Source organism: Pseudomonas sp. YuFO20, from assembly GCF_035064975.1.
In the GTDB taxonomy this organism is placed as follows: domain Bacteria; phylum Pseudomonadota; class Gammaproteobacteria; order Pseudomonadales; family Pseudomonadaceae; genus Aquipseudomonas; species Aquipseudomonas putida_AE.
In genome coordinates, this window is record NZ_JAXDEO010000001.1 from 168,557 (window position 1) to 226,227 (window position 57,671).

Annotated in this window: 51 protein-coding genes (2 of these 51 running past the window's edge); 17 read left to right on the plus strand and 34 right to left on the minus strand. The window is 59.8% G+C overall.

The genetic code is table 11. The features are described from left to right. A protein-coding gene (locus tag SOP85_RS00835) for an MFS transporter (RefSeq protein ID WP_274073742.1) crosses the window boundary here: on the minus strand, positions 1–632 show its 5' portion. Its footprint begins 667 nt before the window's first position; only the first 632 of its 1,299 coding nucleotides appear in the window; the start codon lies at positions 630–632; its stop codon lies beyond the left edge, outside the window. A gap of 360 nt (positions 633–992) precedes the next feature. Here SOP85_RS00835 and SOP85_RS00840 point away from each other — a divergent pair, with 360 nt between their 5' ends. Then, a complete protein-coding gene (locus tag SOP85_RS00840; protein WP_007896491.1) occupies positions 993–1,397 on the plus strand; it encodes an acyl-CoA thioesterase in 405 nt (134 codons plus the stop codon). A gap of 73 nt (positions 1,398–1,470) precedes the next feature. Then, on the plus strand, positions 1,471–2,370 hold the full coding sequence (locus SOP85_RS00845) for a D-hexose-6-phosphate mutarotase (protein WP_323625735.1): 900 nt from the start codon (positions 1,471–1,473) through the stop codon (positions 2,368–2,370). A 131-nt stretch (positions 2,371–2,501) separates the two neighbouring features. Here SOP85_RS00845 and SOP85_RS00850 read toward each other — a convergent pair whose 3' ends face one another. The 5 genes from SOP85_RS00850 to SOP85_RS00870 all read right to left on the minus strand — a co-directional run bounded on the left by SOP85_RS00850 (position 2,502) and on the right by SOP85_RS00870 (position 6,300). Beyond that, entirely contained in the window at positions 2,502–3,038 is a 537-nt protein-coding gene (locus SOP85_RS00850; protein WP_274073744.1) for a DUF3299 domain-containing protein, read from the minus strand. A gap of 83 nt (positions 3,039–3,121) precedes the next feature. Then, positions 3,122–3,367, minus strand: a complete 246-nt coding sequence (locus tag SOP85_RS00855) for a GlsB/YeaQ/YmgE family stress response membrane protein (RefSeq protein ID WP_045057799.1) — start codon at positions 3,365–3,367, stop codon at positions 3,122–3,124. Positions 3,368–3,479: 112 nt separating this feature from the next. After that, the gene (locus SOP85_RS00860) at positions 3,480–4,562 is read right to left on the minus strand and encodes a 5-(carboxyamino)imidazole ribonucleotide synthase (protein ID WP_180202118.1); all 1,083 of its coding nucleotides are present in this window, start codon (positions 4,560–4,562) and stop codon (positions 3,480–3,482) included. An 11-nt stretch (positions 4,563–4,573) separates the two neighbouring features. Then, on the minus strand, positions 4,574–5,065 hold the full coding sequence (gene purE / locus SOP85_RS00865; RefSeq protein WP_034149342.1) for a 5-(carboxyamino)imidazole ribonucleotide mutase: 492 nt from the start codon (positions 5,063–5,065) through the stop codon (positions 4,574–4,576). A 326-nt stretch (positions 5,066–5,391) separates the two neighbouring features. Continuing rightward, on the minus strand, positions 5,392–6,300 hold the full coding sequence (locus SOP85_RS00870) for a LysR substrate-binding domain-containing protein (RefSeq protein WP_046818579.1): 909 nt from the start codon (positions 6,298–6,300) through the stop codon (positions 5,392–5,394). Between the two features lie 179 nt (positions 6,301–6,479). Between SOP85_RS00870 and aspA the strand changes: the two genes are divergently transcribed. From aspA to SOP85_RS00890, 4 genes are all read left to right on the plus strand, one after another. Then, the gene (gene aspA / locus SOP85_RS00875) at positions 6,480–7,904 is read left to right on the plus strand and encodes an aspartate ammonia-lyase (RefSeq protein WP_274073745.1); all 1,425 of its coding nucleotides are present in this window, start codon (positions 6,480–6,482) and stop codon (positions 7,902–7,904) included. A 484-nt stretch (positions 7,905–8,388) separates the two neighbouring features. Further along, positions 8,389–9,840, plus strand: coding sequence for an alanine/glycine:cation symporter family protein (locus SOP85_RS00880; RefSeq protein WP_323607390.1), 1,452 nt, complete (start codon positions 8,389–8,391; stop codon positions 9,838–9,840). A gap of 140 nt (positions 9,841–9,980) precedes the next feature. Continuing rightward, positions 9,981–10,985: an asparaginase gene (locus tag SOP85_RS00885; protein ID WP_323607389.1), complete on the plus strand. Its 1,005-nt coding sequence runs from the start codon at positions 9,981–9,983 to the stop codon at positions 10,983–10,985. Positions 10,986–11,157: 172 nt separating this feature from the next. Continuing rightward, positions 11,158–11,472, plus strand: a complete 315-nt coding sequence (locus tag SOP85_RS00890) for a hypothetical protein (RefSeq protein ID WP_274073748.1) — start codon at positions 11,158–11,160, stop codon at positions 11,470–11,472. Between the two features lie 70 nt (positions 11,473–11,542). Here the strand turns inward: SOP85_RS00890 and SOP85_RS00895 are convergent, their stop codons facing one another. After that, positions 11,543–14,413 (minus strand): EAL domain-containing protein, encoded by a 2,871-nt coding sequence (locus SOP85_RS00895; protein ID WP_274073749.1) that lies wholly within the window; start codon positions 14,411–14,413, stop codon positions 11,543–11,545. Between the two features lie 257 nt (positions 14,414–14,670). Here SOP85_RS00895 and uvrD point away from each other — a divergent pair, with 257 nt between their 5' ends. From uvrD to SOP85_RS00910, 3 genes are all read left to right on the plus strand, one after another. Beyond that, entirely contained in the window at positions 14,671–16,854 is a 2,184-nt protein-coding gene (gene uvrD, locus SOP85_RS00900; RefSeq protein ID WP_274073750.1) for a DNA helicase II, read from the plus strand. Positions 16,855–17,206: 352 nt separating this feature from the next. Further along, positions 17,207–18,088 carry a Tim44 domain-containing protein gene (locus SOP85_RS00905; protein WP_274073751.1) on the plus strand — a complete coding sequence of 294 codons (882 nt, stop codon included), beginning with the start codon at positions 17,207–17,209 and terminating at the stop codon, positions 18,086–18,088. 138 nt (positions 18,089–18,226) lie between these two features. Beyond that, positions 18,227–18,634, plus strand: coding sequence for an SMI1/KNR4 family protein (locus SOP85_RS00910; RefSeq protein WP_003187120.1), 408 nt, complete (start codon positions 18,227–18,229; stop codon positions 18,632–18,634). Positions 18,635–18,652: 18 nt separating this feature from the next. Here the strand turns inward: SOP85_RS00910 and SOP85_RS00915 are convergent, their stop codons facing one another. Further along, on the minus strand, positions 18,653–20,416 hold the full coding sequence (locus SOP85_RS00915) for a cation:proton antiporter (RefSeq protein WP_274073752.1): 1,764 nt from the start codon (positions 20,414–20,416) through the stop codon (positions 18,653–18,655). A gap of 240 nt (positions 20,417–20,656) precedes the next feature. On the opposite strand from SOP85_RS00915, the gene SOP85_RS00920 reads away from it, so the two are divergent. Further along, positions 20,657–21,139, plus strand: coding sequence for an acyl-CoA thioesterase (locus SOP85_RS00920; protein WP_020797950.1), 483 nt, complete (start codon positions 20,657–20,659; stop codon positions 21,137–21,139). 43 nt (positions 21,140–21,182) lie between these two features. Here SOP85_RS00920 and pdxY read toward each other — a convergent pair whose 3' ends face one another. Then, on the minus strand, positions 21,183–22,055 hold the full coding sequence (gene pdxY, locus SOP85_RS00925) for a pyridoxal kinase PdxY (protein ID WP_323625736.1): 873 nt from the start codon (positions 22,053–22,055) through the stop codon (positions 21,183–21,185). 120 nt (positions 22,056–22,175) lie between these two features. Here pdxY and SOP85_RS00930 point away from each other — a divergent pair, with 120 nt between their 5' ends. Next, positions 22,176–22,589 carry a DUF3301 domain-containing protein gene (locus tag SOP85_RS00930; RefSeq protein ID WP_323607386.1) on the plus strand — a complete coding sequence of 138 codons (414 nt, stop codon included), beginning with the start codon at positions 22,176–22,178 and terminating at the stop codon, positions 22,587–22,589. Positions 22,590–22,645: 56 nt separating this feature from the next. On the opposite strand, the gene SOP85_RS00935 is transcribed toward SOP85_RS00930, so the two are convergent. Beyond that, positions 22,646–23,611 (minus strand): CobW family GTP-binding protein, encoded by a 966-nt coding sequence (locus tag SOP85_RS00935; protein WP_323625737.1) that lies wholly within the window; start codon positions 23,609–23,611, stop codon positions 22,646–22,648. A 26-nt stretch (positions 23,612–23,637) separates the two neighbouring features. Between SOP85_RS00935 and SOP85_RS00940 the strand changes: the two genes are divergently transcribed. Further along, positions 23,638–23,994 carry an NADH:ubiquinone oxidoreductase gene (locus SOP85_RS00940; protein ID WP_323625738.1) on the plus strand — a complete coding sequence of 119 codons (357 nt, stop codon included), beginning with the start codon at positions 23,638–23,640 and terminating at the stop codon, positions 23,992–23,994. 3 nt (positions 23,995–23,997) lie between these two features. Here the strand turns inward: SOP85_RS00940 and zigA are convergent, their stop codons facing one another. Beyond that, on the minus strand, positions 23,998–25,203 hold the full coding sequence (zigA, locus tag SOP85_RS00945) for a zinc metallochaperone GTPase ZigA (protein WP_323625739.1): 1,206 nt from the start codon (positions 25,201–25,203) through the stop codon (positions 23,998–24,000). Between the two features lie 94 nt (positions 25,204–25,297). Here zigA and folE2 point away from each other — a divergent pair, with 94 nt between their 5' ends. Continuing rightward, positions 25,298–26,194, plus strand: a complete 897-nt coding sequence (folE2, locus tag SOP85_RS00950; protein ID WP_323625740.1) for a GTP cyclohydrolase FolE2 — start codon at positions 25,298–25,300, stop codon at positions 26,192–26,194. Positions 26,195–26,387: 193 nt separating this feature from the next. Further along, entirely contained in the window at positions 26,388–27,287 is a 900-nt protein-coding gene (locus tag SOP85_RS00955) for a His/Gly/Thr/Pro-type tRNA ligase C-terminal domain-containing protein (RefSeq protein WP_323625741.1), read from the plus strand. A 57-nt stretch (positions 27,288–27,344) separates the two neighbouring features. On the opposite strand, the gene SOP85_RS00960 is transcribed toward SOP85_RS00955, so the two are convergent. Further along, positions 27,345–27,866: a DUF3617 domain-containing protein gene (locus tag SOP85_RS00960; protein ID WP_323607383.1), complete on the minus strand. Its 522-nt coding sequence runs from the start codon at positions 27,864–27,866 to the stop codon at positions 27,345–27,347. 132 nt (positions 27,867–27,998) lie between these two features. On the opposite strand from SOP85_RS00960, the gene cls reads away from it, so the two are divergent. After that, a complete protein-coding gene (cls, locus tag SOP85_RS00965; RefSeq protein ID WP_323625742.1) occupies positions 27,999–29,438 on the plus strand; it encodes a cardiolipin synthase in 1,440 nt (479 codons plus the stop codon). Here cls and cfaB read toward each other — a convergent pair. From cfaB to hflK (SOP85_RS00990), 5 genes are all read right to left on the minus strand, one after another. Then, complete coding sequence (gene cfaB / locus SOP85_RS00970; protein ID WP_274073761.1) at positions 29,435–30,619, minus strand: C17 cyclopropane fatty acid synthase CfaB; 1,185 nt, start codon at positions 30,617–30,619, stop codon at positions 29,435–29,437. The genes cls and cfaB overlap by 4 nt on opposite strands. Positions 30,620–30,789: 170 nt before the next feature. After that, on the minus strand, positions 30,790–32,700 hold the full coding sequence (locus SOP85_RS00975) for a heavy metal translocating P-type ATPase (protein ID WP_323625744.1): 1,911 nt from the start codon (positions 32,698–32,700) through the stop codon (positions 30,790–30,792). Then, the gene (gene hflK, locus SOP85_RS00980; RefSeq protein ID WP_323625745.1) at positions 32,697–33,755 is read right to left on the minus strand and encodes a protease modulator HflK; all 1,059 of its coding nucleotides are present in this window, start codon (positions 33,753–33,755) and stop codon (positions 32,697–32,699) included. Before hflK (SOP85_RS00980) ends, SOP85_RS00975 begins: the two co-directional genes overlap by 4 nt. Further along, on the minus strand, positions 33,752–34,789 hold the full coding sequence (gene hflC / locus SOP85_RS00985; protein WP_323625746.1) for a protease modulator HflC: 1,038 nt from the start codon (positions 34,787–34,789) through the stop codon (positions 33,752–33,754). The genes hflK (SOP85_RS00980) and hflC overlap by 4 nt, the downstream gene beginning before the upstream one ends. After that, positions 34,786–36,750 carry a protease modulator HflK gene (gene hflK / locus SOP85_RS00990; protein ID WP_323625747.1) on the minus strand — a complete coding sequence of 655 codons (1,965 nt, stop codon included), beginning with the start codon at positions 36,748–36,750 and terminating at the stop codon, positions 34,786–34,788. The genes hflC and hflK (SOP85_RS00990) overlap by 4 nt, the downstream gene beginning before the upstream one ends. A gap of 212 nt (positions 36,751–36,962) precedes the next feature. Between hflK (SOP85_RS00990) and lpdA the strand changes: the two genes are divergently transcribed. Next, the gene (lpdA, locus tag SOP85_RS00995; RefSeq protein ID WP_323625748.1) at positions 36,963–38,363 is read left to right on the plus strand and encodes a dihydrolipoyl dehydrogenase; all 1,401 of its coding nucleotides are present in this window, start codon (positions 36,963–36,965) and stop codon (positions 38,361–38,363) included. Between the two features lie 135 nt (positions 38,364–38,498). On the opposite strand, the gene SOP85_RS01000 is transcribed toward lpdA, so the two are convergent. Beyond that, positions 38,499–38,972, minus strand: coding sequence for an Lrp/AsnC family transcriptional regulator (locus tag SOP85_RS01000; protein ID WP_248686030.1), 474 nt, complete (start codon positions 38,970–38,972; stop codon positions 38,499–38,501). Between the two features lie 146 nt (positions 38,973–39,118). On the opposite strand from SOP85_RS01000, the gene SOP85_RS01005 reads away from it, so the two are divergent. Next, entirely contained in the window at positions 39,119–39,748 is a 630-nt protein-coding gene (locus tag SOP85_RS01005) for a LysE family translocator (protein WP_323625749.1), read from the plus strand. Between the two features lie 3 nt (positions 39,749–39,751). On the opposite strand, the gene SOP85_RS01010 is transcribed toward SOP85_RS01005, so the two are convergent. The 16 genes from SOP85_RS01010 to atpB form a co-directional block, all read right to left on the minus strand. Beyond that, entirely contained in the window at positions 39,752–41,878 is a 2,127-nt protein-coding gene (locus SOP85_RS01010; RefSeq protein ID WP_323625750.1) for a hypothetical protein, read from the minus strand. Then, positions 41,865–43,061 carry a DUF3142 domain-containing protein gene (locus SOP85_RS01015; protein WP_323625752.1) on the minus strand — a complete coding sequence of 399 codons (1,197 nt, stop codon included), beginning with the start codon at positions 43,059–43,061 and terminating at the stop codon, positions 41,865–41,867. Before SOP85_RS01015 ends, SOP85_RS01010 begins: the two co-directional genes overlap by 14 nt. 110 nt (positions 43,062–43,171) lie before the next feature. Then, positions 43,172–45,202 (minus strand): 2Fe-2S iron-sulfur cluster-binding protein, encoded by a 2,031-nt coding sequence (locus SOP85_RS01020; RefSeq protein ID WP_323625753.1) that lies wholly within the window; start codon positions 45,200–45,202, stop codon positions 43,172–43,174. 62 nt (positions 45,203–45,264) lie between these two features. Next, positions 45,265–45,891, minus strand: coding sequence for a glutathione S-transferase family protein (locus tag SOP85_RS01025; protein WP_274073772.1), 627 nt, complete (start codon positions 45,889–45,891; stop codon positions 45,265–45,267). Positions 45,892–46,019: 128 nt separating this feature from the next. Beyond that, positions 46,020–46,922 (minus strand): LysR family transcriptional regulator, encoded by a 903-nt coding sequence (locus SOP85_RS01030; RefSeq protein WP_323625754.1) that lies wholly within the window; start codon positions 46,920–46,922, stop codon positions 46,020–46,022. Positions 46,923–47,000: 78 nt separating this feature from the next. Beyond that, entirely contained in the window at positions 47,001–48,833 is a 1,833-nt protein-coding gene (glmS, locus tag SOP85_RS01035) for a glutamine--fructose-6-phosphate transaminase (isomerizing) (RefSeq protein WP_323625755.1), read from the minus strand. A 1-nt stretch (position 48,834) separates the two neighbouring features. Beyond that, positions 48,835–49,614 carry a DeoR/GlpR family DNA-binding transcription regulator gene (locus SOP85_RS01040; RefSeq protein ID WP_274073873.1) on the minus strand — a complete coding sequence of 260 codons (780 nt, stop codon included), beginning with the start codon at positions 49,612–49,614 and terminating at the stop codon, positions 48,835–48,837. Between the two features lie 191 nt (positions 49,615–49,805). Then, positions 49,806–51,173 carry a bifunctional UDP-N-acetylglucosamine diphosphorylase/glucosamine-1-phosphate N-acetyltransferase GlmU gene (gene glmU / locus SOP85_RS01045; RefSeq protein WP_323625756.1) on the minus strand — a complete coding sequence of 456 codons (1,368 nt, stop codon included), beginning with the start codon at positions 51,171–51,173 and terminating at the stop codon, positions 49,806–49,808. Positions 51,174–51,286: 113 nt separating this feature from the next. Continuing rightward, positions 51,287–51,712, minus strand: a complete 426-nt coding sequence (locus SOP85_RS01050) for a F0F1 ATP synthase subunit epsilon (protein WP_007969909.1) — start codon at positions 51,710–51,712, stop codon at positions 51,287–51,289. Between the two features lie 45 nt (positions 51,713–51,757). Further along, positions 51,758–53,137: a F0F1 ATP synthase subunit beta gene (gene atpD, locus SOP85_RS01055; RefSeq protein ID WP_020797984.1), complete on the minus strand. Its 1,380-nt coding sequence runs from the start codon at positions 53,135–53,137 to the stop codon at positions 51,758–51,760. A gap of 27 nt (positions 53,138–53,164) precedes the next feature. Then, positions 53,165–54,025, minus strand: coding sequence for a F0F1 ATP synthase subunit gamma (gene atpG, locus SOP85_RS01060; protein ID WP_008064595.1), 861 nt, complete (start codon positions 54,023–54,025; stop codon positions 53,165–53,167). A 50-nt stretch (positions 54,026–54,075) separates the two neighbouring features. Continuing rightward, complete coding sequence (atpA, locus tag SOP85_RS01065) at positions 54,076–55,620, minus strand: F0F1 ATP synthase subunit alpha (protein ID WP_274073776.1); 1,545 nt, start codon at positions 55,618–55,620, stop codon at positions 54,076–54,078. Positions 55,621–55,641: 21 nt separating this feature from the next. Continuing rightward, positions 55,642–56,178 carry a F0F1 ATP synthase subunit delta gene (locus tag SOP85_RS01070; RefSeq protein ID WP_274073777.1) on the minus strand — a complete coding sequence of 179 codons (537 nt, stop codon included), beginning with the start codon at positions 56,176–56,178 and terminating at the stop codon, positions 55,642–55,644. 12 nt (positions 56,179–56,190) lie between these two features. Next, complete coding sequence (locus tag SOP85_RS01075; protein WP_274073778.1) at positions 56,191–56,661, minus strand: F0F1 ATP synthase subunit B; 471 nt, start codon at positions 56,659–56,661, stop codon at positions 56,191–56,193. A gap of 58 nt (positions 56,662–56,719) precedes the next feature. After that, the gene (gene atpE / locus SOP85_RS01080) at positions 56,720–56,977 is read right to left on the minus strand and encodes a F0F1 ATP synthase subunit C (RefSeq protein WP_003097235.1); all 258 of its coding nucleotides are present in this window, start codon (positions 56,975–56,977) and stop codon (positions 56,720–56,722) included. A 134-nt stretch (positions 56,978–57,111) separates the two neighbouring features. Beyond that, positions 57,112–57,671: the 3' portion of a F0F1 ATP synthase subunit A gene (atpB, locus tag SOP85_RS01085; RefSeq protein ID WP_192307236.1), read on the minus strand. It continues 310 nt past the right edge of the window; 560 of the gene's 870 nt are visible here — the last part of the coding sequence; its start codon lies off the right edge, out of view; the stop codon is at positions 57,112–57,114.

A 57,671-nucleotide genomic window follows, 5' to 3' on the forward strand; every position in this document is an offset into this window, starting at 1 on the left:
CCAAACACGCCACCCAACAGGAATGGGATCCGCCAGGCGTAATCCGCTACTTCAACCGGGGTATAGACGCTGTTGATCGCCGTGGCGACCAGCGAACCCAGGAGGATGCCCGCCGTCAGGCCGCTGGTCAGGGTGCCGCAGGCATAACCGACATGCCGCTGCGGGACGTGTTCAGAAACGAAGACCCAGGCACCCGGCACTTCGCCGCCAATCGCCGCGCCCTGGATCACCCGCATCAGCAGCAACAGGATCGGCGCCCACATGCCGATCTGCGCATAAGTCGGCAGCAGGCCCATGATCAGGGTCGGCACCGCCATCATGAAGATGCTCAGGGTGAACATCTTCTTGCGCCCCAGCAGGTCGCCGAAGTGCGCCATCACGATGCCGCCCAGCGGTCGCGCCAGGTAACCGGCGGCGAAGATGCCGAAGGTCTGCATCAGGCGCAGCCACTCGGGCATGTCCGCCGGGAAGAACAGCTTGCCCACCACCGTGGCGAAGAACACGAAGATGATGAAATCGTAGAATTCCAGCGCGCCGCCCAGGGCCGACAGCGATAGCGTCTTGTAATCGTTGCGGGTCAGCGGACGTGCGGATTGGGAAGGCTGCGCGATACTCGAGGGCGCTGTGGTCATGGCAAGGGCTTCTCTTATAGTCAGGTCTGCCGCCCCAACAACGCTGGCAAGGGCTCGGGCAGGACCGGCACGATAGCAAATTGTTCGAAAAAGCACATAGAGGCGCGTATTTGATGGTCAAAATGAGAACCCGACGGTCGTATCGGAGTCTACCGACCGATATACTCGCAAGTGAGCGATAGCTAACAAGGGTTGCTGTGCGAAAACGCCTCAGGTTCACAGGCGATTTCGCAGAGTTTCCCTTTAGGCGCCTTACGAAAAACGTGACGAACGCAGTATGTTCGGGGATGAATCGTTTTTCCGAGACGGCTATTCACCCGCTATACCTACGAAGAGTCACGGGTCAGAGGCACCCCCGGCATGATAGAGCTCGAACAAGAAGATCCGATCCCGCAAGGCGACCTGGCCCTGCAAATCACCGCGCTTCCTCGCGAAACCAACGGCTTTGGCGATATTTTCGGCGGCTGGCTGGTGGCGCAGATGGATTTGGCCGGTACCGCGATGGCCAGCAAGGTGGCCGGCGGTCGCGTGGCCACTGTCGCGATCGACCGCATGGCCTTCCTGGTTCCGGTCGCCGTGGGCGCTCAGCTCTCCTTTTATACCCAGGCCCTGGAAATCGGCCGCAGCTCGATCCAGATGATGGTCGAGGTCTGGAGCGACGATCCACTGTCCAGCGAATGGCGCAAAGTCACTGAAGCGGTGTTCGTGTTTGTCGCCATCGATGGCAGCGGCCGTACCCGTTCTGTTCCGCCCCGGGCTCGTTAAAACCCGGCTGCGTTAAACCCGCCAGGCGTTTTGCGGTCCATTGCAGTCATTGTTACTGATCGAGAGCTGTCCCATGAGCACGCCCAACGTTGAAGCCGTCAAACTGGATGAACTGAACTGCTGGCGCATCCGCCACGGTCAGGCCGAATTGCTGGTGGCCCAGCAAGGTGCGCACATCCTCAGCTATCAATTGGCTGGGCAACCGCCGCTGATCTGGCTCAACGACGAGGCCGTGTTCAAGGCCGGCAAAAGCATCCGTGCCGGCGTGCCGGTGTGCTGGCCGTGGTTCGGCAACCTGGCGCGCAACCCGCAGAGCGTCCAGGCGATGCGCGTCAGCAACGAACCCGCCACTGCCCATGGGCTGGTGCGGACGATGGACTGGGAGTTGGGCGGCATCGAGTCCGAGGGTGAAAACCTGAAGATCGAATTCCTCTTGCCCTGCCCCGAAGACGGCTTGCCAGGCTGGCCACACCAGGTCGACCTGAAGTTGAGCATTCGTCTGGACGAGCAGCTGCATATCAGCCTGACCAGCCACAACCAGGGCACCGACACCGTTACGATCAGCCAGGCGCTGCACAGCTATTTCGCGGTCAGCGATGTGCGCGAAGTGCATGTCGAAGGGCTGGACGGCTTGAGCTATATCGAGACCCTGGACGACTGGAAAACCGTGACCCAGGCCGGTGACTTGCGCTTTACCGGCGAAACCGATCGCATCTACCTCGATACACCGAGCCGGCTGAGCATTGTCGACCCGGCCTGGGAGCGGCGAATCGAGCTGACCAGTACCGGCTCACGTTCAGCAGTAATCTGGAACCCGTGGACCGAACGCGCCGCGGCATTCAGCGACATGGCCGACGATGGCTGGCAGCGCATGCTGTGCATTGAAACGGCGAATGTCTTGGGGGATGTGGTGACTTTGGCACCGGGTGCCAGCCACACCTTGGGCGTAAGCATCGGCAGCAAATCTCTGTAGCACCATGAAACCAATGTGGGAGCGGGCTTGCTCGCGAAGAGGGAGTGTCAGTTGACATAAATGTTGCCTGACATATCGCCTTCGCGAGCAAGCCCGCTCCCACATTTGGCTGTGCCATGCCAACCGGCGAGTTACAAATCCGACTCCTGCACCACTCTCACCTTCGCCGCATCCAGCGCATAGGCCGCATCCGCCAGGTCATTGCTGACCTTCTCGATCTTCAGCGTGCCGGTCACCCACAGCGGCGTGTAGATATCCTCCAGCTTCAAGCCCTTGGGATAACGCACCAGCACCAGTTGATTGGGTGGCGGAGGTGGAACGTGGATGCAGGCGCCCGGGTAAGGCACCAGGAAAAACAAGGTGCTACGGCCCTTGGCGTCAGACTCCAGCGGTACCGGGTAACCACCGATACGGATGTCCTTGTCGTTCATCGACGCTACGGTCCTGGTCGAATACATCACCGCGGGCAAACCCTTGCTCTGCTTCATGCCACCTTTTTCAGTGAAGGTGCCATTGGCTTCCGGGGAGTCGTGGTCGATTTCGGGCATGGCCTCGAGGGCTTTCTGGTCCGACTTGGGCATCAGTTCGAGCCAGTCGGTTTCCGGCAGCTCGCCGGCATGGGCAAGGCCCGTACTCAGTAAAACAAGAGTCAGCAGAAGACGGCGCATGAAAATGCTCGGTAGAGATAAGGAAATCGCCGGGCATTCTAGTCCTCCCGGGCTGCGCCGCCGAGAGGACTTTGTCGCTTGAATCAGTTCTTTTTGATCAGGCCGTAGATCACCAGCAAGATCACAGCGCCCACCAGCGCCCCGAGGAAGCCTGCACCTTCGCCCGCCTGGTAGAAACCCAAGGCCTGGCCGCCATAAGTAGCCGCCAGCGAACCGCCAATACCGAGCAGGATGGTCATGATCCAGCCCATGCTGTCATCGCCCGGTTTGAGGAACCGTGCCAGCAGGCCGACGATCAAGCCGATAAAGATGGTTCCGATGATTCCCATGGCATTTCCCTCTGATTTGGTTGGTTATGCGAAAGCCTAGTCAGACTTTGGCATCCTGCCATGAGAGAACGGCGGCCCCTGAATGGTTCCGCCGCTGCCACATGAAACTGTTTTACTCGGCGATGAGCGCTTCGACCTTGAGGATCTGCGCGGCGAGGGTTTCGCGATCTGCACAACGCAGGTTGGCGTGACCGACCTTGCGGCCGACCTTGAACGCCTTGCCGTAGTGGTGCAGATGGCAATCAGCAATGGCCAGGACTTTTTCAGTCTCCGGCACTTTACCGATGAAGTTGAGCATCGCGCTTTCGCCGACCTTGGCGGTCGAACCCAGCGGCAGGCCGGCGACCGCCCGCAGGTGGTTTTCGAACTGGCTGCACTCGGCGCCTTCGGTGGTCCAGTGCCCGGAGTTGTGCACGCGCGGGGCGATTTCGTTGGCTTTCAGGCCGCCGTCGACTTCAAAGAACTCGAACGCCATCACGCCCACATAATTCAGCTGCTTGAGCACTCGGCTGGAGTAATCCTCGGCCAAGGCCTGCAACGGGTGATCGGTGCTGGCCACGGACAACTTGAGGATGCCGCTGTCGTGGGTGTTGTGCACCAGCGGGTAGAACCTGGTTTCGCCATCGCGGGCACGCACGGCGATCAGCGAGACTTCGCCGGTGAAGGGTACGAAGCCTTCCAGCAGGCAGGCCACACTGCCCAGTTCGGCGAAGGTACCCACGACATCTTCCGGTGTGCGCAGGACCTTCTGGCCCTTGCCGTCGTAACCCAGGGTGCGGGTTTTCAGTACGGCGGGCAGGCCGATGGAGGCCACGGCGGCGTCGAGGTCAGCCTGAGACTGGATGTCGGCAAATGCCGGGGTCGGAATCCCCAGGTCCTTGAACATGCTCTTTTCGAACCAGCGATCACGGGCGATGCGCAGGGCTTCGGCGCTCGGGTAAACCGGCACGAACTGCGACAGGAACGCCACGGTTTCCGCCGGGACGCTCTCGAATTCGAAGGTCACCAGATCGACCTCATCAGCCAGCTGACGCAGGTGATCCTGATCGCCGTAATCGGCCCGCAGGTGTTCGCCCAACGCGGCGGCGCAAGCGTCCGGCGCCGGGTCGAGGAAAGCGAAGTTCATGCCCAGCGGAGTGCCCGCCAGCGCCAACATGCGACCCAACTGGCCGCCACCGATTACACCGATCTTCATCGTCAACAACCTCAGGCGATGCGTGGGTCTGGATTTTCCAGGACGCTGTCTGTCTGCTCAGCACGGAAGGTTTTCAGTACTTCGTGGAACTGCGGGTGCTTGGCGCCCAGGATACTCGCCGACAGCAGGGCTGCGTTGATCGCACCGGCCTTGCCGATGGCCAGGGTGGCGACCGGAATACCTGCTGGCATCTGCACGATCGAGAGCAGCGAATCGACGCCCGAGAGCATCGCCGACTGCACCGGCACGCCCAGCACCGGAAGGTGGGTCTTGGCCGCACACATGCCAGGCAAGTGGGCTGCGCCACCGGCACCGGCGATGATCACCTCGATGCCACGCGCCTCGGCTTCTTCAGCGTACTGGAAGAGCAGGTCCGGGGTGCGGTGGGCAGAGACCACTTTCACCTCGTAGGGGATGCCGAGCTTTTCCAGCATATCGGCGGTGTGGCTAAGGGTGGACCAATCGGACTTGGAGCCCATGATCACGCCAACCAATGCACTCATCGTCGTGCCTCTTCTCTCTGGGCGCCCGCAGGCGCATCAAAAAACAACAAGCCACGCAAAATGCGTGGCTTGATTGTACGAATTATGGCCGGTCGTAACCGGCCGAAGGCCGCGCAGTATACCTCAATACAGCAGATAAACAGCCCCTGTTGCGACCATCTGTCATACGGCGCAAAGTCCCGGTTTTATTGACTCCCAGGTCAATGGAATACAGCACAAATCTCCTGTGGGAGCGGGCTTGCTCGCGAAAGCGGTGGGTCAGTCAACATCAATGCTGCCTGACATACCGCATTCGCGAGCAAGCCCACATTTGAGTTTCCGCGGTCTCAGGTACTTTGGGCAGCGCCACCTTCCAGCTTGCGCCACAACAACCGCACGTTCGCCTTGCGTACCAACGCGCAGCGGTACAAACGGATCTCCAACGGCACATGCCACTGAGGCCCACCGCACACCACCAGTTCACCGCGCGCCAGCTCGGCGCGCACACTCAGTTGCGGCACCCAGGCAATCCCCAGCCCTTCCAGCGCCATGCTCTTGAGGCTATCGGCCATGGCGGTTTCATACACCGTGGTAAAGCGCAGCGCGCGTTGGCGCAGCAAACCGTTCACCGAACGCCCGAGAAACGCTCCCGCGCTGTAGGCCAGCAACGGCACGCTGGCCTCGCCCTCCAGATCGAACAGGGGCTTGCCCTGCTCATCTGCCGCGCACACCGGGAGCATTTCGGTATGCCCAAGGTGCAGGGAAGGAAAGATCTCAGGGTCCATCTGCATGGCGGCATCCGGATCGTAGAACGCCAGCATCAGGTCGCATCCACCTTCGCGCAGCGCGTGCACGGCGTCGCCGACGTTGGTCGCCACCAACCTTGTAGCGATGTTCAACCCTTCATTGCGCAGTTGCGCGATCCAGCGCGGGAAAAAACCCAGTGCCAGTGAGTGCGCCGCCGCGACCTGCATCACTTCGCCCTGCCCGCCTTCCAGATGATGCAGGTGTCGCAGCACTTCACCGAGCTGCTCGACCACGGTGCGCGCGGTGACCAGGAACAGCTGGCCCGCCGCCGTCAGCTCCACCGGCGTGCGCGAGCGGTTGACCAAGGTGAGCCCCAGCGCGGCTTCAAGGCTACGGATCCTGCGGCTGAAGGCCGGTTGAGTCACGAAACGGCGTTCCGCTGCCTGGGAGAAACTGCGGGTGGCGGCCAGGGCACTGAAGTCCTCCAGCCATTTACTTTCCAGATTCATCACGTCCTCCCGGAACGCACCAATTTAGGTCACACGCTCACCGCGAACACGGCGTCACATCGACATTATGCCGAATATGCATAGGCCAGTGTTTAATAGCATTGGCCCAAAATTCTCCACAAGCCTAGCATTTGCAGTGTTCCGGCACAGCCCGGGTCCATATTGAGATGATTTCTATCATGTCCTCCGCTGCATCATTCCGCACAGAAAAAGACCTGCTTGGCGTACTCGAAGTACCGGCTCAAGCGTATTACGGCATCCAGACCCTGCGAGCGGTGAACAACTTCCGTCTCTCGGGCGTTCCGATTTCGCATTACCCGAAGCTGGTAGTCGGCCTGGCCATGGTCAAGCAAGCTGCCGCTGACGCCAACCGCGAGCTGGGTCACCTGAGCGAAGCCAAGCACGCTGCCATCAGCGAAGCCTGTGCCCGTCTGATCCGCGGCGATTTCCACGAAGAATTCGTGGTGGACATGATTCAAGGCGGCGCCGGTACTTCCACCAACATGAACGCCAACGAAGTGATTGCCAACATTGCTCTCGAAGCAATGGGTCACGAGAAAGGCGAGTACCAGTACCTGCACCCGAACAACGACGTGAACATGGCGCAGTCGACCAACGACGCCTACCCGACGGCAATTCGCCTGGGTCTGCTCTTGGGTCACGACGCGCTGCTGGCCAGCCTCGACAGCCTGATCCAGTCGTTCGCCGCCAAAGGTGAAGAATTCAGCCACGTCCTGAAGATGGGTCGTACCCAGCTGCAAGACGCCGTGCCGATGACCCTTGGCCAGGAATTCCGCGCCTTCGCCACCACCTTGGGCGAAGACCTGGCACGCCTGAAGACGCTGGCACCCGAACTGCTGACCGAAGTGAACCTGGGCGGCACCGCGATCGGCACCGGCATCAACGCCGACCCGCGTTACCAGCACCTGGCCGTTCAGCGCCTGGCCACCATCAGCGGTCACCCGCTGGTACCGGCGGCCGACCTGATCGAAGCCACCTCGGACATGGGCGCCTTCGTGCTGTTCTCCGGCATGCTCAAGCGTACCGCGGTCAAGCTGTCGAAGATCTGCAACGACCTGCGCCTGCTGTCCAGCGGCCCACGCACCGGCATCAACGAAATCAACCTGCCGGCGCGTCAGCCAGGCAGCTCGATCATGCCAGGCAAGGTCAACCCGGTTATCCCGGAAGCCGTGAACCAGGTGGCATTCCAGATCATCGGCAACGACCTGGCCCTGACCATCGCGGCCGAAGGCGGCCAGCTGCAATTGAACGTGATGGAGCCGCTGATCGCCTTCAAGATCTTCGACTCGATCCGCCTGCTGCAACGCGCCATGGACATGCTGCGCGAGCATTGCATCACCGGCATCACCGCCAACGAAGAACGCTGCCGTGAACTGGTCGAGCACTCGATCGGCCTGGTCACCGCGCTGAACCCGTACATCGGTTATGAAAACGCCACCCGCATCGCCCGTATCGCCCTCGAAAGCGGCCGCGGCGTGCTGGAACTGGTGCGTGAAGAAGGCCTGCTCGACGACGCCATGCTCGCCGACATCCTGCGCCCGGAAAACATGATTGCCCCGCGTCTGGTCCCGCTTAAAGCCTGACCAAACGCCAGCTCTTTAACCAAGAGCCACCGCTCACCAGGTCGAGGGACTAGACACCTCTCACCTTTTGAGGGCTTGGAGATCATTCTCCAGGCCCTTTTTTTTACTCGGAACTTGTGGTGCTTTTGCTGGCCTTTTCGCTGGCAAGCCAGCGCCTGCAAGGACAGGGTGAACACCAACCACCTGTAGGAGCTGGCTTGCCAGCGAAGAGGCCCTCAAGCACCCCGAAACCCCCTTCGTTTAACCGCATGCACCACAACCGTGCAGACGGACGGCACTCTCATCGGTATAGTGCCGCCCCTCTTCGCGTAGGCGGTCGTCGGTAGCGAGACCACAACCCATGCGAAACCCGAACTAATAACAAACCCGCGATATGAAACCGGGACGAACATCGACCCACCTGTTGTGCCGTGCGCCCGCTGGTGTAACGCGATGTTTCTGTCCGGCCAGCATCTGCCCCCACAAAAAACAGCGAGGAATATCCATGCTCGAAGTCATCAACGACTTCCTCTCCGGCAAAGTACTGATCGTGCTCATTGTCGGGCTCGGTAGCTACTTCACGATCCGCTCGCGTTTCGTTCAATTGCGTCACTTCTTCCATATGTTCGCAGTCTTCCGCGACAGCCTCAAAAGCAGCGCCGGCCAACTCAGTTCCTTCCAGGCCTTGATGCTCAGCCTGGCCGGGCGTGTCGGTGCAGGCAACATTGCCGGTGTCGGCATTGCCGTGACACTGGGTGGCCCCGGTGCCGTATTCTGGATGTGGGTAACCGCACTGGTCGGCATGTCGAGCAGCTTCTTCGAATGCTCCCTCGGCCAGCTCTACAAGCGCTGCGACAGTGAAGGCCAGTTCCGTGGCGGCCCTTCCTACTACATCCAGCACGGCCTGCAAAAGCGCTGGCTGGGGATGATCATGGCGTTCCTGCTGCTGGTTACCTTCGGCTTCGCCTTCAACGGCCTGCAATCCCATGCCGTGACCCACTCTCTGAACAACGCGTTCGGCCTCGACACCACCTGGACCGGCCTTGGCCTGGCCGTGCTGCTGGGCCTGGTGTTCATCGGCGGGATCAAGCGCATCGCCAAGGTCGCTGACCTGCTGGTGCCGGTGAAGACCCTGGTGTACATCGGCGTGACCATCTACGTGATCGTGCTGCAGTTCGATCAGGTGCCGGGCATGCTGATGACCATCGTCAAGAGCGCCTTCGGCCTGGACCAGGCGTTTGGCGGCCTGATCGGCAGCGCCATCATCATGGGAGTCAAGCGCGGCGTGTTCGCCAACGAGGCCGGCCTTGGCAGCGCGCCGAACGTGGCCGCGGTGGCTGCGGTCGAGCATCCGGTCGCACAAGGGGTGGTCCAGGCGTTCAGTGTGTTCCTTGACACCTTCGTCATCTGCACCTGCACGGCCTTGCTGATCCTGCTGTCGGGCTTCTATACCCCGGGTTTCGAAGGCGACGGCATAGCCCTGACCCAGAACTCCCTCGCCGCCGTGGTCGGTGACTGGGGCCGGATGTTCATTTCCGTGGCGCTGGCGTTGTTCGTGTTCACCTCGATCCTCTACAACTACTACCTGGGCGAGAGCAACCTGCGCTTCCTGATCGGTGAAAACCGCAAGGCACTGATGGGCTACCGTGCGCTGGTGCTGGTCCTGATTTTCTGGGGCGCCATCGAAAACCTCGGGACCGTGTTCGCCTTTGCCGACATCACCATGACGATGCTGGCGTTCGTCAACCTGATCGCGCTGTTCCTGCTGTTCAAGGTCGGCATGCGCATCCTGCGTGACTACGATGACCAGCGCGCGGCCGGGATCAAGACCCCGGTGTTCGACTCGAGCAAGTTCCCCGACCTGGACCTGGATCGCCAAGCCTGGCCAGCCAATCCGCCAGCCGCCATCACCAAGGCTGAAGCCGAGTCACAGGGCGTGCCCGCAGCGCAACGCTGATCGGTTAAAGTGCGTTATCCCTTGTGGGAGCGGGCTTGCTCGCGAAAGCGGTGTGTCAGGCAACATCAATGTTGACCGACACTCCCTCTTCGCGAGCAAGCCCGCTCCCACACAGGAACTCATCGTTATCGGAGCACCCCATGAATTCCTCGACCTACCCTGCCGCCCAGCACGTCATGGTGCTCTACACCGGCGGCACCATTGGCATGCAAGCCAGCGAACACGGCCTGGCGCCGGCATCCGGTTTCGAAGCGCGGATGCGCGAATACCTGCACAGCCAGCCTGATCTGGTGGTACCGCAATGGCGCTTTCGCGAGATGTCGCCGCTGATCGACAGCGCCAACATGACCCCGGCGTATTGGCAGCAATTGCGTGAAGCGGTGGTCGATGCCGTGGACGTGCAAGGTTGCGACAGCGTGCTGATCCTGCACGGCACCGACACCCTGGCCTACAGTGCCGCCGCCATGAGTTTTCAATTGCTTGGCCTGCACGCCCGCGTGTGCTTTACCGGCTCGATGCTGCCGGCCGGCGTAACCGACAGCGATGCCTGGGAAAACCTGGGCGGCGCGCTGGTTGCTTTGGGCCAAGGCTTGGCGCCGGGCGTGCACCTGTACTTCCACGGCGAACTGCTGGACCCGACCCGTTGCGCCAAGGTGCGCAGTTTTGGCCGGCATCCGTTCAAGCGCCTGGAACGTCAGGGTGGTGGCGTGAAGGTCGACTCCCTGCCGCCACAGCTGAATTACAACCAGGGCAAGCAACTGGCGAAAGTCGGCGTGCTGCCGTTGTTTCCTGGGATCGACGCCGAAATTCTGGATGGCCTGATCGACAGCGGCATTCAGGGCCTGGTGCTGGAGTGCTATGGCAGCGGTACCGGTCCGAGCGACAACCCGGGTTTTCTCGCCAGCCTGGAACGGGCACGGGACGCGGGCGTCGTGGTGGTGGCAGTCACGCAGTGCCACGAAGGCGGCGTAGAGCTGGACGTTTATGAGGCGGGTAGTCGTTTGCGGGTGGCCGGTGTGCTTTCAGGTGGCGGCATGACCCGTGAAGCAGCGTTCGGCAAACTGCATGGCTTGCTGGGTGCAGGACTTGAACCTTCCGAGGTTCGGCGACTGGTCGAATGGGACCTGTGTGGCGAGCTGGCTTGATATATACATCCCTCACAATGAGTGCGCTCAAGTTCTTTTCGAGAACTTGAGCCGCCACTTCGAACATACAACTTTACAAATACAATGCAATTATAACTCCCACAACAAAGTCAAGTTAGATACCTTTGCTCAGGCAGGACGCACCTAAACTTGATTACAGGAGTTACATATAATGAGCATTTCATCCAAAGGCTGGACCGCACAAATAGACCGGATGCCGGGCGCTGCTTCTTTCCGCACCTACGGCACCGTAACGGTCGCCAATAGTGGCATTACACCAACGCTGGTCCTGAGTGCACGGCAAGACAAGACCACTAATATACGCCTGGACCTGCTACTCGAAGAATCAAGCGACATGTCGCTGCAGGTTCTAACAGACAAGTTTGTCGAGTACAAGGAAATGGGCAACTCAAACGTCACCGGCGTCAGCATCTTCCATGATGGAAAATTACTGCACCATATAAGTGAAGTAATGATTACCCATTAAGAGCAGTGTATTTCCCACGCTATAGAATTTCCCGCCAGACACGCCAAGTGCTTGGCGGGAAACTTCGTCGCTAACTTACGCCTTGCGCTCGTAGCAAATCCGCCAGAGCCTGCGCCTCAACCGGCCGGCTGATCAGATAGCCCTGCACTTCATCACAGCGTTCAGCCTGCAAAAACTCCAGCTGCTCCAGTCGCTCCACGCCTTCAGCCACCACTTTCAATTTCAAGCCGTGGGCCATGGCAATAATCGCTCGGGTAATCGCCGCATCCTCCGTGCCCTCTCCCAGGCCGCGAATAAACGCCTGATCGATCTTCACGTAATCCACGGGGATGCGCTTGAGGTAGCTCAGGGACGAATAGCCGGTGCCAAAATCATCGATCGCCAGCTTCACCCCCAGATCACGCAGTTGCTGGAACGTCGCGATAATGTGCTCGACGCTGTCGAGCAACTGGCTTTCGGTCAGTTCCAGCTCCAGGTAATGCGGCGCCAGTCCGGTTTCTTCCAGGACCTGACGTACCAGGCTGACCAGCTTGCCCTGGCGCAATTGATGCACCGACAGATTGACCGACACCCGAATCGCCTCGAGTCCCAGGCGTTGCCACTCACAGGCTTGCCAGCAGGCCTGGCGCAAGACGAACTCGCCGATCGGGCCGATCAACCCGGTCTCCTCCGCCAGACCGATGAAATCCCCCGGCGGCACCCGCCCCATGGTCGGGTGGTCCCAGCGCACCAGGGCCTCGGCGGCATTGAGCCTGCCCGTGGCGAGGCACAGTTTTGGTTGGTAGAACACCTTCAGCTGTTTCTCTTCAACCGCTTTACGCAGATGGTTTTCCAGCTGCAAGCGCTCAAGGGTGCTGGTTTGCAAGCTATCGGTGTAGAACTGGAAATTGTTACCGCCCAAATGCTTGGCGTGCTGCATGGCCATGTTCGACTGACTGACCAATGCGGATATTTCCCGGGCGTTATCCGGCAACAGGCTGATGCCCATGGAAGCACTGACCACCAGCTCATGACCCTCGACGGTCACCGGCAAGCGCAATTTGGCCGACAGGCGCGTGGCCACCCGCGCCAGGCTGGAAAGGTTACCGTAGGCATTGAACAGCACGGCGAATTCATCGCCGGACAAGCGGGCGATGGTGTCTGCCTCAGGTAATGCATTGACCAGGCGCCGGGCCATCTTTTGCAACAGCTGATCGGCCACTTCGTGCCCCAGGCTGTCGTTGAGCTGCTTGAAACGATCCAGATTGATGTGCAACAACGCCAGGCTGCGATAACCGCCCTGACGCACCCGCTGATGCGCCTCGCCCAGCCGTTCGCGGAACATCGAGCGATTGGCCAGCCCCGTGAGTTCGTCGTAATGGGTCAGGTAGCGCATGCGCTCTTCGGATTCTCGCCGTGCCGAGAGATCGGCGAAGAAGCCCACGATATGACTGACATTGCCCCGCACATCGCGTACTGCATTCAATTGCAGAAATTGTGGATACATCTCGCCGTTCTTGCGGGTTTCCACCAGTTCACCCTGCCAACTGCCGTGCTGCTCCAGCGCTTGATGGATCGCACCGTAATGCCGTCGCGCATCACGACTGCAGGGCAACTCGACCACGTTGCGCCCAAGCATCTCCTCGATTTTATAGCCAGTGACCCGGCTGAAGGCTTGATTGACCGCAAGCAGGGCATAACCCGGATCGAAAATCACGATACCTTCGCTGGCGGCCTCGAACACCGTCGCCGCCAACTGCCGTTGCTCCTCCTGGGCCTTGCTGGCACTGATATCGCGCCGCGTGCCCACCATGCGAATCACCCGCCCGTTGTCGGCACGTTCGACCGCCCGCCCACGGTCTTCGATCCACACCCAGTGGCCAGCGCCATGCCGCACGCGATACTCGATCTGGTAGTCCTCGGTGCGGCCCTTCAAATGCTCGACCAACGCCCTTTTCAATGCAGGCAGATCGTCGGGGTGCAGCCGGGGCTTGAGGTGGCGCAGGATAGCCGTCACCTGTTCCGGCTCCAGACCGAACAATTCCTGGATCTGCGTGTGATGGACCTCGTCGGTTTGCAGGTTCCAGTCCCACAGCCCCAGTTCGCTGGCCTTCAATGCCAGCGCAAGGCGCGCCTCACTCTTGCTCAGCGCCTGGTTGGCCGCGTCCAGCTCCAGACTGCGCTGGGCGACACGGCTTTCCAGATCGACCTGGATCTCGCGCAATTCGTCTTCGGCACGCCGACGCTGGTCGATTTCCCGGGTCAGCTTTTGATTGAGCTGGTCGCTGCAGTTCTGCACTTGCTGCAGATGCTCGATCAGCGCCTGATTCTGAAAGCGGCGCAACATCCCACGATCGATCAACCGATTCACTTGCCAGGCGACCACACTCAAAGCGCCGAGCAAAATCAGGCCGAACCAGCCCCAACCGTGTTGCTGGTCGTCCCCGCCCCAGAACATATAGGCGATGGCCGGCAACAGGCAGGGCAAGGTGAAGGACAGGAACGCCGGCAAACTCACCGCGTAGGCCACGCTGGCCGACAGCGCCGCGGCACCGATCAGGCCGAAGACCCAGGCTTGTTGAATGAAGTTATCGGCGGGAACCAGGGCAATACCGGCACCGGCCAGGGTCAGGCCAGTGAGACCCGAGCCCAGCAGAAACATGCGTCGCCAGATCGGATGCGCCTGGCGGTTGGGAATCGCCGAATCGAAGGCCGCCACCTGGATCACCCGCAATGCCACCAGCGACAGCAACCACACCAGCCAGACACTGACCAGGAAGTAACGCTGCGGACTCCAGAGCAAACCGGCGCACACCAGGCCATTGATCAACATGAACAGTGTGGGCAGCAAGGAACCCTGGTACAGCAGACGCGTGCGTTCGACCGCCATTTCCATGGCGTATCGTTTACGAATAACCCGGGGCTCCACAGTAGGGCCCGACAGGTCGAAGCTGAGGGTCATAGGCAGTGTTCTTGTTCTTATAATGATGAGCATGAGCCCGAAACGTCGACGGAGCATACACAACGCAATGCCCGGACCAAACCGCTACCGATCAAAAAACAGACAAAAATTGTCGACTGCCAGACGTGGCAGAATGCCTTCAAGCGGGGCCGGCCAACGCTTGCAGCCGATGACCGACCGGTCGTCCATGGGTAACTTTCATCGGCTAAAGCAAAGCGGGGTTTGCCCGAGCTGACGCGGCCCCCTAGAATGCCCCGATGCGCGATGATCTCTCCCTTCTGCTGAACTCCCTCAACGATGCCCAACGCCAGGCCGTAGCTGCCCCCGTGGGTCGTCAGTTGGTCCTGGCCGGTGCTGGTTCCGGTAAAACCCGAGTGCTGGTGCACCGTATCGCCTGGTTGATCCAGGTCGAAAACGCCTCGCCCCACTCCATCCTGTCGGTGACCTTTACCAACAAGGCTGCTGCCGAGATGCGCCATCGCATCGAGCAGCTGATGGGTATCAACCCGGCCGGTATGTGGGTCGGCACCTTCCACGGCCTGGCGCACCGCTTGCTGCGGGCGCACTGGCAGGAAGCGGGCTTGAGCCAGACCTTTCAGATTCTCGACAGCGACGACCAGCAACGCCTGGTCAAGCGGGTGATCCGCGAGCTCGGCCTGGACGAACAACGCTGGCCCGCCCGTCAGGCCCAGTGGTTCATCAACGGACAGAAAGACGAAGGCCTGCGCCCACAACACATTCAAGCCAGCGGCGATCTGTTCCTGGCGACCATGCGCGGCATCTATGAGGCCTACGAGGCCGCTTGCCTGCGCGCCGGTGTGATCGACTTCTCCGAATTGCTGCTGCGCGCCCTCGACCTGTGGCGTGATCACCCTGGCCTGCTGGCGCATTATCAGAAGCGCTTCCGGCACATTCTGGTGGACGAGTTCCAGGACACCAACGCCGTGCAGTACGCCTGGTTGCGCCTGCTGGCCAAGGGTGGCGACAGCCTGATGGTGGTCGGCGACGACGACCAGTCGATCTATGGCTGGCGTGGCGCGAAAATCGAGAACATCTACCAGTACTCCGAAGATTTCCCGGACGCTGAAACCATTCGCCTGGAACAGAACTACCGCTCCACCGCCGGCATTCTCAAGGCCGCCAACGCCTTGATCGCCAACAACACCGGGCGCTTGGGCAAAGAGCTGTGGACTGATGGCGGCGACGGCGAAGCCATCAATCTGTACGCCGCGTTCAACGAACACGATGAAGCTCGCTACGTTGTCGAAACCATCGAAAGTGCGCTGAAAACCGGCTTGGCTCGCAGCGATATCGCGATCCTGTACCGTTCCAACGCCCAATCGCGCGTGTTGGAAGAAGCCTTGCTGCGCGAGCGCATTCCGTACCGCATCTATGGCGGCCAGCGTTTCTTCGAACGCGCTGAAATCAAGAACGCCATGGCCTACCTTCGCCTGCTCGAAGGCCGTGGCAACGATGCCGCGCTGGAGCGGGTGATCAACGTGCCGGCCCGGGGCATCGGCGAGAAAACTGTCGAGGCGATCCGCGACCATGCGCGCCACAGCGATGTGTCGATGTGGGAAGCGATGCGTCAGCTGGTGGCCAACAAAGGCGTTACCGGCCGCGCAGCCAGCGCGCTGGGGGCGTTTGTCGAGTTGATCGAGAACCTCGCCGCCAAGTGCATGGACATGCCGTTGCACCTGATGACCCAGACCGTCATCGAGCAGTCGGGGCTGATCGCCTACCACGAAGCGGAAAAAGGCGAGAAAGGCCAGGCACGGGTAGAAAACCTTGAGGAACTGGTCAGCGCCGCGCGCAACTTCGAAAACAGCGAAGAGGACGAGGACCTGACGCCACTGGCGGCTTTCCTCGGTCACGCCTCACTGGAAGCCGGCGATACCCAGGCCGACGAACACGAAGACAGCATTCAGCTGATGACCCTGCACAGTGCCAAGGGCCTGGAATTCCCCTATGTGTTCCTGGTGGGCATGGAAGAAGGCCTGTTCCCGCACAAGATGAGCCTGGAAGAGCCCGGCCGTCTTGAGGAAGAGCGTCGCCTGGCCTATGTCGGCATCACTCGGGCCATGCAGAACCTGGTCATGACCTATGCTGAAACCCGACGCCTGTACGGCAGCGAGACCTACAACAAGGTGTCGCGCTTCGTACGCGAAGTGCCCAAGGGCCTGATTCAGGAGGTGCGGCTGTCCAACAGCGTCAGCCGTCCGTTCGGGGGCAACCAGTCGATGAGCGGCAGCAACCTGTTCAGCGGCAGCGAGATTCCGCAGACCGGCTTCAGCCTGGGCCAGACTGTGCGCCACTCGATCTTCGGTGACGGCGTGATCCTCAACTTCGAAGGCGCCGGCGCGGCGGCTCGGGTGCAGGTTAACTTCAGCGAAGGCAGCAAGTGGTTGATGCTGGGTTACGCGAAGCTGGAAGCGATCTAAGGAAAGCCTGAGAACCCATGTGGGAGCGGGCTTGCTCGCGAAGGTCGCACCGCGGTTCGTCAGGAACACCGCGTTATCGTTCTTCGCGAGCAAGCCCGCTCCCACAAGGTTACGCGGCGCTGGCATAGGCCTGATCACGGCGGGCGTCATCCTGCTCGCGCTGCGACGCCAGGTATCATTTCCTACAGAACTTATTTACTTATCCTACAGACCAAAGTTAACAGGCCCTATTGCGCTGATTGAAGCTGAATGCAACCTGTCAGGCAAAAGCCCGAAACACTCTGCCGCTAGCCAGTAACACTTCAGCTGTGCAACATGGCGCGCGTGCCTTCCACAAATGGGAATTCCCTATATGAAACGTTTTCTTAGCATCGCCATGGCGTTGTGCATCGGCCTGACGATGAGCCTCGACGCCAATGCCGCCAAGCGCTTTGGTGGTGGCAAAAGCGCAGGCGCTGCGCCGACACATCAAACCAGCCAGATGGCTCCTTCTTCTCCAGGCATGGGCGGCGCAGCTGCGACCGCTGGTGCAGCCGGTGCCGCTGGCGCCGCCGCCAAGGCCGGTGGCGCTTCGCGCTGGCTCGGCCCTCTGGCCGGTATCGCCGCCGGTGGCCTGCTGGCTTCCATGTTCATGGGCGACGGTTTCCAGGGCATGCAGATCTTCGACATCCTGATCATGGCGGTCATCGCGTTCCTGGTCTTCCGCTTCATCGCCGCTCGTCGTCGCAAGCAGCAGGCGCACATGGCTCCAGCTGGCTACGCCCCGCCGATGCAGCGTGAAGCCTTCGAACAGAAACCTGCTGGTGGTTCGATCTTCGGCGGTTCGGCTGCACCGGTTGCCGCTCGTCCGGTAATCAATGCGCCAGCCTGGTTCAATGAGAAGAACTTCATTGAAGCGGCCCGTAACCACTTCCAGTCCCTGCAGCAGCACTGGGACGCCAACGAAATGGACAAGATCTCCGAGTTCGTGACCCCGCAGATGCTGGAGTTCCTCAAGCGCGAACGCGCCGACCTGGGTGACGGCTTCCAGTCCACCTACATCGATAACCTCGTTGTGCAACTGGACGGCGTGGATGATCGCGCCGACAAGACCATCGCCACCCTGACCTTCAGCGGCGTGTCGAAAACCTCGCGTTTCGACCAGGGCGAAGTGTTCAGCGAAAGCTGGAACATGGAACGTGCACAGGGCGAAAACCAGCCTTGGCTGGTGGCCGGTATCCGCCAGAACGGCTGATTCCCCTCCGCGCTTCACTTGCTGTAATAAAAACCCCAGCCTCGGCTGGGGTTTTCTATTTCGCGGTTGCATCTATAGCGAGCTACTGTATAAACCGCCCCATATAAACCGCGCCATACATGCAAGAGGATCCCGGACGTGGAAGAAATCATCGAACAACTGCGTGAAGCCAACGAACCGGTACCGGTCCCCTTGGAGTTGCCCGACGAAGATCTGCTGGTCGAGATCGAAGAACAACTGTTCATCGACATTCCATTCGTCTTCAGAGAATTCCTGCTGACCGTCAGCGACGTGGTCTATGGCAGCCTGGAACCAGTCACCGTGACTGACCCGCAATCCCACACCTACCTGCCGGACGTTGCCGCCAACGCCTGGGATGCAGGCGTCGATCGCAGCCTGATCCCGATCTGCCAGGATGGCGACGACTACTACTGCGTCGAAGAAGACGGCACCGTGGTGCTTTGGCAGGCCGAAGAAGAGCTGATCGCCGAAGAAACCTGGGAATCGGTATGGCACTGGGCGCGGGACGTCTGGCTGGAAAGCTGAGTCCTTCGCCCCACCTGGTCAATGCCCCGGCGAATCCTTGTGGTTTTCCAGGGTATCGAGCAAGGCCACCTGCATCCGTGTGTGCACGCGGATGAACCAGCGCCACAGCAGCGCCGCTACGGCGGCCGCGACCACGGCGATCAGGACCAGCAACTTGTTGGTCGGCAGAATACTGGCCGACAAGGCTGCCAACAGCAGGAAAATCACCAGCAGCGAGAGGATCGGGATCACTTCGGAGATCACCCGGCGCACTCGCTGCGTGTGACGGCCCGCCATCTCCGGTTTGACGCCCATTTCCGCCAGCAACATCGACAATGCCTTGAGCTTGCGATACGCGGCAATCAGGAATGGCAGCGACAGCAGCAGTGCCCCGCCCCAGATCAACGCTTTCTGCCAGCTCGGGTCGCCGATCCAGCCTTGCAGGTAAGTGGATATGCCTTCGGCGAAGTACGCGCCGGAAAAGAAGATCGCGATGACCAGCGCGAGGTTGACCCCCACCTGCAGCAAGATCCGCCGAATCATCGAGGCCAGCAATGCCCCCTGGCCTTGCGGCTGGATGCTGCGCAGCCATTCGCCATACATGCCCAATACGCGGCCCAGGCGCTGCGGCATCACGGCCGCCAGCTTGATCGACAGCGGGTCTGCTGCCCGGATCAGGTACGGCGTCATTAACGTCGTGAGCACTGAAACCGCCACGGCCACCGGATAGAGGAAGTTACTGGTGACCTGCAGGGTCATGCCCAGCGAAGCGATGATGAAAGAAAATTCGCCAATCTGTGACAGACCCATGCCGACGCGCAGTGAGGTCCGTCCGTCGTTGCCGGCGATAAAGGCGCCAATGCCGCAGGACAGCATCTTGCCGAGCACCACCGCCAGGGTGATCACGGCAATGGGCCAGGCGTATTGCAGCAGGATCTTCGGGTCGAGCATCAGGCCGATGGCGACGAAAAAAATCGCACTGAACAGGTCGCGAACCGGTTCGATCAGGCGCTCTATTTTCAGCAACTGCCGCGACTCAGCCATGATCGCGCCAATCAGGAACGCACCGAGCACCATGCTGTACTCAAGCTTGACCACCAGCAGGCAGAAGCCAAAACACAGGCCCAGCACGGTGATCAGCAGCATTTCATTGCTTTCGAACTTGGCCACATAGGCCAGCAGGCGCGGCACCAGCAGGATGCCGATGACCAGCGCGACGATCATGAACAGCGACAGCTTGCCGACGGTGGAGAACACCTCGCCCGAGCTGACCGTGCCGCTGACCGCGATACTCGAAAGCAAGGCGATGATGCCGATGCCCAGGATGTCTTCGACGATCAGAACGCCGAATATCAACTGCGCAAAACGCTGGTTTTTCATCTTCAGGTCATTGAGCGCCTTGACGATGATGGTGGTCGAGGAAATGGCCAGGATCGCCCCGAGGAACAGCGAGTCCATTGTGTTCCAATCGAACCAGCGGCCGATTTCGTAGCCGATCCAGATCATCAGGACGATTTCCAGGAACGCCGCGATAAACGCCGTGGCACCGACCTTGAACAGCTTGCGCAGGCTGAACTCCAGGCCCAGGCAGAACATCAGGAAAATCACCCCCAGCTCAGCCAGGGTCTTGATGGTTTCTTCGTCGTGGATCAGGCCGAACGGCGGCGTGTGCGGGCCAATGATGAAGCCCGCCACGATGTAACCCAGCACCACCGGTTGCTTGAAACGATGGAAAAGCACGGTCACCACGCCTGCAACCAACATGATCACTGCCAGATCCTGAATAAAACTGATGGCATGCATGGCGTGGGGCTCCTTGGGGTGACTTGGCGCTTTTCGTGTAGGACTTTTCCCTTTGGTCTGGGCTTTTGCAGGGTAACACCGCGACTACGGGCGCAAAGGCGGTGCAATATATGGAAACAGATCGATTGGGCGTGACGGCGGTCGCCCGCGCGGCGTCCCGATATCTGTTGGTTTGAAAAAACCGCTGAAGCGCCCGCAGAGGTGCGTCCCTCAAACCTTGCCTTGACCCGTGAGAACGCTATGGAACCCGGAAACGCCCAACTGTCGATGACAGTATTGATGACCCCCGACATGGCCAATTTCTCTGGCAACGTGCACGGCGGCACCCTGCTCAAGTACCTCGACGAAGTGGCCTACGCCTGCGCCAGCCGTTATGCCGGCCGCTACGTGGTGACACTGTCGGTGGACCAGGTGATTTTCCGTGAGCCGATCCATGTCGGTGAACTGGTGACCTTCCTTGCATCGGTCAACTACACCGGCAACACCTCCATGGAGGTGGGCATCAAGGTGGTGACCGAGAATATCCGTGAGCGCTCGGTACGCCATACCAACAGCTGCTTCTTCACCATGGTCGCGGTGGATGACCAGCGCAAGCCCGCCCCGGTGCCACCGCTGCAACCTGTAAACAGTGAAGACAAGCGCCGTTACATGCAGGCCCAGCAACGTCGGCAGATTCGTCAGGAGCTGGAAAAGCGTTATCAGGAAATCAAGGGCGACGCCTGAAGCAACAAAGATCGCAGGCAGCGATCTTTTTGCCGCAACGCGGTTACAAACTGATCGGAGTCGCCTCGAACCGCACCCGCGGATGGGCGATCCGGTCCTGAGCCCGTACCAGTTCCAGTTCATAACTGGCGCAGGCCTGGGTTTCCAGCAACACCTCATGTACCGCCGACGCGGCGAATTCAAACGCCGCCACCAGGCTGTCGCCCAACAGGACGCGAGCCAGGAACAATCCGGACGTCAGGTCGCCAACACCCACCGGCTGACGCGGAAACGCCAGCAGCGGACGCTGCAGATGCCAGCTGCCTTCGGCCGTCACCAGCAACATCTCGAAGACATCGGCCTTTTTGCCCGGGTAGTCCAGGTGCTTGACCAGTACCGCCTTCGGCCCACGTGCCAGCAGCGCACGCGCCATCGCCAGGCAGTCGAACAGTGACTGCGGCTTGCGCCCCGAGAAACTGTCGAGTTCCAGTTGATTGGGGCACATGAAGTCGGCCACGCTGGCGGCCTCCTCCAGCAGGAAATCGCTGACTTCCGCCGGTACGCTGCAGCCTTTCTCCGGATGACCCATCACCGGGTCACACAGGTATAGCGCCTTGGGGTTGATCGATTTGATTCGCTCCAGCCCCGTCAGTATCGCCCTGCCCTGGGCCGCACTGCCGAGATAACCGGACAGCACCGCATCGCAATTACCCAGCTCGCCAATGGCCGCGATACCTTCGACCAGATCGGGAATCTGGTGCGGCGCCAGCACGTCACCGGCCCACTGGCCATATTGGGTGTGATTGGAGAACTGCACGGTATTGAGCGGCCAGACATTCACCCCGACCCGCTGCATCGGGAAAACCGCGGCACTGTTGCCGGCGTGACCGAACACCACGTGGGACTGGATAGCGAGCAGATGGGGCGTACGTTTCATGCGGTGAGTTATCCGTAAAACGATTGAAATTCAAGCCGCGCAGTATGCGACTAAACGCAGCCTGTACGACAGACCGGCGACACAGTTAAGCTGACACTATCTTGTTGGAGCACCCTGTTGATGCTGACCCTTGGAAATATTTTAGTGCTGATGCTGTTCGCCACCGCGGGGGCCTGGCTGTGGCACAACCATGGCTTGCGCGAACACGCACTGGAGCGGGTCAAGCAGCATTGCGCCAAGCTCGGGATCGAGCTGCTGGATGGCAACGTGGCCTTGAAAAAAATCGCGTTCATCAAGGACGCCAATGGTCGGCGACGTTTGGCCCGAGTGTACAACTTCGAATTTACCGTGACCGGCGAAACCCGCCACAACGGTACCATCACCCAGTTCGGCCCACACAGCGCGCAGATCGAGCTGGCGCCTTATCCCGTGCCATTCGACGACACTTCCACGGTGGTGGACGTGGTCAAGCCACGTGCCGAGGTGATCGAGCTGAGCCAGTGGCGTCAGGAACACACCAAGTGGCGGCCTTGAATCAACAGATCCCACGATCCCTGTAGGAGCTGCCGCAGGCTGCGATCTTTTGATCTTCACCCCAACCGACACCCGTCCAGACCTTTTTGCAGCACCTCAACATCCTGCGACTCACTGAAAATAAGCTCAATCCGCGAATCCTGCCGCCATTCACTCCTTCTCCATTCCAGCACCGCGTTATCCAACGCATTCGCCGACACCCACCCCCCGGCGCTGTGGATAACCAACTTGGCGCGCCGCCATTCAAGGCCAACGAGCCACCGAGAGATCCTGTCAGTGTCGAACGCCTGGCTCGGATGCCATCGCCAGCCAATGCTCCAGCCGCCCTCCTGCTCCTGGCTCAGGCAAATCGGCAGCGCCGGATCAGTCCAGATCGCCGGCAACTGCGCCAGCCCCTTGGGCGCCACGAAGTTATCCACACCCGCCACCGCCCGAGCGTCCAGGCCCGGCAATTGGCTCAAAGGCATGGCCGCCTGGTGCGTCCAGTACAACGGGCGCCTCGGCAATTGCGCGGCGAGTTGCTGACGAACGATTTCATCGAGGTGTTCCGACTTGTTCATCAGCAACAGGCCGGCGCTCTCCAGCGCGTCCTGTTGCGCCGCCGGTAGCGGCTTGCCCGCGGCAAGCGCCTGGGCGTCCAGTACCAGAACACAGGGTTGAACGCTCAGGACACCTTGCCACGGCGCTTCGCGCAACTGCCTGAGCAACTGCGCCGGGTGCCCCAGCCCGGACGGCTCGATGAACAGTCGATCCGGTCGCGCCTTGCGCAGCAAACGGCCGAGACCGACCTGAAACGGCGCACCGTTGACGCAACATAAACAGCCCCCGGCCACTTCACCCAGTGCGATACCATCGGCATCACGGGTCAACAACGCGGCATCGATACCGATCTGACCGAACTCGTTGATCAACACCGCCCAGCGCTCGCCAGCGGGACGTTGTGCCAGCAGGTGCTTGATCAGGCTGGTCTTGCCGGCGCCCAATGGCCCGGCGATGACATGGGTGGGTATGTTCTGCAACATGGTCGAAGGTGTCTGAGGAGGTCAGGATGCGGTGGATAGGATGGTCGTTGCTGCTGGCGCTCAATGGCAGCGAGGCGCTGGCCCAGGCGTGCGTGGTCCACAGTCAGGCGGAACGGCTCGACGTGAAAGTCTGCCAGCAGAACCGCAATATTCCAGAAAAACTCTTCGCCGACGGATTCTGCCAGCCAAACCTTGCAGGGCAGAAAGTCGAGGTGCAGTACGTCGACCAATGCCCTGGTGGGGCGTTCGGCGTGTGCAGCAACGCCCAAGTCGCCAATATGCCCTACCGGCAGGATATTCACTATTACGGCGTTGCCACAGATGCAGCGTACTTGAAGCCGTTTTGCGAAACCCGGAGCCAGGGAACCTGGCTCACGCCTTGAGGATCAGGCGGCGTCTTCATGCCAAGGGCCGAACGGATCAGGCAACAAGCCCCAACCCTCTGCGTCCAGCAGCATTTCCTCATCGTTCAGCAGGCAGTCGTCGAGCTCTGCGTTGAGTAGTACGAAATCGATGTTCTGGCCGATGAACACCAGTTCCTGCCGGCAATCGCCGCTGGCAGCTTCCCAGTTCTTCAGGATGGCGGCGCTGCTTTCCGGGTCCTGTGGCCACTGCTCCTTCGGCACGAAACGCCACCAACGCCCGGCAAAACCATAACGCATCATCCCACCCGCCTGGGACCAGCTGCCGGCCTCCTTGTGTTTGCTTGCCAGCCAGAAGAAGCCCTTGGAGCGCAGTAGCCGGCCATTGAGCCATGGACCGTTGATGAAATTGAAGAACCGCTGCGGATGGAAGGGACGACGCGAGCGATAGGCAAAGGACGCGATGCCGTATTCGTCGGTTTCAGGCACATGTTCGCCGCGCAACTCCTGCAACCAGCCCGGCGCTTGCGCCGCCCTCTCGAAGTTGAAGCAACCGGTATCGAGGATCTTCTCCAGGGGCACTTCGCCCATGACCATGGGGATGATCTGTGCCTGCGCGTTGAGCCGTTCGAGGATCGCCATCAACTCCTCGCGTTCACGGCGGCTGATCAAGTCGATCTTGCTGATCAGGATGACGTCGGCGAACTCGACCTGCTCGATCAACAGATCGGTGATCGCGCGCTCATCCCCCTCGCCCAGTGTCTCGCCACGGGAAGCCAGGCTTTCGGCGGCCTGGAAGTCGAGCAGGAAATTCATGCCATCGACCACGGTGACCATGGTGTCGAGCCGGGCGATGTCGGAGAGGCTCTGGCCGTTTTCGTCACGGAAAGTGAAGGTCTCCGCCACGGGCAGCGGTTCTGAAATGCCGGTGGATTCGATCAACAGGTAATCGAAACGACCGTCTCGGGCGAGTGCGCCAACCTCCTCCAGCAAGTCTTCGCGCAACGTGCAACAGATGCAGCCGTTGCTCATTTCCACGAGCTTCTCTTCTGCACGATTGAGACTGACATCGCGCTGGACCTCGCTACCGTCTATGTTGATTTCACTCATGTCGTTGACGATAACGGCGACTCTCAGGCCATCTCTATTACGTAATATGTAATTTAGAAGTGTACTTTTTCCAGCACCTAAAAAGCCCGACAGGACTGTCACGGGAAGGCGATTGGGCATCAGGTGTTCCTCACAGGGCCATTCATAAAAATCTATCGCTGCTCTAATGTTATCATATAACATTACAGTGTCACTTCAACGATGGATCGACCCCATGAACGCGCTGACTTTGCCGGACATCGCCGCGCAGGCCTCACGCCAAGCCCTGCCACTGGAGTGGGTGGGCATGCGAGGCATTGCTCTTCCTGTTTTGCTCGATGGCAAACTATTGTCCGCAACGGCTGATGCTGGAGTGAGCCTCGATAATGGCGAGGCCCGGGGTATTCACATGTCGCGGCTGTACCTGGCGCTGGAAATGCTTGAGCACGAAACGCTCTCGCCGGATCTGCTGCGGCGAGTTTTGCGCAGCTTCCTGAACAGTCACAAAGGTCTGTCCAACAGCGCTTACCTGAACATTCACACCGATCTGCTGTTGAAAAGACCGGCACTCATCAGTCCATTGGCTGGCTGGAAAAGCTATCCCGTGAGCATAGAAGCACGTTTGAAAAACGCGATGTTCCACGTGGAACTAAAAATAGCCCTGCCTTATTCCTCAACGTGCCCTTGTTCAGCCGCGCTATCCCGACAACTGATTCAACAGCAATTCGTCGATGACTTTGCTGGTCGGGCTTTGCATCGCACCGAGGTACTGGCTTGGCTCGGCTCCGCCGAAGGCATCGTCGCGACACCCCACAGCCAACGCAGCACGGCGCAATTGAGTCTGCGTCTGCACGAGTATCTGGATGAGCTGCCACTGATCGCAGTCATCAACGACGCCGAAGCAGCCCTCGGCACCGCCGTACAAACCGCCGTCAAACGCGCTGATGAACAGGCATTCGCCTTGTCAACCGGACAGAACCTGATGTTCTGCGAAGATGCCGCTCGGCGCTTGAACCTGGCCCTGAAACGCTCACCCGGCATCCGCGGCTTCCAGATACGGGTCATCCACGCTGAAAGTCTGCATGCCCACGATGCCGTCGCCGAAAGCCGCTGGAACTGGGAGGCCGCCTGATGCGTTCAGGGGCGTTTCTTTAAGGTATTTACCGTGAACGTGGTGTATACCCATATCGGTCTGGTACGCGACTACAAGGGCCCTGCAGCACGAGTTTCGAATGGACACGACAAACGTCTAGATGACAGCGACCGGGGATGGATCTAAGGTTTATCCGCTACGCATGTGATCGAAGCATTCGAGAACAACAATCATGATCCAGATCACCTTGCCCGATGGTTCAATGCGTGAATACGATCAACCGCTGTCCGTGCATGAGGTTGCCGCAAGTATTGGCCCCGGGCTGGCCAACGCTGCGGTAGCGGGCCGGGTGGACGGCCTGTTGGTGGACTGTGAATTCATGATCCGGGCCAGTGCCCGGGTCAGCATCGTGACGCCGCAGGAACCCGATGGACTGGAGATCCTCCGGCGCTCCTGTTCGCTGATGCTGGCAATGGCGGTCAAGCAACTGCACGCCCATGCTCAATTGCGCACCGGCTCGGCGCTGGGTGACGGGTTCTTTTGCGAGTTCAGTGTCGAGCGCCCAATGATGAGCACTGATCTGCCGCTGATCGAAGCGCGCATGCAATCATTGGCAGCGACCAACCATTCGATCCGCCGCAGTCAGAGCCACTCCCCGTCTTCCCCCAATCTGTCGCTGTACCGCCTCGGCGACTCCGACTATTTGACCAGCGGCCCGCATGTCCCGACCACCAGGGTCCTGCAGGCCTTTGCCCTCGATCACATCAACGGCAGCTTGCAGCAACGCATCTATGGCACCTGTTGGTCCAGTCACCAGGAGTTGCAGCATTGGCGCCTGCCGGCCCATGTGGTGGTGGTCAGCATGGATGACCGTCAGACAAGCTATGCCCACGCAGTGACCGAACGTTTGCGCCGCAGTGGCGTGCGTGCCCTGGCGGATCTGCGTAACGAAAAGGTTCGCCACAAGATTCGCCATCACAGTCAGACGGTGCCGTACCTGGTGGTGGTCGGTGAAAAGGAAAGGGCTGGCGGGTATGTCAGCGTGCGCAATCGCAACGGGGAGGATTTTGGCAGGATGAAGGTTGAGGCAGTGTGTGAGTGGCTGGGTCAGCCGGGAATTGCTGGTGCCTGAACGAACGTCTTCGCGGGCAAGCCTCGCTCCTACAAGGCCAGGCTTGCCCGATAACGTTTAGGCCCGTGGCTTCACAGTCCCGCAGTCCTGACCCAACCAGACCGCGCGGGTATCGAGGCTACCCTTCTGCTGGATGCCGGTGGCGTTGAACGTACCATTGACCTTGGTGGTGAACTCGCGATCGCTGAGGAACGTGGCAACACCCGTGCCCTGGGCTTTCGGGCAGCTGAAACGGAACTTCCACTGGTTACCGGTGCGCTCGGTGATTTGCTGGGTGCAGCCCGATTGCGGGTCGGTCAGGGGAATGTTGTCGCTCTTGACCTGCTCTGGCGTCAGGCACGCCCGAATCCCTTTGCCGCCCATGGTGATGCCCTGTTTCTCCAGCTGCGCGCGTTGTTCAGGGGTCATCTGGCTTTGAATCTGGCCAAGGATCAGTTGCAGATCCGGCAGGTTCTGGTCATCGACTTTCATGTTGCTCGAGGTCAATTCCCACAAACCTGGCTGCAGCATCTGCGCCTGAGCCGCCACAGGAAGTACCAAACCAAATGCCATGGCCAAACCCAGCAGACGAACGTTCATCGAGTAACTCCTGATCAGTAGTGGCCGTTAGACGTCGCCGGCGGGCTTCGGTTCATGGGCCAATTAAATAGCGACATTCTGCACGGAACATGGTCTGTTAAGCATTGAATCTTCAGGAGCAAGGCTGCCCCCATGGATTATTTTGGACCGCATGTTTTTGGCTACGTCATCGCCCTGTTGCACTCATTGGGCTTGATTGCGGCAATCCACGCCGTATTGACCGTCCGCACCGCCCAAGGCTCGATTGCCTGGGCCTTGTCATTGTTGTTCATGCCCTACCTGACACTCATCCCCTATCTGGTATTCGGCCGCAGCTCCTTCGACGCTTATATCAAGGCACGGCGCCAAGCCAACGAGGAGATGCGCAAGGCTGTCTCTGAACTCAACTGGCGGCCATGGGTGGAGGAAGCCCTCACCGCCCGCGCTTCCAGCGCCTACGCATCGCTAAGGGCGATGCCGAAGCTGGGACGCATGCCCTGCCTGGCAAACAATGAAGTGCACTTGCTGATCAATGGCCAGGCGACCTTCGAGGCGATTTTCCACGCCATCAGCCAGGCCAGAGAAGCTGTGCTGGTCCAGTTCTTCATCATCCACGATGACCGCCTGGGCCGACGCCTGCGCGACCTGCTGCTGCAAAAAGCCAGCGAAGGCGTGGCGATTTACCTGCTCTACGACCGCATCGGCAGCCACTCCCTGCCCCATGGTTATGTCCAGTCGCTGCGCGATGGCGGCGTTGCGGTCAAAGCCTTCGCCACCCGCAGCGGCTGGCTCAATCGCTTCCAGGTCAACTTTCGCAACCACCGCAAGATCGTGGTCGTCGACGGCATTCTTGGCTTTGTCGGTGGCCACAACGTTGGCGACGAATACATGGGCGAGAAACCACCCCTGGCACCGTGGCGCGATACCCATGTGCAGGTACGGGGGCCGGTGGTGGCCTGCATGCAGGAGTCCTTCGCCGAAGACTGGTTCTGGGCGGCCCGGGAATTACCACAGCTGATTCTCCCGGAGGTGTATCCGGACGATGGAGTGCTTTGCCAAATGCTCGCCAGCGGCCCGGCGGACGCCTACGAAACCTGTTCGCTGTTCTTCGTCGAAGCGATCCATGCGGCGACCGAACGCGTATGGATCACCAGCCCTTATTTCATCCCCGACGAAGCGGTCCTTGCGGCGTTGCGCCTGGCGGTCTTGCGCGGCGTCGATGTGCGGATCCTGCTGCCGTCGCGGCCCGACCACCGCATCGTCTACGCCGCTTCCAGCCTCTATGCCTTCGAAGCCGTGCGCGCGGGTGTGCGGGTGTTCCGCTACGAACCCGGGTTCCTGCATCAGAAAGTGGTGCTGATCGACAGTGAAATCAGCGCCATTGGCAGCGCCAACATGGACAACCGTTCGTTTCGCTTGAATTTCGAAGTGATGCTGCTGACGGTCGACAGGGCGTTTGCCGCACAGGTGGAGCAGATGCTCAATGACGACTTCGACCTGGCACACGAAATCGCCAAGGATGAAGGCCGGGAGACCCGCCGCTTGCAGCAGGTCGGCATGCGGGTCGCCCGGCTTATTTCACCCATCCTCTAGGGATTGTAGATATCGTCTCGCGTCCACGGCAGCTCATGGCTGCCATCGGCGTGGGCCTTCACCGCGAGAATCTGGTGCAGGTTGATCCAGCCACGGGCGAAGGCGTAGGCACAGCCGGCCAGGTACAGGCGCCAGATACGCAAGGCTTGATCAGGCACCAGTTTCGAAGCGGCCTCAAGGTTGTCTTCCAGGTGTTCGCTCCAGTGATCCAGGGTCCGCGCGTAATGCAGGCGCAAACTCTCGACGTCGACGATTTCCAGCCCTGCTTCGCTGATCTCGGCAGAGATCATCGACAGGTGCGGCAGCTCGCCGTTGGGGAACACGTATTTCTCGATGAACTCACCCGCACCGCGCCCAACGGGACGCCCATCGGTGTGCTTGGCGGTGATCCCGTGGTTCATCACCAGGCCGCCCTCTTTCACCGCGCCGAACAGGGTTTTGCAGTACTCGGCCAGGTTCGCATGACCGACGTGTTCGAACATGCCGACGCTGACCACCTTGTCGAAGCGCCCGTCCTGAGGCAGGTCGCGGTAGTCGAGTAACTGCAGCTCGACCAGGTCCTCCAGGCCTTCCTCTTTAACACGCTCACGTGCCAGGTCCAGTTGCGCTTTACTGAGGGTAATCCCGAAAACTTTCGCACCGAATTCACGAGCCGCATACCGCGCCAACCCACCCCACCCGCAACCGACATCCAGCAAATACTCGCCAGGTTGCAGCCGCAACTTGCGACACAGGTGGCGGAATTTTGCTTGCTGGGCTTGCTCAAGGGTTTCGCTGCCGGTCTCGAAATAGGCGCAGGAATAGGCCATGTCGCTGTCGAGCCACAGCTGATAAAACGCGTTGGACAGGTCGTAGTGGTAGGAAATCGCCTTGGCATCCGTCTCCTTGTCGTGGGCGGTGCGCACAGGCTGGCTGTCGAGATCACCGAGCAATGCATGACTCCACTCATCACAGACGCGGATCACGTCACTGATGGAACCTTCCAGCTCCAGTTTGCCCTCGACGAACGCCGCCCCGAGCGCGTCCAGGCTAGGGTGGGTGAACTGGGAAACCATTTGTGGGTCCTTGACCACAATTGTGACACTGGGCGTCGGCCCCAGATTGAATTCGTGGCCGTCCCAGAGTCGCAGGCGTAACGGTAACTGCAGATTCTGTAAGGCCGGTGGAAGTTGCGCGAGCATGGAAAATCCCCCTTGTTTCAGACGTCTGCTGTGAGATTAGTCCATCCTTGAAAAATAGCTGGCTATCGATTGGATAGCGGTCCCCTATGAGTCCAAGACTGGCCTGAATTCACAGAAATGACCGCTCTCACCTAAAGTGACTGCAAATCCGGCGTACAGTTCTGAATTTCTCAGAACCCGTCCTTGAGCTTGAGTAAAGGCTCCTGAAAGCGCAGTAAACGCCCGGCATTACCCAACACCAACAACGTACTGAGGTTATGCAGCAACGCCGCGATCATCGCACCGGCTGCCCCGAGCCAGCCAAACGCCGCGAAAGCCACGATTGCCAAGGTCCAGCCCAGACCGATGATCACGTTGACTTGCAAGGTCTGACGACACTGACGACTCAAGCGCACGCAGGTGCCGAGGCGACGCAGGTCGCTGCCTATCAACACGATATCTGCGGAAGCCAGCGCGATGTCTGCCCCGCCCGCGCCCATCGCCACACCAACAACGCCAGCCTTGAGCGCCAGGGAATCGTTGATGCCATCGCCCACCACCATGGGACGAAAACCGTTACTGATTTCTTTCAGCACGCGATTCAGTTTGTCCTCGGGCATGGCCTGCGCCTCGACTTCACTGATGCCGACATCCCGAGCGAGTGTGTGAGCAACGCTGTGCCGGTCGCCGGTGAGTAACAGCTGGCGACCCAAGCCAAGGTCCCTGAGCTCGCCCAAGGCAAACTTCGCTTCGGGCTTGACGCTGTCGGCCAACAACAGCCAGGCGAGAAACTCACCGTTGAGCGCCAGCCCGGCAATGGGGCCGTCGTGCCCAGGGACGTCTGAGGTCGTTATACCCAACTGGGCGAACAACTCCGGCCGCCCAAGCGCGGCCTCGCCCTGCTCCGTCATGGCCACCACCCCCAGCCCCTGACGCTCGTGAATATCCGCCAGCGGCAGAAAATGCTCTGGTGTCACCAGCCCGGACAGCGCCCGGCTGACCGGGTGACTGCTGGCGGAACCGAGGCTGGCGGCGAGTTTCAGGACGTGGTTGCGATCCGCCAACGGGCTGTCGATGGATTGCAGGCGCAAGGTGCCAAAGGTCAGTGTTCCGGTCTTGTCGACCACCAGCGATGTCAGATCTGCCAGCTCCTCGAGAAACGCCGAGCTGCGAATCAGAATGCCGTGTCGCGCTGCCACCGCTACCCCGGCAATGGCCGTTGCGGGTGCCGACAACACCAACGCACAAGGACAGGCAGCCACTAACACTGCGAGCATGGCCTGGGCATCGTTGGTGATGAACCAGGTAACAGCGGCCAACAGCAACACCAGCACCAGATAGCTGCCAGCGTAACGCTCCAGCAACCGGGTGATCGGCGGCTTGGATCGCTCGGCGTTCTGCATCAGCGCGATCACTTTGCCGAGGGTCGATTCGTCGCCGGTTCGAGTCACTTCAATGCGCAGCAGGCCGTCGAGATTGATCGCCCCACCAAATACGGCCATGCCGATGCCCGCCTCCATCGGCACTGACTCGCCGGTAATGGATGCGGTGTCCAGGCTCGCCTGGCCGGACAGCACCCGGCCATCCGCCGGTACCCGATCACCCGCTCGGACTTCCACCCGATCGCCCGCCCTCAGCGTAGCGTTGTCGACCTCGACGACGGAGCCGTCAGCCTGAACCTTGCGCGCGTGGCTGCGTGTCAGTTTGCCGAGGGCATGAATGGCTTCCTGGGAACCGATCACGCTGCGCTCTTCCAGCACATGGCCGAAGATCATGATGATCGGCAGCAATGCTGCAGTCAGCAAATCGCCTGTCGCCCACGCGCCGAGCATGGCCAAGGCGATCAATTGATCGGTGATGCCGTGCAGACTCGGATACCGCAAGCTGTACCAGGCCGAACGCATCACGGGCACGGCCACCAGCACGGAAGCAAAACCCAGCAGCAATTGACTGACCCCGGTCTGTTCCGGCGACAGCCAGCGCCATACGAGGCCCAGCGTGAGCAAGCCGAGTGCGAGCATGGCCAGGGTTAGTTGGCGCGCGGCGCTGCGCTGTTCGGCCGAGGACAACAGGCTCGGTGCAGCGGCGGATTGACCGGTCATTGTGCAGCTCCCTGGATGATCAGGCGGGAATCGTCTTTCGGATCAACCGTGGTGACTGAGCCGGCCTGACCGAGAATTTTCGGCATCCGCTCGCGGTAGATTCGCAGCAACATTTGCGGGTCCACACCCGTTTGTTGCGTGCTGGCCAGACTCGTCACCGTGGCGGTATCGGCAGACGCTTTCGCCAGCCGTTCACTTGCCTGGGCGTGGGCGACTTGCAGTGTGCGGTCGGCTTGTTCGTTGGCGGCCTGGATCAGCTTCTCGGCTTCAGTGCGCGCGTTGGCCACGGCTTTGTCGGCTTGCTGGCTGGCGGTCAGAACGGCATTGAATGCGTTGACTGCAGGACCCGGCAGACTCGATTGCACATCGACCCGCGCCACTTCGATCCCCAGCCCCTGCCCCGTCGCAGCCAATTGCGCGAGGCGTTGGTTGATGCCTTGTACCAAGTCACCCCGCAAACGCTCGCGCCTTTCGGCTGCCTGATTATCAGCACCGATCAACTCCGGTCGTGCGACCAGGATAGTGTCCAGATCTCTTGCAGCGGTGAGCGCCACGGCGCAGCGGGTCACCAAACGATCCAGGGCCGGCAGCACATGCTCGCCTTGAAGCACGAAGGCATAGGGCTGAGTGACTTTGTAGAAAACCCGTACATCCAGTTGCACCACACCGGCGTCCCCCGTCAGCAAATAACCGGAACCTGCCAGTGCATCACTGATCGGCGTGGCGAAACTGGCCACGCGATCCGCCTGCAAGGCGGCATCAGTGCGTAGCAGGTTTTCCACCCGACGCTCGATTACCCGATCCGCCGCCGGCAACAAAACCACCTGTTCAAACGGCTGCGGCCAAGCCAAAAGCAAACCGGCATTCTGGATGCGATCCAGCGCGCCGAAGTGCAAAACCACCGCGCGATTCTGTGGATCAATCTGCCGCACATTGGAAAACGCCCACACCAAAGCGGCCAACACCGTTACCGCATACAGGGCGAGAAACGCCAAGCGTCCGGCCTGAATCCACGGGCTGCTCACCTCAATTGTTCCACGTGGAACCAAATTCATGGCTTCGATCCGGGTTTGTTTTCGAGCGTAGGAGGACCTTCAACCAGCGCGCGGAAAGGCGCGGCATCGGTACGCAGGATCAATTTCGTCCCCGGCGTGACCACGGTGCCGAGGGTGTCGAGCGAGCGCAGCAGGTTGTAAAGCTCTGGTGAGCTGGCGTAGGCGCGACCATAAATCTGCGCAGCTTCGACCCGGGATTGCGCCTCGATGTCAGCCGCCTTGACCGTGGCATCGGCCTGGATGATTCGCGCATCACGTTCAGCGGCAGAGCGAATTTGCGCCGCTTCGCGCTTGCCGATGGCGGTGCGTTCAGTGGCGATGGTTTCACGCTCGGCACGCATGCGATCGACCGTCGCCGTGAGCGTGACCGACGGCAAGGTCAAGCGCTCGATGCCCACTTGCAGCACTCGCACGCCATAGGTGGCCAGCAACTGCTGATCAATCTGCTTACGCAACTGCGCTTCGAAATCGGCGATGTGCACCTGATTGGCGTCGGTGTTCACAAGGTTAGCCAGATCGAAACTGCTGGCCGTCGTTTCCAGGGCCGAGCCAACGAAGGTGCGAATCTGCCGTGCCGCTTCGTCCGGCTGGTTTTGCACCGCACGCATGAAGCGCTGCACATTGTCCGGATCACCCTGCACCTGCCAGGCCACATAAGCCTGAACGATGATGCGCAAACCATCGCGCGTACCCACATCCTGTAAACCACTGGACGTCGTGCGCAAACGAAGATCCACAGGGATCGCTGCTTCGAACGGCGCCGGCCAGCGCCAGCCAAGGCCCGGTTCCAGCAACACTCGCGAGGGGTTGCCGAAACGCGTGATGACCGTGGCTTCCCCCGATCGCACCTGCACCAGGCTCGCGGCCGCCACGGCAAACGCCACCAATAAAACTGCCCAGCCCATGCGTCGCCAAGGGAATGGGCCGGCTTCCTGTGGATCGCCGTGGTGGTGATGGTGATGACCGTGGTGATGTCCGCCATGGCCGTGATCGTGGCCACTGTGGTCGTGATCATGAGTAGGTAGCTGGCTCAATGGGCGGCTCCTGGCTGAGCAGTTTTACGCGACAGCGCAGGGTCTGCCGGCAACGTGAACGTACGGAGATCGATGGTCGGCGCATTGTTGTTGCCGCCCAGGCGATGATCGAGGACCAACAGCCTGGCATTGGTCAGGCCCTGGGAAAGTTGACTGAGGTATTGCTCCAGCACGAAGGCCTGGCCGGCATTCGCATAGGCCTTTTGTTCGGCGGTAAATTTCAGGTCGGCGGCTTTGGCCGTCGCGTTGATTTCATGGGCAGTCGCCATGGCCTGGTCTCGGGCAATGTTCGCTTGCAACTGCGCCTGGTGGGTGGCCTCGGCGGCAGCTCCACGTTCACGGGCGATCAAGGCCTGCGCGCCGATCTGCGCTGCTTGCACACCGTGATAGGCATTGGCGGCCCCCGCAGGGGGATGAATGGCTTCGACTACCGTGGCGAGAATTTCCACACCGCTGTCGAGTTTTTCCAGGTCGGCCTGAACGGCACGGCCAATCTCTTCGGCCAGCCCTACCCGATCCTCACCGAGCAAACCGTCGAGGGTTCGTGAGGCAAAGTCGTGGACCAGAATGCGGCTGGCGGTACTGCGAATCAGCGTGGGCACATCGGCGCTGTTGTAGGTCGCCGCCAATACCGCCTGATCGCTCAAACCGATGCGATATACAAAACGCACGTCCATGTTGACGATCTGGAAGCTCTGCTTGTCGGCACGGCTGCTGGCAATCACCTGGGATTTGTCATTCACATGGCTGGCGTCCCACAACCGGTTGGCGGTCATTGGTGCCGGGCCGTCGGCGGGGTCTGCCTGCACCGGTACCGACGTTTCGCCGACACTGGTGGCCAACTCGTGAACCACTCCGTTTTCGACAGCCAACACCCGGCCCAACGGCCACGGTAAACCTGCGTGCAAACCAGGCCCCAACACGGTTACCGGTTTGCCGAAGCGCTCGTAGATACCCCGCCCTTGCAGCGGTATTTCGTGGACACCGGTCAGTGACCAACCGACGAAGGCCACGACGCCCAGCACAGGTATAAATGCCCGGCGCATGTAAGTGAAAGCCCAGACCTGCCGAAGGTCGATGCCGAAGCGATGGTGCAATTCGTGTTGCAGCGCCAGCAACGGCTGCGGCGGCCAGCGCAACAGGTCGGTGCCAAAACTACGCGCCAGCAAAGGAGGTTCCAATTGTTCGCGGTGAGGGCTGAACAGTGACAGCACGGCACGCAGCAGTAACTCGAAGGCAACGAACCCCGGCAGCAGGCCGGTCAGTACCACCAGGCGCACCGGCCAAACCGACGTTTCCTTGACGAAGAACAGGCATGCCGCGCCCAGTACCAGGCTGATGATGACCATGCGAGTCAGTTGCGCCAAGGTGCCTGCCTCGGGCCATTGAGCGCTGTTTTCCTGAGCCAGCTGACGCTCCAGAACCAGCAAACCAAAGGCCAGCGTTAACGCCACGGTCGCACCGATAGTGGCCGACACTCCCAGCGCCGCTGGCGGCAAATCAAGGTTCCATGCCTGTTCGACGCACAGCAACGCCAGCAGCGCCCAACCACCCAGCCACAGCGTCGGGGCACCGATTTTCCTGAGTAGCATCAGCCAACGCTGACTGAAATCCTCCAGCAGACGTTCGTACCAGCCCTCAGGAACTTCAGCCTCATCAGCGTCGGCCACCGGTGCCAAGGGATTCATCGCGCGCGCACGCCATTGCGTTACCCACCAGGCGGATTGCAAGCCAGCAACCAATACCAGCAACGCCGCGCTCTGATTGAACAACAAAGCAGGCCAAAGGGTTTGCGGCGCAAACAACCCGATAAAAAACCCCAGCACCAGGCCCAGAGCCGCGAGCGCACCCAGGCCGATTGCAAATCGGCGCAATCGTTGCCCTTGAAAAACCGCCTGCTGAAAGCGCGGCAGCCTGGCTACCTGCGCTCCATCATCACCCTCTTCGAGATCGACTTGCATACCACCCCAGTGTTTATCTTTGCCCCATCTAGTTACGATATAACAGTACTGGTGAAATTTTCGTACTCAGTCGCCCTATCTAAAGATGCATTACCTGTCGCTAGGCTGAAGCCTTGACCGAAATGCATCGGAAGGCTCATATTACGCTCGTAATATTATTCAAAGACTACTTTTATCCCTCCCCAAACCGCTTTAAATCCAGGAGTACATCCATGAGCACTTATGACGTCGTGATACTCGGTGGTGGCCCCGGTGGCTACAACGCAGCGATCCGTGCGGGCCAACTGGGATTGAAGGCGGCCTGCGTAGAAGGACGCGCCACGCTCGGCGGCACCTGCCTGAACGTCGGTTGCATGCCCTCCAAGGCTTTGCTGCACGCGTCTGAACTCTACGATGCGGCCATGGGTGCGGAATTCGCCAACCTGGGTATCGAGGTCAAACCCACGCTCAATCTCGCCCAGATGATGAAACAGAAAGATGAAAGCGTGACCGGGCTGACCAAGGGCATCGAGTTTCTCTTTCGCAAAAACAAGGTCGACTGGATCAAGGGCTGGGGGCACATCGACGGGCCGGGCAAAGTCACCGTGACGGACAGCGCCGGGGGCAAGACCGAACTGAGCTGCAAAGACATCATCATCGCCACCGGCTCCGAACCCACTCCCCTGCCAAGCGTGGACATCGATAACCAACGCATCCTCGATTCCACCGGCGCACTGTCACTGACGCAAGTACCGAAACACCTGGTGGTGATCGGCGCCGGGGTGATCGGCCTGGAGCTGGGTTCGGTCTGGCGGCGCCTGGGGGCGCAAGTGACCGTAGTCGAATACCTTGATCGGATCTGCCCGGGGGTGGACGGCGAAGCAGGCAAGACCCTGCAACGTTCATTGAGCAAACAAGGCATCAGTTTCAAGTTGAGTTCGAAGGTGACCAGCGCCACAACCTCTGCCACCGGTGTTCAACTCAGCGTCGAGCCCGCCGCGGGCGGCACCGCCGAGTCGCTGGAAGCCGATTACGTACTGGTGGCGATCGGACGCCGGCCTTATACACAAGGCCTGGGGCTGGAGAACGTCGGTCTCGCCACGGACAAACGCGGCATGCTCGCCAACAAGGGGCATCGCACCGAAGCCGCGGGTGTCTGGGTAATTGGCGACGTGACGTCCGGCCCGATGCTCGCGCACAAGGCTGAAGACGAAGCCATGGCCTGCATCGAGCAGATCGTCGGCAAGGCCGGCGAGGTCAATTACGACTTGATTCCCAACGTGATCTACACCAAACCCGAGCTGGCCAGCGTCGGCAAGACCGAAGAGCAACTGAAGGCCGAAGGCCGTGCCTTCAAGGTCGGCAAGTTTCCCTTTACCGCCAATAGCCGGGCGAAGATCAATCACGAAACCGAAGGCTTCGCCAAAGTGTTGGCCGATGAGCGTACCGACGAAGTGCTCGGTGTGCACCTTGTGGGGCCGAGCGTCAGTGAAATGATTGGCGAATATTGCGTGGCCATGGAGTTCAGCGCGTCCGCCGAAGACATTGCCCTGACCTGTCATCCACACCCAACCCGGTCCGAAGCCTTGCGTCAGGCGGCGATGAATGTAGAGGGGATGGCGACGCAGATGTAAGCCTGGAGATTGGCGGCGATCGATCTATCACCATCGTCGGAACGCCGCTCGGAGCAAGCTCACTCCTACAGGGGATCTGTGATCGCCACAGATCCAACGTGGGAGCGGGCTTGCTCGCGAAGAGGTCGCTCCGATCTAAAGCGGTAAGTGTCCCAAGGGCAACGCCCCCGGCGTCTTGACCGTATGGATCGCAAAGTTGCTGCGGATATCGCTCACACCCGGCAGCTTCAACAAACACCCGGTGAGAAATCGGTCGTAGGCGCGTAGATCCGGTACCACCACCTGCAGAAGAAAATCCGATTCCCCCGACACCAGAAACGCCGAAACAACTTCCGGCAACGCGGTCACCGCAAGGCGAAAGGCTTCGGCCTGCTCGTCGTTATGGCGCTCGACTTTCACCCCGACGAACACGGTCAGCCCGAGCCCGACTTCATCCCGATCCAGACTGGCCTGATAGCCACGAATCACGCCGGCCTCTTCCAGCATCCGCACCCGTCGCAAACAGGGTGAGGCAGACAGACCGATTTCTTCAGCCAGTTGCACATTGCTCAGGCGACCGTCCCGTTGCAGCGCGGCGAGAATCTTGCGGTCGTAGGCGTCCAGTTTCATCGTTTGGCAGATCCCGCCGGTTGAGCTGTGATTTATTGGCAGGTTATGCCAAAACTGGCCGCGTTAGAAGCAAATTACGCAAGCACGTGCCCTGCCCTCCGCCCCTAGACTGGCGCTACTGAATCGACAACGAACAGGGGTGCAACATGGCGGGACTGTGGCTGTTTTTCATGGCGCTGGCAGTGGTCTATCTGTTACCGGGACCGGACATGATCCTGCTGCTGCAAACAGGCGCCCGTCAGGGTAAAGGCGCGGCGTTGGCCACGGCGGTCGGCCTGGGTATCGCCCGCGGTTGTCATGTGGTGCTCGCGGCGTTGGGGTTGGCGGCATTGTTCAAGGCAGCGCCCTGGACCTTTGACCTGGTGCGCCTGCTCGGTGCGGCCTACCTGCTATGGATCGGTATCCAATGTCTGCGAACGACGATGCTGCCTAGCCTGAACGGTCCAGGTGCGACGGATGAAAAACCACGCTGGGGCGAAGCGATCCGCCGCGGCCTGCTGACCAATCTGCTCAACCCCAAGGCGTTGCTGTTTTGCTCGGTGTTGTTGCCGCAGTTCATCGATCCACTCAAGGGGCCGGTACTCGCACAATTTGCGGTACTGGGTCTGGTGTTGGTCGGTGTCGGTTTGCTGTTCGATAGCGCCTACGCCTTGACCGGTGCCGCGCTGGGTCGTTGGCTGCAACGCAGCCCCGGCGCCCAGCGCCTGCAACAATGGCTGTTCGGTAGCCTGCTGATCGGTTTCGCCGTGCGGCTGACCTTTGTTCAACAGGCTTGAACCCTATCGCACCTTGCGGCGGCGGATGATCAGCAGTAGCGCCACTGCCGTTACTCCAATCACGCCACCGTACTGCAAGGGTTTTTTGTAGGGACGCAGCACCGAACGCACGGAATCTGTCGCTTGCGTGACATAGCGCTTGTCAGCGTTCGGGAAGTCGGGATAAGGGCAATGATGTCCAAAGCCAGCCGCCCAGCTCACATAGGGACCTTCCTTCACATAGCGTTGATAGAAAGCCCTCTGCTCTTCAGGGCTGGAATTCCACGACGATGCGGCACACAGCACGGCTGCAAAAGCCTGGCTGGTATGAGGCAGGTGGTCGGCGGCCCGACTGGCCAATGCGGTGGCAACAAATCGATAGTGGTAGCGTTGATCGGGCTGTGCAGCGCTCGCTTGCTGGCGACGGACTTCATCTTCGGTCACCACAGGGCCAACCTTCAGCTCACTAACGGCAAGACTGTAGTTGCCGTCGAAGGTCGCATAATCAGGTGCCATCTCGTAGCCCAGCAGCGCCATGCCATCGTAGCGAGCCACTGTTGCTGCGTGGAAGTAGGCGAACGCCCTTTTACTCGGCCACCATTTGGACTCGGCATCGTTGCGTAGCTGACCGTACCATGTGGCCTTCTGTTGCAACTCGACGCTGTCGAAGTAAGGCGCTGCTTCGTCGTATCGCTCTTCGCGCAACAATCGTCGCCCAAGCAGATTGCGCAGCTTCGCCGCCACCGGCAATGGCACATAGTTATCGCGGTCCTGCTGGCTCAGCGCTGGCGGCGCCGGTACCTGGGTGTCGACGTATTGCTTGAGCTCATCCACCGTCAGCACTCGCTCGGCAACGGTGGCCGCGTCCAGCCAATAGATGTCCTGGCTGCGATACAACTGATCGAACGCTTGCAGATAATCCCCGCGTTGCAGCGCAAGAATCGCGCTTTCGCCCTCGACGCGGCACTTGGGCTGGAGTGTTTCGTAATCGTAGTCCGGCGTTCTGCGATCGCCCCAGGTTTCATTCTGCGGGAAGGCCTGGGCGGCCTTGGCATAGGCAGCGGCTGCAGCGGCTTTATCGCCTGCGCGCACCGCCAGTTTTGCCCGCAGCCACCAAGCCAGCCCGCCCTCCCCGGCATGTTCAAGGAAGGCCTGGGCGCTGGCGTAATCACCTTGTTGATAGTTCATTGCCGCCAGGCGATCGGCGTTATCGAGGCTACCGCGCGTGCTGTTTTGCAGCAGTTTGATCAGTTTCAGCTCGTTCGGCGGTTGATCACCGAATGACCATCCGAGTCGGCTGATCAACGATGCGGTCACCAGTTGCTGCACAGGTTCACCCTTGAGCAGCCCGGCCAATTGATCTTCCGGCATCGCACTCAGATCAGCCATCAACAGCTTCAACGAGGTGTAACCCACTGCCGAACCCAGAAGGTTTTGCGTGGCATAGAGTTCGATGGCGCGATTCCAGTCACCGGCCGTGCGAGCCACTCGGGCCTCTTCGCCGAGGCTGGCGACGCCTAGTTCGAGCGGGTCGCTGAAGCCATCGATGCTCAGCTGACGCGTTTGCTCAAAGGCTTTTCGGGATTGATCCAGCAGGTCCGGAGCAGCATCAGCCTGCGAACTCATGGCAAACAATGCTCGACCCAGTGAGTAGGCAGCCCAGGTACTGCGCAAGCCCCGTTGATCTGCGGGCAGCGCCAGCACCTGACGGAAGTATTCGGCGGCCAGCGTTTGATCGCCGGCATTGAAGGCCACCGCGCCCGCCAGATAGAACTTGAGCTCGGCGGGCAGGCTCGCGCCCTGTGCTTCAACCTGACGGGCATCGGCCAGACCACGCAATTGTTTCACCAGCGCCTGCTGTTCATTCGTCAAACCCGTCTGCTCGGCCTGATCACGCTGCTCGGCATGTTCGGAGACTTCACCATAAGACTGGCCCGGGACAAGGGTGGCTACCGTGACAGGCTTGAGACCGGCAATCGCATGACCGAGGCGACTCACCTCGAAACGGAAATTGCCTTCCGGCAACTCCGCCAGGGATTGACCTCGATTGTCCAGCAACCGCATGGGGAAATCCGGCCCGCACGCCATGGCCGCCAATGGCAGGCTGAGGCTCAGACTGAGCAGATGACGGGGCCAGTTACGGGTGACCATTCGAAGCTCCTTGATCAATTTTTTCGCAGCGTGCCCAACCAATGGCGCGCTGTCCGCCAGCCGCAATCCGACCTTCGCGCAGGCGGGTGAAGGTAAGCAGATTCGGGTCTTGTTGCAACGTATACCCGGCTAGCGCATCGGCCCCCTCGCAACCCTCTACCGCCAGGGTCACGCGCTCGGGCCAGGCGCTGTCGAGGTTGCCTTCATTGCTGATAGCGATGTCAAAGAGGCGTTCGTGCTGCGTGAGGTTGAGCGCCAGATGACTGCTAAGGACCTCGCCACGGGACACCGCGCGCAAGGTTGACAGGCTCCAGGCTCGACGGTCGTTGGCCAAAGGCAGGCGGAACCAGATCAGACCGGCCAGATGCGCCGGCGGATCCGCGCGCAACAGGGCAGCAAGTTTGCTCAATTGCAGTGGATCAGCCAACAACTCCTGACGCTGGCCGTTGCTTTCAATTGTTACTTCGCTTTCCACGACGGGCGCACCATCCACACTCGGCAACAACGCTACCCCGTAAGCCGGCAGGGCCAGAAAAAAAGGTTTCGAGGTGATGCGGCTCCAGGCCATTGCCCATTGTCGAGCGCGGTCGGGATCAAACAAGCCGCGGCGGGGATCGCTCACGGCATGTACCTGCAACACACTGCTATCGACGGTGGATAACAAGGCCGGCAACTCTGGACTGTCGAGCCACGCTGGCAATGCAGTGATGCTCAAGGCCATGGACGGCGGTAGAACAGAACGCAGGTGCACAAGAAATTCACGATAGTCAGCTAGCCGGGCATTACCCACATCGTGGTCGATTTCCACGCCGGCGAGGGCCAACCCCTGCTCCTGCCAATCGCTGATCAGTTGCTGGATCTGTTGCGTGACCTCGTTCTGGTTCAGCGACTGGAGCTGGCCATCAAGGCGAATTACTGCAATCAACGACCGGCCATCACGCTTGAGCAGTGCCGGATCGATCCGCGCCCGACTCCAGCCTGCCTGAGGGAATGCCTGTAATGCCAGCACTCGCAAGGTGGAAAAATCGGCGCGACTGTCCTGCAACGCCGCTTCGTGCGCGGGGGTCCATTGTCGTTGCCAGACATAGAGTTGTTGATCGAGTGGCGGTGCGTCCTGCTGTTCGCAACCACCGAGCAGCGCCAGCGTCATCAGTGCGACGATCACGCGAGTGAGGAAAACCATTAGAAAACGCCTGTCCCTGAAATGCACAAAGGGCCTTCTCGGCCCTTTTTCGTTCTGCCCCTACCCTACTCAGCCATCGATCTGCAGGCAATGGTTTCCGTGATGATCCCTCAGAGGTCCAGGACCAAAGGCTGCGTGCCCTGAGCCGGCACTGCGCAACAGATCAGCACCTCACCTTCATCCGGGACCTCCGCTGGGGGCTGTGGATAGTTGACCTGGCCACTGATCAACCGGGTCTTGCAGGTCCCGCAAGAGCCGCCACGGCAACTGAATTCCGGATGCAATCCGCGGCTTTCCGCCAGCTCCAGCAGACTGCCACCGTCCGGTTGCCAGCGAGCCTCCTTGGCCGAGCGCTGGAACACCACTGGCACCGAGGTGGTGGCCGCTGGCGGTTGTTCGATGACTACGGCATCAGGGTCGGGCCGACGGCGTAACGTTGAGGGACCGAAGGTTTCGGCATGAATTCTGGCGTCGCGAATATCCAGTTCGCGCAGGGCGTCATACATCGCCTGGGTAAAACTGCCGGGGCCGCAGAGGACAAAATCCAGCTGATCGTAGTCCTCGACCTCAAGCAATTCCGAGAGCCGTGGAACATCGATACGTCCCGTCAAATCGAAATCTTCGCCCTCCCGAGCCTCCGGCTCCGGTTGACTGAGCAGGCGCACTACCCTGACCGCGTCGCCGGCATCCTCGAGCAAGCGGTTCACCTCTGGACGAAACGGTTGATCGGCCAGCGTGCGCGAACTCTGGAAGAACCAGGTCGGGCGGATACGGCGGGTGCGCAAGCCTTGGTAGACCACCTCACGCAACATCGACAGCAGCGGCGTAATTCCCACGCCCGCAGCCAACAACACCAACGGCCGACGTTCATGGGGTTCAACGGTGAAATGCCCCTGGGGCGCCCGGGCCTCCAAAACGTCACCGACGCTAACCTGTTCATGCAGGTGCGAAGACACCCGACCGTCACGCTTCACACTGATACGGAAAAAGTCATCCGAAGGTGCACTCGACAGGCTGTAGGTGCGGATATGCGTTTCGCCATCGATGTTGAAGCGCAACGGTAAATGCTGCCCGGCGTGGAACAACGGCAATCCGGCGCCGTCGGCTGGCTCCATGTAGATCGAGCGGATGTGCTGGCTTTCCGCCTCGATCCGCACCACCCGCAGCGGTCGCCATTGATCACCCAGAGCCTTGGCTTGCAGGCGTGCCGCGGCTTGGGCCCAGGTTCCCGTCAGCAGGCTGGTGGGTGAAACACCGTCAAAGCGCCAACGCAAAGCAAGGGCGGCGGGACGACGAACAACCTGTTCCACGTGGAACATCCACAAACGTTCGGCACCCTGAAACGCTTCAACCTGTGGGCCTTCAAGAATGATTTCGGTGCGCCCGCTGAGGTGCAACAGCTCACCGGAATTAAAATCAATGAACAACAAACCGGCCTTGGGATTGACCAGCAGGTTGCCCAAAGTATTGAAAAAAAGGTTACCGGCGAAGTCGGGGATGGTCAGGCGATTGCCTTCCACCTGGACGAAACCCGACTGGCCGCCACGGTGGGAAACATCCACCGAACGCACGCCATCGACATCCACATAACTGGCGACAAAGAAGGTGTCCGCCTCGGCGATCATGGCCTTGGCAGCATCATCCAGTTCATTGAAGAGCTGGGCCGGACGTGTTGCAGGATCCTCCAGGGGGACCGAACGAAATTGCCTCAATTGAATGTACTGCGGGCAGTTGCCATAGGACTGATCCACCGTCACCGCAAATCCGCTCGCGGTCATCGCACTGATATGGCCATTGATGCGATTGCGCCGGCGGGTATGCAACTCAATGCCCAGCAGACCAATCGCTGCACCGGCGCTCAACTGCGCAGGATCATCGGCAGCCGGCAAGGCGCTGAACTGCAACAATCCCGGTTCAGGTGAACGAGCGAAACCCGGTTCACCTTCGAGCACGCTGGCCCAAGGATACCCCTCAGCATTCACCGCGCCGTACAACATGAACGGAAGCTGCTGATAGAAGGTACGATGTTGATCCGGCATATGATCGCGAATCACCCTGCGACCCAGTACGTCCATTCGCTCGCTGACGCCGATATGCGCCTGCAACTCTTTTTCGCCAGCATGCCAAGGTGAATGGTCCATTGCGGCGTCTCCCCTGCGCCATCGGCACAGCGTGAAGGCCCGACAAGGTCGGGCGAAAAATATCAGGCAGTTTTTTGCAGGCCGGCGACAGTGCGTGGCATGCCGACAAAACCGGGCAAGGCTTCGACCCGTGCCAGCCAGGCGCGGATGTTGGCGTAGTCGTCCAGCGACACATTGCCCTCCGGTGCATGGGCGATGTAGCTGTAGGCAGCCACGTCGGCGATGGTCGGCTCGCTGCCGGTCAGGAAAGGCGTGTTGGCCAGTTCGTGATCGATCACCTTGAGCACGCTGTGGGCGTATGGAATCACTTCATCGGGGTTGTACGGCGCCCCAAACACCGTGATCAGTCGAGCCCGGGCGGGGCCAAAAGCAATGGGCCCGGCAGCGACCGACAACCAGCGCTGCACTTTGGCGGCACCGACCGGATCGGCTGGCAGCCAGCGACCGTTACCGTATTTTTGCGCCAGGTAGACCAGGATGGCATTGGAGTCCGCCAGCACCACACCCTGATCGTCCAGCACCGGAACCTGTCCAAAGGCGTTGAGCGCCAGGTACTCCGGTTTTTTGTGCTCGCCCTTGGCCAGGTCGACGAAGATCAGCTCAGTCGGCAGTTGCAGCAGCGACAGCATCAGTTCCACACGATGAGCGTGGCCGGAACGTGGGAAGTTGTAGAGCTTGATGGCTTGCATGGTCGACTCCGCGGGTCAGTGGCGCTGTCAGGAGAGATCAGCACCGATGGCGGTCATCTTCTATCAGCCAACAAAACAACAGAATAACCAGCAAACGCAATCCATTATTTCACCCAGTGAAACAACCATCACTCCTGCAGTGCCGGATGCTCTCGAAGTGTTTTCACCGTAAAGTCGACAAAACTGCGAACTCGCGCCGCAGCCTTGCGCCCGCCTTGATAGAGGACGTGGATGGGCAATGGCGGCATTTCGAACTCCGCCAGAACGATCTCAAGCTCCCCGGCCGCCACTTTACTTGCCGACTGATAGGACAGTACCCTGGTGAAGCCCAGCCCGAGCGCAGCGGCATTAATGGCCGCCTGATTCGCCGTCACTGTCAGGCGCGGTTCTGCTCGGACACTCAATGGCTCACCCCGCTCGAGGAACGGCCAGTGTTTTAACTGGCCAATGGCGGAAGTCGCAATAATCGGCGCCTGAGCCAGCTCTTGCGGATGTTTTGGCCGACCATAGGTGGCTAGAAGTTGCGGCGATGCACAGATCACCCGCCGCACTTCGCCCACTCGAATCGCATGCTGGTTGCTGTCAGGCAACTCACCAATGCGGATGGCCACATCGACGCCCTCCTCCACCACACTCACTATCCGGTCTACCAGCAGCGCATTGATCGTCACGTCAGGAAACTTCGTGAGAAAACTCACCATCAGCGGTGTGACAAACAACTCACCAAACAAAACCGGCGCCGTGATCGTCAGTTGCCCACGGGGCTGGGCGTGACTGCCCGCCGCCGAATCCTCGGCTTCCTGCACCTCGGCAAGAATTCTCCGACAGTCCTCCAGATAACGCTGACCCGCCTCGGTCAAATACACAGTGCGCGTAGTGCGCGTGAACAGCTGTGTGCCGATACGCTTCTCCAGCGCCGCCACTGCCCGGGTGACACTGGCGGCGGACATGCCCAAACGCCGGGCCGCTGCGGAGAAGCCCTGGTCCTGGGCGACGGCGGCGAAGACCTGCATTTCCTGAAAGCGGTCCATGGGCGAGTCCTCAATTCAGATAAAAAAAATCGCAACCAGATGGCTGCGATTTTTAAGGTTCGATCAGCTGTGGATAACTTATTCCACAGTTACCGATTTCGCCAGGTTGCGCGGCTGGTCGACGTCGGTGCCTTTCAGCACGGCCACGTAGTACGACAGCAACTGCAGCGGGATGGTGTAGAGGATCGGCGACAGGATGTCGTGGATGTGTGGCATCTGCACCACGTGCGTGCCTTCACCATTGGTCATGCCGGCCTTCTCGTCAGCGAAGACGATAAGTTCGCCGCCACGCGCACGAACTTCCTGGAGGTTGGACTTCAGTTTCTCCAGCAGTTCGTTGTTCGGCGCCACTGTCACCACTGGCATGTCGTTATCCACAAGCGCCAACGGGCCGTGTTTCAACTCGCCTGCAGGGTAGGCTTCGGCGTGGATGTAGGAAATTTCCTTGAGCTTGAGCGCCCCTTCCATCGCGACCGGGAATTGTGCGCCACGGCCCAGGAACAGGGTGTGGTTCTTCTCGGCGAACAGCTCCGCGATTTTTTCCACAGTGCTGTCCATCGCAAGGGCTTCACCCAGACGGGTTGGCAAGCGACGCAGCTCTTCGACCAGCGTTGCTTCAACGCCTTTGGCCAACGAGCCGTGAACCTGGCCCAGGGACAGGGTCAGCAACAACAGACCGACCAATTGCGTGGTGAAGGCTTTGGTAGACGCCACGCCGATTTCGCGACCGGCCTGGGTCAGCAGGGTCAGGTCGGATTCACGCACCAGCGAGCTGATGCCGACGTTGCAGATGGCCAGGCTGGCGAGGAAACCCAGCTCCTTGGCATTGCGCAGCGCCGCCAAGGTGTCGGCGGTTTCGCCGGACTGGGAGATGGTCACGAACAGCGTGTCGGGTTGCACCACGACTTTGCGGTAGCGGAACTCGCTGGCGACTTCGACCTGGCACGGGATGCCGGCCAGTTCTTCCAGCCAGTAACGGGCAACCATGCCGGCGTGGTAGCTGGTGCCGCAGGCGACGATCTGCACATTGCGCACTTTGGCGAACAGCTCGGCGGCCTGTGGGCCGAAAGCCTGGACCAGCACGCCGTTCGGGCTCAAGCGACCTTCCAGGGTGCGCTGCACCACGGAAGGTTGCTCGTGGATTTCCTTGAGCATGAAATGGCGGAATTCGCCTTTTTCCGCTGCTTCGGCGCCGTCGCGATACTGCACGCTCTCACGCTCGACAGCCGTACCGCTGACATCCCAGATCTGCACGCTGTCGCGGCGAATTTCGGCGATGTCGCCCTCTTCCAGGTACATGAAACGGTCAGTCACCTGACGCAGCGCCAATTGGTCGGACGCCAGGAAATTCTCACCCAGGCCCAGGCCGATCACCAGAGGGCTGCCACTGCGGGCCGCTACCAGGCGATCAGGTTGATGCGCGCTGATCACCGCCAGGCCGTAAGCACCGTGCAACTCCTTCACCGTTGCCTTGAGGGCCTCGGTCAGGTCAGCGATATCCTTGAGTTTATGGTTCAGCAGGTGAGCGATGACTTCGGTGTCAGTGTCCGAGGTGAACACGTAACCCAGGGCTTTCAGTTGTTCACGCAGGGCTTCATGGTTTTCGATGATGCCGTTGTGCACCACGGCCAGGTCGCCGGAGAAGTGCGGGTGCGCGTTGCGTTCGCACGGTGCACCGTGAGTGGCCCAGCGGGTGTGGGCAATGCCCAGGCGACCGACCAGCGCTTCTTCGGCCAGTGCCTGCTCGAGCTCGCTGACCTTGCCCGGGCGACGCACGCGCTCGAGCTTCTGATCGTTGGTGTACACCGCCACGCCCGCACTGTCATACCCACGGTATTCCAGACGCTTGAGGCCCTCGACCAGGATGGCGGTGATGTTACGTTCTGCGACTGCGCCGACAATTCCACACATGTTATTTCTCCTGACTGACAGCCGCGCAAATCAAAGTGATACCGCGGGCTTGAATCTGATCCCGCGCTTCGAGCGACAGGCGATCATCGGTAATAAGGGTATGGACGCTGCTCCAGGGCAGCTCCAGGTTGGGAATCTTGCGACCGATCTTGTCGGCCTCCACCATCACGACCACTTCACGGGCGACTTCGGCCATGACCCGGCTCAGTCCCAGCAATTCGTTGAAGGTGGTTGTACCGCGGACCAGATCAATACCATCGGCACCGATGAACAATTGATCGAAGTCGTAGGAGCGTAGGACCTGCTCGGCGACCTGTCCCTGAAAGGATTCAGAATGCGGGTCCCAGGTGCCGCCGGTCATCAACAGCACCGGCTCATGCTCGAGTTCGCTCAAGGCGTTGGCGACGTGCAGGGAGTTGGTCATCACCACCAGGCCCGGTTGCTGGCCCAATTGCGGAATCATCGAGGCAGTCGTGCTGCCACTGTCTATGATGATACGTGCATGTTCGCGAATGCGAGTGACGGCTGCGCGGGCGATGGCCTGTTTATAGCTGGAGATGGGTTGACTCAGGTCGGCAACCAACTCCTGAGGCAGGGTGATCGCACCGCCATAACGACGCAGCAGCAGGCCGTTGCTCTCAAGGGCCGCCAGATCCTTGCGAATCGTAACTTCAGAGGTTTCGAAACGCTTGGCAAGCTCATCCACACTGACTTCACCCTGCTCATTGAGCAAGGCAAGAATGTTGTGGCGTCTCTGGGGCGTGTTGCGCTTCGACATGATTTGGTAAGTTTCGATTCGAAAGATAACGAAAGCAATCAAACCCTATCAGGGAAACTTCGTCAAGCGGCTAACAATAAAAAGACCTGTGGATAAAAACATTAACGGCAAGCCTCCTGAGCTAGCGAGACTTGCCGATTAATATAATTGACAGCCTGTGAATAACTGCTGCCTATCATTCAGGTGTGGATAACTTAGCTCTTCTTGATCTTTACCGGGCGCTTCCAGCCATCGATATTCTTCTGGCGAGCCCGGCCAACCGCCAACTGCGCTTTATCCACAGTTGAAGTAATAGTCGAGCCGGCCGCGGTGGTCGCACCGTCCAGGATATCCACAGGTGCAACCAAAGAGTTGTTGGAACCGATAAATACGTCTTCTCCCAGCACGGTTTTCCACTTGTTGGCGCCATCGTAGTTGCAGGTGATGGTGCCGGCGCCGATGTTGGTGCGCGCGCCCACTTCGGCATCGCCCAGATAGGTCAGGTGGCCGGCCTTGGCACCTTCGCCCAGATGAGCATTTTTCAGTTCGACAAAGTTACCCACATGCGCCCGCGCTTCGAGCACGGTACCTGGACGCAAACGCGCGAACGGACCGGCATCGCTGCCTTCACCGAGAATCGCACCTTCGATATGGCTGTTGGCCTTGATCACCACGCCTTTACGCAGGGTGCTGTCCTTGATCACGCAGTTCGGGCCGATCACCACGTCATCTTCGATGACGACGTTGCCTTCGAGGATCACGTTGATATCGATCAGCACATCGCGACCCACGCTGACTTCACCGCGAACATCAAATCGGGCCGGGTCGCGCAGGGTTACGCCTTGAGCCATCAAGCGACGGCCGGCGCGCAGCTGATAATGACGCTCAAGATCGGAAAGCTGCTTGCGGTCGTTGGCGCCCTGCACTTCCATGGCGTCGTGGGGTTGTTCGGTGGCCACCACCAGACCATCGTTGACCGCCATTTCGATGACGTCGGTCAGGTAATACTCGCCCTGGGCGTTGTTGTTCGACAGACGACCGGTCCAGTCGGCCAAGCGATCGGCGGGTACCGCAAGAATGCCGGTGTTGCCTTCGTTAATGGAGCGCTGAGCTTCAGTGGCGTCCTTGTGCTCGACGATGGCGCAGACCTTGCCGTCAGCGTCGCGAACGATTCGGCCGTAACCGGTTGCGTCATCCAGCTCGACGGTGAGCAGGCCCATCTGCCCTGGCACTACCAGCTTGAGCAAGCGCTGCAGGGTTTCGATTTCAATCAACGGCACATCACCGTAAAGCACCAGCACGGTGTCGGCCTTGATGAAGGGAACCGCCTGGGCCACGGCATGGCCGGTGCCCAATTGTTTGTCCTGGAGGACGAAGTTCAGATCGTCAGCGGCCAGGCGCTCGCGGACTACATCGGCACCATGGCCGATCACCACGTGGATGCGCTGTGGATCAAGTTGTCGGGCGCTGTGGATAACATGGCCAAGCATCGAATTGCCGGCAATCGGGTGCAAGACTTTCGGCAGGGCCGAACGCATGCGGGTGCCTTGGCCAGCAGCGAGGATAACGATTTCAAGAGACATGACTGGCTACCAATCCTGGGTGGTCAGCGGCTGCGACCAACGTGATGAATTTCGGAAAGAAAAAAGGGTAGCCGAGGCTACCCTTTTTAATCAATCACACAACAAGCGCAGCCTTAGTGGCCGAACTTCTTGCGGATCTGCTGGACGGTGCGCAGCTGAGCTGCGGCCTCGGCCAGGCGTGCGGCAGCGGAGCCGTAATCGAATTCCGCGCCACGTTCATGCAAGGCCTTCTCGGCAGCCTTGACGGCTTCCTGAGCAGAGGCTTCATCCAGGTCGGCAGCACGTTGCACGGTGTCGGCAAGAACCTTGACCATGTTCGGCTGAACCTCGAGGAAACCACCGGAGATGTAATACACCTCCTCTTCCCCGCCCTGCTTGACCAGGCGGATCGGACCTGGCTTGAGATTAGTGATCAGCGGCGCGTGACCCAGAGCGATACCAAGATCACCCAGTGCACCGTGCGCAATCACCATCTCGACCAGACCGGAAAAGATTTCCCCTTCCGCGCTGACGATATCGCAATGGACTGTCATAGCCATCTGATTGCCTCAACCTAAATTAGCGCCCGTTTCCGGGCGCCGGGATTACAGTTTCTTGGCTTTCTCGATCGCTTCTTCGATGCCGCCAACCATGTAGAACGCTTGTTCTGGCAGGTGGTCGTAGTCACCGTTGAGGATGCCTTTGAAGCCAGCAATGGTGTCTTTCAGGGAAACGTATTTACCCGATGCACCGGTGAAGACTTCAGCCACGAAGAACGGCTGCGACAAGAAACGCTGGATCTTACGAGCACGGTTTACCAACTGCTTGTCGGCTTCCGACAGCTCGTCCATACCCAGGATCGCAATGATGTCCTTCAGTTCTTTGTAACGCTGCAGAACGTACTGGACGCCGCGAGCGGTGTCGTAGTGATCCTGGCCGATTACGTTCGGGTCCAGCTGGCGCGAAGTCGAGTCCAGTGGGTCTACCGCTGGGTAGATACCCAGGGAAGCGATGTCACGGGACAGAACGACGGTGGCGTCCAAGTGGGCGAAGGTGGTCGCTGGCGACGGGTCGGTCAAGTCGTCCGCAGGTACGTATACCGCTTGGATCGAGGTGATCGAACCTTCCTTGGTCGAAGTGATACGTTCTTGCAGAACGCCCATCTCTTCAGCCAGGGTCGGCTGGTAACCTACTGCCGAAGGCATACGGCCCAGCAGTGCGGATACTTCAGTACCGGCCAGGGTGTAACGATAGATGTTGTCGACGAACAGCAGAACGTCGTTACCTTCGTCACGGAACTTCTCGGCCATGGTCAGGCCAGTCAGTGCTACGCGCAGACGGTTTCCCGGCGGCTCGTTCATCTGACCGTAAACCAGTGCCACTTTGTCCAGAACGTTGGAATCCTTCATCTCGTGGTAGAAGTCGTTACCCTCACGAGTACGCTCACCCACACCGGCGAACACGGAATAACCGCTGTGCTCGATGGCGATGTTACGGATCAGTTCCATCATGTTTACGGTTTTGCCTACACCGGCACCACCGAACAGACCAACTTTACCACCCTTGGCGAACGGGCAAACCAGGTCGATAACCTTGATGCCGGTTTCCAGCAGGTCGTTGCCGCCCGCTTGTTCAGCGAACGAAGGCGCTGCACGGTGGATGCCCCAACGCTCGTCGGTGGCGATTGGGCCAGCTTCGTCGATCGGGTTGCCCAGTACGTCCATGATCCGGCCCAGGGTCGCTTTACCGACTGGTACGGAGATGGCTGCGCCAGAATCGGTAACTTCCAGACCGCGCTTCAAGCCCTCGGTGGAACCCATCGCAATGGTGCGAACCACGCCGTCGCCCAGCTGCTGCTGAACTTCCAGGGTGGTTTCGGCCGCGCTCACTACTTTCAGCGCGTTGTAGATGCTCGGTACGCTGTCGCGTGGAAATTCCACGTCGATAACGGCGCCGATGATTTGAACGATACGTCCGCTACTCATAGCTGGATCCTCTGAATATTTGAACCGTTAAACCGCGGCAGCGCCGCCGACGATTTCCGAGATCTCTTGGGTGATCGCAGCCTGACGCGCCTTGTTGTAGACCAGCTGCAAATCGCTGATCAAATCACCGGCGTTGTCGGTAGCGTTCTTCATCGCGATCATCCGCGCAGCTTGTTCAGCCGCGTTGTTCTCGACCACCGCCTGGTAGACCTGCGACTCAACGTAGCGGACCATCAAGCCGTCAAGCAGCTCTTTGGCATCCGGTTCGTAGAGATAGTCCCAGTGGTGCTTGAGGTCCTGATCCGGGGTTGCCACCAGTGGAATCAATTGCTCCACGGTAGGCTGTTGCGTCATGGTGTTGATGAACTTGTTGGACACCACGGACAGGCGGTCAATACGGCCGTCCAGGTAAGCATCCAGCATCACTTTGACGCTACCGATCAAGTCGTTGATCGACGGCTCTTCACCCAGGTGGCTGATAGCTGCTACGACGTTGCCGCCGAAGTTGCGGAAAAAGGCCGCACCCTTGCTACCCACTACACACAGATCAATCTCGACGCCTTTCTCGCGGTTTACCGCCATGTCCTTGACCAGGGCCTTGAACAGGTTGGTGTTCAAGCCACCGCACAGACCACGGTCACTGCTCACTACGACATAACCAACGCGCTTGATTTCGCGGTCGATCATGAATGGGTGGCGGTATTCCGGGTTGGCGTTGGCCAGATGCCCAATAACCTGGCGGATGCGCTCCGCATAAGGACGGCTAGCTGCCATGCGCATTTGTGCCTTGCGCATTTTGCTGACCGCCACTTTTTCCATGGCGCTGGTAATTTTTTGCGTGCTTTTGATGCTCGCAATCTTACTGCGAATCTCTTTTGCGCCTGCCATGTAACACCTATCAGGTTAGCAAGCGGGAGCCTTGCGGCTCCCGCTGCGGCTTACCAGGTTTGGGTGGCCTTGAACTTCTCGATACCGGCTTTCATGCCAGCGTCGATTTCGTCATTGAAGTCACCTTTAACGTTGATCTTCGCCATCAAATCGGCGTGATCGCGGTTGAAGTAAGCAATCAGCGCTTGTTCAAAGCTGCCGACCTTGGTGATTTCGACGTCAGTCAGGAACCCACGCTCAGCGGCATACAGCGACAACGCCATGTCAGCGATCGACATTGGGGCGTATTGCTTCTGCTTCATCAGCTCGGTAACGCGCTGACCATGCTCAAGTTGCTTACGGGTCGCTTCGTCCAGGTCAGAAGCGAACTGGGCGAATGCCGCCAGTTCACGGTACTGAGCCAGAGCGGTACGGATACCACCGGACAGCTTCTTGATGATCTTGGTCTGAGCGGCACCACCCACACGGGATACCGAAACACCGGCGTTCACTGCAGGACGGATGCCCGAGTTGAACATGGCCGATTCCAGGAAGATCTGACCGTCGGTGATGGAAATCACGTTGGTCGGAACGAACGCGGAAACGTCGCCAGCCTGGGTTTCGATGATCGGCAGTGCGGTCAGGGAACCGGTTTTGCCGGTCACTGCGCCGTTGGTGAACTTCTCTACGTACTCTTCCGAAACGCGGGATGCGCGCTCCAGCAGACGGGAGTGGAGATAGAACACGTCGCCTGGGTAAGCTTCACGGCCTGGTGGACGGCGCAGCAGCAGGGAAATCTGGCGGTAAGCCACTGCTTGCTTGGACAGATCGTCATAAACGATCAGCGCGTCTTCACCGCGGTCGCGGAAGTATTCGCCCATGGTGCAACCGGAGTACGGTGCCAGGAATTGCAGTGCAGGAGATTCCGAAGCACTGGCAGCCACGATGATCGTGTTGGCCAGGGCGCCGTTTTCTTCCAGCTTGCGAACCACGTTGGCGATGGTCGATTGTTTCTGACCGATGGCTACGTAGACGCAGAAAATGCCGCTGTCTTTCTGGTTGATGATCGCGTCGATCGCCAGAGCGGTTTTACCGATCTGACGGTCACCGATGATCAGCTCACGCTGGCCACGGCCGACAGGGATCATGGCATCGACAGCCTTGTAGCCAGTCTGTACAGGCTGGTCTACCGACTTACGCCAGATCACGCCTGGAGCAACTTTCTCGACCGCGTCGGTCTCGGTGTTGCCCAGTGGACCTTTGCCGTCAACAGGGTTACCCAGTGCGTCGACTACGCGACCCAGCAGTTCCTTACCAACCGGAACTTCGAGGATGCGGCCGGTGCACTTGGCGCTCATGCCTTCAGCCAGAGACTGGTAAGCGCCCAGTACTACGGCACCTACGGAGTCTTGCTCCAGGTTGAGAGCCATACCGAAGACGCCGCCCGGAAACTCGATCATCTCGCCGTACATTACGTCGGCCAGACCGTGAATCCGCACGATACCGTCAGATACGCTGACGACAGTGCCTTCGTTACGGGCTTGGGAGGTCACATCGAGCTTGTCGATGCGGCCCTTGATAATTTCACTTATTTCGGAAGGATTGAGTTGCTGCATTGCTCTGCTGCCCCTTCAAACTCAAGATTTCAATGCTTCGGCAAGTTTCGCGATTTTGCCGCGAATCGAGCCATCGATAACCAGGTCGCCGGCGCGGATTACGACACCACCTATCAGGGCAGCATCCTCCGCAACTTGCAGGCGCACTTCCCGGTTGAGTCGTGCACTGAGAACCTTGGCGAGTTTGTCTTGCTGTTCTTGGTTCAATGCAAAAGCACTGGTCACTTCAACGTCTACCGACTTCTCTTGCTCGGCCTTGTACAGGTCGAACAGAGCGGAGATCTCCGGCAACAGCGGGAGACGGTCGTTTTCGGCAACGACATTGATGAAATTCTGTGCCTTGGCATCGAACTTGTCGCCGCACACGTCAATGAACGTGGCGGCCTTTTCTGCGCTCGTCAGTCGCGGGGCCTTGAGCACGCGCAGCATGGTGTCGTCTTGCGACACCGCTGCTGCCAGGCCGAGCATGGCTGACCAATTGGCCAGTTGCTGGTGGGCCTGAGCGTGCTCGAAGGCCGCCTTAGCGTAAGGTCGGGCCAACGTGGTCAGTTCTGCCATGATCGCCCTCGCTTAGATTTCAGCAGCCAGTTGGTTAACCAGCTCTGCGTGCGCGTTTTGATCGATTGCTTTGCCCAGGATCTTCGAAGCACCATCAACGGCCAGAGTACCCACTTGGGCACGCAGCGCGTCTTTGACACTGTTCAGTTCCTGTTCGATCTCGGCCTGAGCCTGAACCTTCACACGGTCAGCGTCGATACGGGCTTTTTCAACAGCCTCTTCAACGATCTGGTTACCGCGTTTCTTGGCTTGCTCGATGATTTCAGCTGCCTGAGCTTTCGCTTCGCGCAGTTGCTGACCCGCTTTCTCTTGGGCCAACTCCAGGTCGCGAGCTGCACGGCTGGCAGCGTCCAGACCATCAGCGATCTTCTTTTGACGTTCGTGCAGAGCCGCGATGACCGGAGGCCATACGAACTTCATGCAGAACAGTACAAAAATCAGGAACGCAACGGACTGGCCAATCAGGGTCGCATTAATGTTCACGCCAACACCTCGCAGTTACGTTGTCCATCACACCAAATTACCCGGAATATCCGAGTAATCAGCCAGCGATCTGACCAACGAACGGGTTCGCAAAGGTGAAGAACAGAGCGATACCAACACCGATCATGGTTACGGCGTCGAGCAGACCGGCAACGATGAACATTTTGACTTGCAGCATTGGAACCATTTCTGGCTGACGCGCTGCGCCTTCCAGGAACTTGCCGCCCAACAGGCCGAAACCAATTGCGGTACCCAGTGCGCCCAGGCCGATCAACAGTGCAACAGCGATAGCGGTTAGACCAACTACAGTTTCCATCTTTCCTCCCGACTTTTACGTCGTATGGTTTAGGTTTTTTTAATTTAAAGCGGTAAAACAAATCGTTTCAGATGCCCCGTGAGGAGCACCCTCCCGTTTGACCGGGAGGGACATCAGACTAGTCGAGACTGGTCTTAATGGTTTTCTTCGTGCGCCATCGACAGGTAGACGATGGTCAGCATCATGAAGATGAACGCCTGCAGGGTGATGATCAGGATGTGGAACACAGCCCACGCCCACTGCAGAACAACGCCCAGGCCACTAAGCCAGAGCAGACCGCTGCCGAACATCACAGCAATCAGGATGAAGACCAGCTCGCCGGCATACATGTTGCCGAACAGACGCAGAGCCAGGGAGATCGGCTTGGCGATCAGGGTCACGAATTCCAGCAGGAAGTTCACCGGGATCAGCAGGGCCTGAACGAAGATGTTCTTGCTGCCGAACGGGTGCAGGGTCAGCTCGCCGATGAAGCCGCCGAGGCCCTTGACCTTGATGCTGTAGAAAATGATCAGTGCGAAAACCGAGAACGCCATGCCCAGGGTCGCGTTCGGGTCGGTAGTCGACACGGCGCGGAACGGGATGTGCTGGTCGCCGGAGATCAGGATGGCCAGCTGAGGAATCCAGTCGACCGGTACCAGGTCGACGGCGTTCATCAGGAACACCCAGACGAAGATGGTCAGTGCCAGCGGTGCAA

Excerpts from the sequence above, each read along its gene's own strand:
- SOP85_RS00940 (WP_323625738.1), top strand. The coding sequence starts at position 23,638 with ATGCGGTGGATAGGATGGTCGTTGCTGCTGGCGCTCAATGGCAGCGAG.
- folE2 (WP_323625740.1), top strand. The coding sequence starts at position 25,298 with ATGAACGCGCTGACTTTGCCGGACATCGCCGCGCAGGCCTCACGCCAA.
- uvrD (WP_274073750.1), top strand. The coding sequence starts at position 14,671 with ATGCGCGATGATCTCTCCCTTCTGCTGAACTCCCTCAACGATGCCCAA.
- SOP85_RS00915 (WP_274073752.1), bottom strand. The coding sequence starts at position 20,416 with ATGCATGCCATCAGTTTTATTCAGGATCTGGCAGTGATCATGTTGGTT.
- atpG (WP_008064595.1), bottom strand. The coding sequence starts at position 54,025 with ATGGCAGGCGCAAAAGAGATTCGCAGTAAGATTGCGAGCATCAAAAGC.
- glmS (WP_323625755.1), bottom strand. The coding sequence starts at position 48,833 with ATGTGTGGAATTGTCGGCGCAGTCGCAGAACGTAACATCACCGCCATC.
- cls (WP_323625742.1), top strand. The coding sequence starts at position 27,999 with ATGGATTATTTTGGACCGCATGTTTTTGGCTACGTCATCGCCCTGTTG.
- SOP85_RS01020 (WP_323625753.1), bottom strand. The coding sequence starts at position 45,202 with ATGGACCATTCACCTTGGCATGCTGGCGAAAAAGAGTTGCAGGCGCAT.
- SOP85_RS00850 (WP_274073744.1), bottom strand. The coding sequence starts at position 3,038 with ATGCGCCGTCTTCTGCTGACTCTTGTTTTACTGAGTACGGGCCTTGCC.
- cfaB (WP_274073761.1), bottom strand. The coding sequence starts at position 30,619 with ATGCTCGCGCAACTTCCACCGGCCTTACAGAATCTGCAGTTACCGTTA.
- SOP85_RS00920 (WP_020797950.1), top strand. The coding sequence starts at position 20,657 with ATGGAACCCGGAAACGCCCAACTGTCGATGACAGTATTGATGACCCCC.
- SOP85_RS00960 (WP_323607383.1), bottom strand. The coding sequence starts at position 27,866 with ATGAACGTTCGTCTGCTGGGTTTGGCCATGGCATTTGGTTTGGTACTT.
- purE (WP_034149342.1), bottom strand. The coding sequence starts at position 5,065 with ATGAGTGCATTGGTTGGCGTGATCATGGGCTCCAAGTCCGATTGGTCC.
- SOP85_RS01005 (WP_323625749.1), top strand. The coding sequence starts at position 39,119 with ATGGCGGGACTGTGGCTGTTTTTCATGGCGCTGGCAGTGGTCTATCTG.
- SOP85_RS01015 (WP_323625752.1), bottom strand. The coding sequence starts at position 43,061 with ATGGTTTTCCTCACTCGCGTGATCGTCGCACTGATGACGCTGGCGCTG.
- SOP85_RS01025 (WP_274073772.1), bottom strand. The coding sequence starts at position 45,891 with ATGCAAGCCATCAAGCTCTACAACTTCCCACGTTCCGGCCACGCTCAT.
- SOP85_RS00975 (WP_323625744.1), bottom strand. The coding sequence starts at position 32,700 with ATGACCGGTCAATCCGCCGCTGCACCGAGCCTGTTGTCCTCGGCCGAA.
- SOP85_RS00890 (WP_274073748.1), top strand. The coding sequence starts at position 11,158 with ATGAGCATTTCATCCAAAGGCTGGACCGCACAAATAGACCGGATGCCG.
- SOP85_RS00870 (WP_046818579.1), bottom strand. The coding sequence starts at position 6,300 with ATGAATCTGGAAAGTAAATGGCTGGAGGACTTCAGTGCCCTGGCCGCC.
- SOP85_RS00930 (WP_323607386.1), top strand. The coding sequence starts at position 22,176 with ATGCTGACCCTTGGAAATATTTTAGTGCTGATGCTGTTCGCCACCGCG.
- SOP85_RS00885 (WP_323607389.1), top strand. The coding sequence starts at position 9,981 with ATGAATTCCTCGACCTACCCTGCCGCCCAGCACGTCATGGTGCTCTAC.
- SOP85_RS00845 (WP_323625735.1), top strand. The coding sequence starts at position 1,471 with ATGAGCACGCCCAACGTTGAAGCCGTCAAACTGGATGAACTGAACTGC.
- zigA (WP_323625739.1), bottom strand. The coding sequence starts at position 25,203 with ATGCCCAATCGCCTTCCCGTGACAGTCCTGTCGGGCTTTTTAGGTGCT.
- SOP85_RS00905 (WP_274073751.1), top strand. The coding sequence starts at position 17,207 with ATGAAACGTTTTCTTAGCATCGCCATGGCGTTGTGCATCGGCCTGACG.
- pdxY (WP_323625736.1), bottom strand. The coding sequence starts at position 22,055 with ATGAAACGTACGCCCCATCTGCTCGCTATCCAGTCCCACGTGGTGTTC.
- SOP85_RS00840 (WP_007896491.1), top strand. The coding sequence starts at position 993 with ATGATAGAGCTCGAACAAGAAGATCCGATCCCGCAAGGCGACCTGGCC.
- atpE (WP_003097235.1), bottom strand. The coding sequence starts at position 56,977 with ATGGAAACTGTAGTTGGTCTAACCGCTATCGCTGTTGCACTGTTGATC.
- atpA (WP_274073776.1), bottom strand. The coding sequence starts at position 55,620 with ATGCAGCAACTCAATCCTTCCGAAATAAGTGAAATTATCAAGGGCCGC.
- SOP85_RS01010 (WP_323625750.1), bottom strand. The coding sequence starts at position 41,878 with ATGGTCACCCGTAACTGGCCCCGTCATCTGCTCAGTCTGAGCCTCAGC.
- SOP85_RS00855 (WP_045057799.1), bottom strand. The coding sequence starts at position 3,367 with ATGGGAATCATCGGAACCATCTTTATCGGCTTGATCGTCGGCCTGCTG.
- SOP85_RS01030 (WP_323625754.1), bottom strand. The coding sequence starts at position 46,922 with ATGGACCGCTTTCAGGAAATGCAGGTCTTCGCCGCCGTCGCCCAGGAC.
- hflK (WP_323625745.1), bottom strand. The coding sequence starts at position 33,755 with ATGAATTTGGTTCCACGTGGAACAATTGAGGTGAGCAGCCCGTGGATT.
- glmU (WP_323625756.1), bottom strand. The coding sequence starts at position 51,173 with ATGTCTCTTGAAATCGTTATCCTCGCTGCTGGCCAAGGCACCCGCATG.
- lpdA (WP_323625748.1), top strand. The coding sequence starts at position 36,963 with ATGAGCACTTATGACGTCGTGATACTCGGTGGTGGCCCCGGTGGCTAC.
- SOP85_RS00880 (WP_323607390.1), top strand. The coding sequence starts at position 8,389 with ATGCTCGAAGTCATCAACGACTTCCTCTCCGGCAAAGTACTGATCGTG.
- SOP85_RS00895 (WP_274073749.1), bottom strand. The coding sequence starts at position 14,413 with ATGACCCTCAGCTTCGACCTGTCGGGCCCTACTGTGGAGCCCCGGGTT.
- aspA (WP_274073745.1), top strand. The coding sequence starts at position 6,480 with ATGTCCTCCGCTGCATCATTCCGCACAGAAAAAGACCTGCTTGGCGTA.
- hflK (WP_323625747.1), bottom strand. The coding sequence starts at position 36,750 with ATGCAAGTCGATCTCGAAGAGGGTGATGATGGAGCGCAGGTAGCCAGG.
- SOP85_RS01050 (WP_007969909.1), bottom strand. The coding sequence starts at position 51,712 with ATGGCTATGACAGTCCATTGCGATATCGTCAGCGCGGAAGGGGAAATC.
- atpD (WP_020797984.1), bottom strand. The coding sequence starts at position 53,137 with ATGAGTAGCGGACGTATCGTTCAAATCATCGGCGCCGTTATCGACGTG.
- SOP85_RS01000 (WP_248686030.1), bottom strand. The coding sequence starts at position 38,972 with ATGAAACTGGACGCCTACGACCGCAAGATTCTCGCCGCGCTGCAACGG.
- SOP85_RS00860 (WP_180202118.1), bottom strand. The coding sequence starts at position 4,562 with ATGAAGATCGGTGTAATCGGTGGCGGCCAGTTGGGTCGCATGTTGGCG.
- SOP85_RS01070 (WP_274073777.1), bottom strand. The coding sequence starts at position 56,178 with ATGGCAGAACTGACCACGTTGGCCCGACCTTACGCTAAGGCGGCCTTC.
- SOP85_RS00935 (WP_323625737.1), bottom strand. The coding sequence starts at position 23,611 with ATGTTGCAGAACATACCCACCCATGTCATCGCCGGGCCATTGGGCGCC.
- SOP85_RS00955 (WP_323625741.1), top strand. The coding sequence starts at position 26,388 with ATGATCCAGATCACCTTGCCCGATGGTTCAATGCGTGAATACGATCAA.